Raw genomic sequence first — 55,080 nt, 5'->3', positions numbered from 1 at the left:
CTGACAAATACGGTTCATATATTGTCGTAGTGGATTTGAAAGAAGAAAGGGTGAAAGCGTGGGCAACCGTATAGTTAAATGGCTCGTCTTACTTTGTACGATATTACTTCTGTCGGCATGTGGTGCAGCCTCACAGGAAAAAGTGTTGAAGAAAGTGAATGGTAAATGGGCAGAGACGAATGGTTATGAATTAAATGCAACGATGGAAATTAAATCTGGTGGGGAACCAAGAAATTATGATGTAACAGTATGGCACACAAAACCTGATTTCTATCGAGTAGAAGTAGTCGAAAGTGGGAAAGATGTTTCTCAAATGATTGTACGTAATGCTGATGGCGTTTTTGTCGTAACACCGACATTAAACAAAATGTATAAATTCCAAAGTGATTGGCCAAAGAAAAATAGCCAAGCCTACTTAATTGGAGCACTAGCAGAAGATTTAGCAGAAGATAAAAATCTTGTCATGAAAGAAGAAGAAAAAGCATATATATTTGAAGCGGCTACTAGAAATAGCTATAAGAACAGTATGCCACATCAGGTTATAACAGTAGATAAGAAAACTTTATTGCCAACCTCAGTAGTTATTATGAATGATGTGAAAGAAGAGCAAATTAAAATCACATTTAAGAAAATTAAACTAGGTGTGCAACATGCTGCAAAAGAGTATGCAGTTGAGCAATTCACTGATAAAGATAACACGAAAGGTGAACAAGCTACACCTTCTGACAAAGAGGGGCAAGAAGAAAATGAGGACAAGGAAGCAGTTGGTGCAGAAGTTGAATATCAAGAATTCCAAACACATTATCCTGTCGTAAATTGGGCACAATTAGCTAATGAAAAAGTTGTGCAGGAAAGTGGAATGGAACGTGTTATCTTAACATTCGATGGTGAAAAGGCATTTACCGTTATGCAGCAACCAGTAATGAAGGAAAACTCAATGTTACCTGTATCGTCACCTGGAGATCCAGTTGATTTAGGCTTTACGATTGGTGCTATTACAGATACATCAATTAGTTGGGAAAAAGATGGTGTTGAATTCTTTGTAGCTTCAAGTAAATTAACGCGTGAAGAAATGATTGAAGTTGCTACATCTATGACGATAAGTAGTATGAAGTAACTTTTCTGGCTACAGCTTTCTGGAATACGGAGGCTGTAGCTTATTGATAATATAAATGAACCTATAAAGTATAGGCTCAGGCAAAGGCTAAAACTTTGTGTGTACAAGCTAAATCGACATACTAAAACATACATGTATGTCCTACATAATGTTTTAATTAAAAATAAAGAGGGTATTCTTATGGAGACACAGCAGTATTTTCGACCAACCAAAGCAATAATAGACTTACAAGCAATCCAACAAAATGTTAAAAATTTAAAAGAATTTTTACGACCTCATGTTCAAATTATCGCTGTAGTAAAAGCAAATGCATATGGTCATGGAGATGTAGCCGTTGCACGGGCAGCTCTTGAAGCTGGTGCCACAGTACTTGCAGTGGCAACGCCCGATGAAGCATTACATATTCGAGCACATTTTGAAGAACCAGACATATTAATATTAGGTGCATCTCCAGTTTCGTTTGCTCCTTATGCAGCGCAGCAACGTATTATACTTACGGCGTTTGCCGGTGATTGGATTCAGCAAGCTGCTTCTCTTTTAGTGGATGAAGCACTTCCATTACGACTTCATATAAAAATAGATAGCGGAATGGGTAGAATAGGTATTCGCTCAGAGCAAGAATTATTAGAACTGTACCAAACAATACAGTCTGAAAAAAATGTTGAGTTGGATGGAATATTTACACACTTTGCTACAGCTGATGAAGAGGATACGATGCATTTTGATCAGCAAGTACAATTTTTTGAGAAATGTTTATCCGTAATACCTAATAAGCCGAGACTTGTTCATGCATCCAATACAGCAGCCTCATTAGTAAAAGATCCACATTTACAATATGATGCTGTTAGATTTGGGATTTCTATGTATGGATTAGCACCTTCTCCATATGTGGAAAGCATCTTACCTTTTCCATTATTACCAGCATTCTCGCTAGAAAGTGAACTTGTTCATGTGAAGCAAATAAAATCAGGTGATTCAGTTGGCTATGGAGCTACGTATGTTGCTCCCACAGATATGTGGATAGGAACGATTCCGATTGGCTATGCGGATGGTGTAATTCGCAAATTAGGTGGACAAGAGGTTTTAATTGATGGACAAAGAATGCCGATTGTTGGACGAATTTGTATGGACCAATGTATGGTTGCCCTACCAAAAGCATATGATATAGGTGTGAAGGTAACACTCATTGGTCAACAAGAAAAGAATAGGATTTCCATCAATGAGTGGGCAACAAAGCTCGAAACAATTAATTATGAAATACCATGCATTATCACAACAAGAGTTCCTAGAATATATCTTTAGTTGTCTTTCATTAGAATTAGTCAAATTTCAATGTAATGTCATGAGCAATGTTCCAAGTTGAATTTGGTAAATAAATTAGCACTGGAGAACTTATTTCTTTTCCAAAACGTTGTAAAGGCTCATATTTAGAAACGCATTGCAATAATAAATATTCAGCATATACCTTCGACAACCAACATATTTTTACAATTTGTACTTCAAATTGTCAGATATTTTGTCATTTCATGTCTTTTCAACAATATCTTTCAATGATAGAATGAGAAGTAATGAAAAGTGTATGGTTCCGTTGGAGGTGCTTGCTGTGTACGAGAAAAAGTTAAGAGAAGCTACAATTGCTGTTCAAGACAGACTATTTCTACAAACAAAGGAAGTAATTGAAGGTGAATCTTTTGTGCGTATTTTGGCGCGCAAAAATTTAATGCAGGAGCAACCAAATCAAATACGGGAAGCTATGATTAAAGGATATGTTGAAATGTCTCATATTAATTTAATGATTGCGAGCGAATGCTTGCATGCAGAGTATGAAGCACAACATATGGTGGAGCGTCTCGTTAGCGGGGGATGACACTTTGAATGTAAAACGTGGTGACGTTTTTTTTGCAGACTTATCACCGGTAATAGGTTCTGAACAAGGAGGCACTAGGCCGGTGCTGATTATTCAAAATGATATTGGCAATCGATTTAGTCCGACTGTCATCATCGCAGCTATCACTGCACAGATTCAAAAGGCAAAGCTACCGACACACGTTGAAATCAATGCTGAAAAGTATGGTTTTGAACGTGATTCGGTTATTTTGCTAGAACAAGTGCGGACAATAGATAAGTCAAGATTGACAGATCGTATTACGCAACTTGATCATGCTGTGATGGAAAAAGTTGATGGAGCGCTGATGATTAGTTTAGGTCTGGTAAAATTTTGATATACATATATGTATAGAAGCATCGAGATATTATAATCTCGATGCTTTTTTTGTCTTATATCCTTGAAACGTCTTTACCATAATTTGAATTTACTATATATCTTGTGCAATAAATTATTTTCGCAATGAAGGCTGAACTGTCAGAGGTAATTATGCCAAGGTGTAATTGATAAAAGTTACAAAAAGCTTTAAGATATACTCAAGATTTTTAATAAAAATAGATTTTTGAAAAAATTCTTAAAAGGTATATGAATATTTACATAGAATATTCCATTAATAGAGGCGAATAATTTATTTTAAATTATGACAAGCAGGTCGAACAAAAGTGTAAGAGTATAACTCCAAAGGAAATGGAGGGACAGCAGTGACACATAAGTCTTCGGTTGAAATTATTACAGAATGGGATATTGTTGCAGCTAGACAACTGGGGCGCAATGAAGCAAAAGCACTTGGATTTGGCACTGTTGATCAAGCCCGCATCACCACGGCAATTAGTGAATTAGCACGAAATATATATTTATATGCAAGTATAGGAGTCATTGAAATTGAAAGGATTGAGACAGATTCCGAAAAGAAAATAGTTGTTGTTGCAACAGATCAAGGGCCTGGTATTAAAGATGTTCGTAAAGTAATGGAGGATGGTTATTCCACCTCTGGGGGGCTAGGGGCTGGTTTGCCAGGTGTTAAACGATTGATGGACAGCTTAGATATTCAATCTGTAAGTGGAGTGGGAACAACAATAAGAGCGGAAAAATGGTTGCGTTAGGACGTGAAGAAACTGAAACAATTAGAAGCTCAGTATAAAAAAATATTAGCAGATTACATGGTCAACCAAACTGAAAGAAATTTATATATCGCTCAAAATTTCACACGTCAGTTAATTCAAAAAAATATCTCTCCTGAGGATGTTGTTAGCATTCATAAAAATGCTGTTGAACAAATATTCCCTCATCAGATGAATGAATCACAGCCTGCCTATGATTTTCTGATTGAAGTAATGGTGCATTATGGGATGGCACATAGAGAGCATCAAAGTTTACTTCAAAAGCAAGCTGAATATGAGATGGAAATGAAAATAGCGACAAACATTCAAAAAACTTTGTTGAAAACTTATGTGCCGGATATGCAACATATTGATATAGGTATGATTTCAGTTCCTATTCGAAAAATGAACGGCGATTATGTACATTTTTTTCATGATGGAGAAGAATATTTAAGTGTGGCTGTGACTGATGTTGTCGGAAAAGGAGTTCCTGCTGCTCTATGTATGTCGATGGTGAAATATGGACTTGAAACATTGGTATATGCATATAAAGATCCTTCATATGTTTTAGAAGTCATCAATAGGGTAATAGAAAAAGGTGTAGATGACAGTATGTTTGTTTCGATGTTTTATGGATGCTTAGATGTAGAGCAAAACATCTTTTCATATGCCTCGGCTGGCCATGAACCAGCTTTACATTATAGTGCAAAGGCTGATCAGTTCTTTACCTTAGAGGCTAAAGGTTTACTACTGGGTGTATTGCCTGAAACAAAATATACCTTTCATGAAATTGTTTTAGAAGAAAATGATTTAATTATTATGATGACCGATGGTGTGACAGAATTTAGAGTGCAGGATGACTTAAATTCGCGAGAGGTAATCACAACTTTAATAAAAGAAAATAGACATTTAACCGCCCAACAATTGTGCCAGCTTCTTTATAAGGAAATAGAGAGAGTGCAAAATTTTAAACTATCTGATGATTTTACTGTAGTTATTTTAAAAAAATAGGTTTAACTTTTAATTGAACAGGGTAGAGAAAATAGTCTAACAAATATGGTGGAGGTGTGCTATATGGACGTAACGATACATTTTAAAGAAATTGATCATAAATTATTTGGCTTTGTTGAGGGTGAAATCGATACTTTCACTGCTTCAGGATTACGAGAGGAATTAGAAGCGGTAAAGATTACAGAAGGATTAGAAATTGAACTGGATTTATCAAAGGTAAATTACATGGATAGTACAGGTCTTGGGATTTTTGTCGCCTTCTATAAAAGAGCATTACGTGAAAATGGTAAAGTAAAGCTTGTTGGTTTATCGAATAGGTTACAAAGATTATTTGAAATTACTGGTCTTAGTGATTTGATGGATATCGAAACTGATAAAAAGGTGGAATTAAGATAATGAAGGAATTTGACTATATTGAAATTAGAGTTCCTGCTAAACCGCAATTTGTCAGTGTCATTCGATTAACTGTCTCGGGCTTAGCGAGTAGGATTGGCTTTAATTATGATGATATTGAAGATTTAAAAATTGCAGCAAGTGAGGCTGTAACAAATGTTGTTCACCATGCTTATAAAGACGAAGAAGAAGGTGAAATTGTCATCGGGTGTGCGCTGTATGACAATAAAATGGAAATGATGATTGCAGATTACGGCAATAGTTTTAATTTTGAAGAGATTAAGTCTAAGATTGGGCCGTATCATCCTGAAGAAAGTATTGCAGGGCTAAGAGAAGGTGGTTTGGGACTTTATTTAATGGAAACTTTGATGGATGAGGTGATGATTAATAACGATGGTGGCGTAACTGTCTTCATGACAAAGTATGTCACTAGGGAGCAGGTGGAGAAAAATGTCGAAAGAATCACTACATAAATCTTCATCCAAAGAAGATGTACTAAAGTGGATTGAATTGTACCAGTCAACGGAGGATGATGAAGCACAAACCAATTTAGTGATTCATTATCGATATCTAGTTGAATCTATAGCTCGTAAATATTCGAATGGTAAATCTTATTATGATGATATTGTTCAAGTAGGGATGCTGGGATTGTTAGGTGCAATAAGACGTTTTGATCCGAATGTTGGTCGTAGTTTTGAAGCATTTGCCGTGCCAACAATTGTTGGGGAAATCAAACGTTTTTTACGTGATAAAACATGGGATGTTCATGTGCCTAGACGAATAAAGGAACTTGGGCCGAGAATTAAATCAACGGTGGAGGCGCTGACAATTGAATTGCAGCGTTCTCCATCCATTAAAGATATTGCTGAACGATTAGAAGTAGCAGAGGAAGAGGTACTAGAAGCTATGGAAATGAGCCGTAGTTATCAAGCGCTTTCTATGGACCATTCGATAGAGTCAGACTCAGATGGTAGTACAGTCACGTTATTCGATATTTTGGGCAGAGAAGACGATGGCTATGAAATAACCAATAAACGAATGATTGTTTCAGATGCGTTGGTCGTGTTGAATGAGAGGGAAAAACAAATTATTCAGCTTACATATCTAGAGCAACTTAGTCAAAAAGAAGCTGGAGAACGATTAGGGATTTCTCAAATGCATGTATCTAGGATACAAAGGAAAGCAATAAAGAAATTACAAGAGGCTATTCTAGCAAGTGGCAGTGTTTCGCTCTAAACTTTCGTGGGTGTTTACCTTTAAAATGAATGAACATAGTCTACTCATATTCGTCTGAGTAGACTATTTTTTTGCATTTTTAGTAAAGTGTAATGGTAAAATGAAAAGAAAAAGGTAGTGATGATGTGGAGCAAAAGCAAATGTTACAGCTCATTGCAAAAGACGTAGCAGTCAAACCAGGGCAAGTAGATGCTGTTATCAAATTATTAGAAGAGGGAAATACGGTACCATTTATTGCGCGCTATCGAAAAGAGGTTACAGGATCACTCGATGAGGTGCAAATTAAAGCTGTAGAAGATCGTTATCACTACATCCAGCAACTTGAACAACGAAAAGAAGAAGTTATACGGTTAATCCAAGAGCAAGAAAAGCTTACACCAGAATTAGAGCAGGCTATTCTTTCTGCAACAATCTTGCAACGTGTTGAGGATTTATATAGACCTTATAAGCAAAAACGACGTACAAAGGCGACGATTGCAAAAGAGAAAGGATTAGAACCTCTTGCAGATCTTCTATTAGCATTTAGTAAAGATTCATTAGAGCAATTAGCAATTGGTTTTGTGGACAATGAACAAGTTGCTAATACGGAAGAAGCGCTAATGGGAGCTCGAGATATTTTAGCAGAACGTTTTGCTGACGATGCCTCTATCCGTGAAAAAATTCGTGCTTATTCATGGAAGGATGGCATCCTTGTAACGTCTGTGAAAAATACAGAAATCGATGAAAAAAATGTTTTTGAAATGTATTACGAATATGAAGAACCTGTTAGTCGCATTGTGCCGCATCGTATTTTAGCGATAAATCGAGGGGAAAAAGAAGAGATTTTAAAGGTGTCGATTCATGTTTCAGTGGACCGAGTATTAATGATTATGTGGAAAGAATGGATACCTGCAACTGGTTCGTCCCCTGCTATTGCAGAAGTTAAACTAGCAATCGAGGATTCATACAAGCGTTTAATTCAGCCTTCAATTGAAAGGGAATTACGAAACGAGCTTACAGAAAAAGCGGAGACACAGGCTATTCATATTTTCTCTGAAAATTTACGTAACCTATTACTACAGCCACCTATGAAAGGTAAATATGTATTGGGGGTTGACCCAGCTTACCGTACAGGTTGTAAGCTAGCGGTTGTAGATGAAACGGGAAAAATGCTTGAGGTTACAGCTATTTACCCACATCCACCTAAACCAGATGTGGCAAAATCGAAAGCTACTGTGAAAGGAATTTTGGCAAAGTATCCAATAAGTATAATTGCTATTGGGAATGGTACAGCATCCCGTGAAACAGAACAATTTATCGCGGATGTATTAAACGAGCTTACTACTGACACAGCTTACGTGATTGTCAACGAAGCGGGGGCGTCTGTTTATTCAGCGTCTGATATTGCACGTGCAGAATTTCCTGATTTACAGGTTGAGCAACGTAGTGCTATCTCCATTGCACGTCGCTTACAGGATCCTTTATCAGAGTTAGTGAAAATTGAACCAAAAGCGGTGGGAGTAGGTCAATATCAGCATGATGTTTCTCAAAAAAAGTTAAATGAATCACTAACTTTTATAGTAGAAACGGCTGTTAACCAAGTTGGTGTTGACGTAAACACTGCTTCTTCATCACTCTTACAATACGTTTCTGGTTTATCAAAAACTGTTGCAGAGAATATCGTGAAGATGCGAGAGGAAAATGGTCAATTTACTACGCGTGCGCAATTAAAGAAGATTCCAAGGTTAGGTGCTAAAACGTATGAACAAGCTATTGGTTTCTTGCGTGTCCCTGAAGCAAAAAATCCGTTTGATGCTACAGGTATTCATCCTGAGAGCTATAACCTTGCTGAGCAAATATTAGCAGAGGCACAGATAGATAAAAAAGAGTTAGGGACTCAGAATGCAGAGGAAGCTATTGCAGCCCTAAATATCCAAAAGTTAAGTGATGTGCTTGGGGTAGGAGTTGTGACAATTCAAGATATCGTGGATACTTTAATGAAACCAAGTCGTGACCCACGTGATGCTTTCCCACAACCATTGCTTAAAACGGATGTATTAAAAATGGAAGATTTAAAAGTAGGCATGGAATTGCAGGGCACAGTAAGAAATGTAGTCGATTTCGGTGCATTTGTTGATATTGGCGTGAAGCAAGATGGACTTGTGCATATTTCTAAACTACAAAATAAACGTATTAAACATCCATTAGAAGTTGTGGCGCTTGGGGATATTGTAACCGTCTGGGTAGAACAAATAGATGTAACGAAAGGACGTATCTCTTTAACGATGCTTCCACCTAAAAATCAAACATTAGATTGAGTAATAAATTTTTACCACACTGTCTATACTACGCAGTGTGGTATTCTTGTTGTTAGAGGTGATTACTTTGGACAATCTAGAATTACAAGAGCTTGTTCGTCGCTTATCTTTGGAAAGCTTTCAGAAACCTTTTCTGCATCAAGCCTACTTTAATGCAAGATTACGCTCAACAGGAGGACGATATCTTTTACAATCTCATAATATTGAGGTTAATCCTAAAGCCTATGAATTATACGGTTTGGAAGAGATTCATGGTATTGTTCTCCACGAATTATGCCATTATCATCTACATATTGAAGGTAAAGGGTATCAGCATCGAGATAAAGATTTTCGAGAATTGTTAAGGAAAGTAGATGCCCCCCGATTTTGCTCAGTTTTACAATCCCCTAAAACTACAGTTGAAAAACACCGACGACGCTATACATATACTTGTGTCAATTGCCACCAATTATATGTACGGAAAATTAAAATGAATGTTGAAAAGTATTGCTGTAGTAAGTGTTTGGGAAAATTAAAATTAGTGGAATAAAAAAACTTTAAAAAATAGTTGACGTTTTATTGAGTTGTCCCTATAATAGTAAAAGTCGACAAGATAACGGCGACAACATAACATAAATTATTCCGAAGTAGCTCAGTTGGTAGTAGCACCTGACTGTTAATCAGGTTGTCGCAGGTTCGAGTCCTGCCTTCGGAGCCATGGCCCCTTGGTCAAGTGGTTAAGACACCGCCCTTTCACGGCGGTAACACGGGTTCGAATCCCGTAGGGGTCATTTTTTCATAATTTAATGTAAATAACATTTTGGTCCCGTGGTGTAGCGGTTAACATGCCTGCCTGTCACGCAGGAGATCGCCGGTTCGATCCCGGTCGGGACCGCCACTTATTGGGGTATAGCCAAGCGGTAAGGCAACGGATTTTGATTCCGTCATGCCTAGGTTCGAATCCTAGTACCCCAGCCATTCATTTCTTAATCCGAGCCATTAGCTCAGTTGGTAGAGCATCTGACTTTTAATCAGAGGGTCGAAGGTTCGAGTCCTTCATGGCTCATCTCTTTAAGAAAAAGAGTTGACTTTTCGAATTATCATAGTATAATGAGAAAGTTACTAATCGAATGCGGTCGTGGCGGAACGGCAGACGCGCTAGGTTGAGGGCCTAGTGGGGGCAACCCCGTGGAGGTTCAAGTCCTCTCGGCCGCACCAAGTCAATTAATTTCATAAGCGCCCGTAGCTCAATTGGATAGAGCGTCTGACTACGGATCAGAAGGTTGTGGGTTCGACTCCTGCCGGGCGCGCCATTTTTAAAAAAATATATGCGGGTGTAGTTTAATGGTAAAACCTCAGCCTTCCAAGCTGATGTCGTGAGTTCGATTCTCATCACCCGCTCCAAAAAAAAGTGTTGACAACCGATTGGTTGTATGATAGACTAAAGTAGTTGTCTAAACGGACAACGTCATGAACCTTGAAAACTGAACAAGCAAAACGTAATCAATAAAGTTTTAAGTAGCTGGCTTCGGCGAGTGAACGAAACAAAAATTTTGGACATCAAAATTGATGCCAGCAAAACAATTTGAGCTAATCAAATTTCTTTTATGGAGAGTTTGATCCTGGCTCAGGACGAACGCTGGCGGCGTGCCTAATACATGCAAGTCGAGCGAACAGAGAAGGAGCTTGCTCCTTCGACGTTAGCGGCGGACGGGTGAGTAACACGTGGGCAACCTACCCTATAGTTTGGGATAACTCCGGGAAACCGGGGCTAATACCGAATAATTTGTTTCACCTCATGGTGAAACACTGAAAGACGGTTTCGGCTGTCGCTATAGGATGGGCCCGCGGCGCATTAGCTAGTTGGTGAGGTAACGGCTCACCAAGGCGACGATGCGTAGCCGACCTGAGAGGGTGATCGGCCACACTGGGACTGAGACACGGCCCAGACTCCTACGGGAGGCAGCAGTAGGGAATCTTCCACAATGGGCGAAAGCCTGATGGAGCAACGCCGCGTGAGTGAAGAAGGATTTCGGTTCGTAAAACTCTGTTGTAAGGGAAGAACAAGTACAGTAGTAACTGGCTGTACCTTGACGGTACCTTATTAGAAAGCCACGGCTAACTACGTGCCAGCAGCCGCGGTAATACGTAGGTGGCAAGCGTTGTCCGGAATTATTGGGCGTAAAGCGCGCGCAGGTGGTTTCTTAAGTCTGATGTGAAAGCCCACGGCTCAACCGTGGAGGGTCATTGGAAACTGGGAGACTTGAGTGCAGAAGAGGATAGTGGAATTCCAAGTGTAGCGGTGAAATGCGTAGAGATTTGGAGGAACACCAGTGGCGAAGGCGACTATCTGGTCTGTAACTGACACTGAGGCGCGAAAGCGTGGGGAGCAAACAGGATTAGATACCCTGGTAGTCCACGCCGTAAACGATGAGTGCTAAGTGTTAGGGGGTTTCCGCCCCTTAGTGCTGCAGCTAACGCATTAAGCACTCCGCCTGGGGAGTACGGTCGCAAGACTGAAACTCAAAGGAATTGACGGGGGCCCGCACAAGCGGTGGAGCATGTGGTTTAATTCGAAGCAACGCGAAGAACCTTACCAGGTCTTGACATCCCGTTGACCACTGTAGAGATATAGTTTCCCCTTCGGGGGCAACGGTGACAGGTGGTGCATGGTTGTCGTCAGCTCGTGTCGTGAGATGTTGGGTTAAGTCCCGCAACGAGCGCAACCCTTGATCTTAGTTGCCATCATTTAGTTGGGCACTCTAAGGTGACTGCCGGTGACAAACCGGAGGAAGGTGGGGATGACGTCAAATCATCATGCCCCTTATGACCTGGGCTACACACGTGCTACAATGGACGATACAAACGGTTGCCAACTCGCGAGAGGGAGCTAATCCGATAAAGTCGTTCTCAGTTCGGATTGTAGGCTGCAACTCGCCTACATGAAGCCGGAATCGCTAGTAATCGCGGATCAGCATGCCGCGGTGAATACGTTCCCGGGCCTTGTACACACCGCCCGTCACACCACGAGAGTTTGTAACACCCGAAGTCGGTGAGGTAACCTTTTGGAGCCAGCCGCCGAAGGTGGGATAGATGATTGGGGTGAAGTCGTAACAAGGTAGCCGTATCGGAAGGTGCGGCTGGATCACCTCCTTTCTAAGGATTATTTCGGAATACAAACCTTGGGTTTGTAAGATTACGTTTTGCGTTCAGTTTTGAAGGTTCATTCTTCTGAATGAAATGCTTCAAAACTTGTTCTTTGAAAACTGGATAAAACGACATTGAAATTGTAACAAACACATTTATTTTTTAAGTTTTTTATAGGCTTAATAACTTGGTTAAGTTATTAAGGGCGCACGGCGAATGCCTTGGCACTAGGAGCCGAAGAAGGACGGCACTAACACCGATATGCTTCGGGGAGCTGTAAGTGAGCTTTGATCCGGAGATTTCCGAATGGGGGAACCCACTACGTTTAATCGCGTAGTATCTTGACGTGAATACATAGCGTCTTGAAGGCAGACCCAGGGAACTGAAACATCTAAGTACCTGGAGGAAGAGAAAGAAAAATCGATTCCCTGAGTAGCGGCGAGCGAAACGGGAAGAGCCCAAACCAAGAGGCTTGCCTCTTGGGGTTGTAGGACACTCAATACGGAGTTACAAAAGAGCGAGTTAGATGAAGCGACTTGGAAAGGTCCGCCAGAGCAGGTAAAAGCCCTGTAGTTGAAAGTTCGTTCTCTCCTGAGTGGATCCTGAGTACGGCGGAACACGTGAAATTCCGTCGGAATCCGGGAGGACCATCTCCCAAGGCTAAATACTACCTAGTGACCGATAGTGAACCAGTACCGTGAGGGAAAGGTGAAAAGCACCCCGGAAGGGGAGTGAAAGAGATCCTGAAACCGTGTGCCTACAAGTAGTTAGAGCCCGTTAATGGGTGATAGCGTGCCTTTTGTAGAATGAACCGGCGAGTTACGATTACGTGCGAGGTTAAGCTTTAGAAGGCGGAGCCGCAGCGAAAGCGAGTCTGAATAGGGCGAAATAGTACGTGGTCGTAGACCCGAAACCAGGTGATCTACCCATGTCCAGGGTGAAGGTGAGGTAACACTTACTGGAGGCCCGAACCCACGCACGTTGAAAAGTGCGGGGATGAGGTGTGGGTAGCGGAGAAATTCCAATCGAACTTGGAGATAGCTGGTTCTCTCCGAAATAGCTTTAGGGCTAGCCTCGTGATGAGAATACTGGAGGTAGAGCACTGTTTGGACTAGGGGGCCATCCCGGTTTACCGAATTCAGACAAACTCCGAATGCCAGATATTTATACACGGGAGTCAGACTGCGAGTGATAAGATCCGTAGTCAAAAGGGAAACAGCCCAGACCACCAGCTAAGGTCCCAAAGTAATCGTTAAGTGGAAAAGGATGTGGCGTTGCACAGACAACCAGGATGTTGGCTTAGAAGCAGCCATCATTTAAAGAGTGCGTAATAGCTCACTGGTCGAGTGACGCTGCGCCGAAAATGTATCGGGGCTAAACGATTCACCGAAGCTGTGGATTGACATCTACGATGTCAGTGGTAGGAGAGCGTTCTAAGTGCGTTGAAGTCAGACCGGAAGGACTGGTGGAGCGCTTAGAAGTGAGAATGCCGGTATGAGTAGCGAAAGACGGGTGAGAATCCCGTCCACCGTATGACTAAGGTTTCCTGAGGAAGGCTCGTCCGCTCAGGGTTAGTCGGGACCTAAGCCGAGGCCGATAGGCGTAGGCGATGGACAACAGGTTGATATTCCTGTACCACCTCCTCACCGTTTGAGAAATGGGGGGACGCAGTAGGATAGGGTAAGCGCGCTGTTGGATATGCGCGTCCAAGCAGTAAGGCGTGTGTGTAGGCAAATCCGCACACTGTAACGTTGAGCTGTGATGGCGAGTCCGTATGGACGAAGTTCCTGATTTCACACTGCCAAGAAAAGCCTCTATCGAGGTGAGAGGTGCCCGTACCGCAAACCGACACAGGTAGTCGAGGAGAGAATCCTAAGGTGTGCGAGAGAACTCTCGTTAAGGAACTCGGCAAAATGACCCCGTAACTTCGGGAGAAGGGGTGCTCTTGAGCGTGCAAGCGCATGAGAGCCGCAGTGAATAGGCCCAGGCGACTGTTTAGCAAAAACACAGGTCTCTGCAAAACCGTAAGGTGACGTATAGGGGCTGACGCCTGCCCGGTGCTGGAAGGTTAAGAGGAGTGGTTAGCGCAAGCGAAGCTGCGAATTGAAGCCCCAGTAAACGGCGGCCGTAACTATAACGGTCCTAAGGTAGCGAAATTCCTTGTCGGGTAAGTTCCGACCCGCACGAAAGGCGTAACGATCTGGGCACTGTCTCAACGAGAGACTCGGTGAAATTATAGTACCTGTGAAGATGCAGGTTACCCGCGACAGGACGGAAAGACCCCGTGGAGCTTTACTGTAGCCTGATATTGAATTTTGGTACAACTTGTACAGGATAGGTAGGAGCCAGAGATCTCGGAGCGCCAGCTTCGAAGGAGGCGTCGGTGGGATACTACCCTGGTTGTATTGAAATTCTAACCCATGCCCCTTAGCGGGGCAGGAGACAGTGTCAGGCGGACAGTTTGACTGGGGCGGTCGCCTCCTAAAAGGTAACGGAGGCGCCCAAAGGTTCCCTCAGAATGGTTGGAAATCATTCGTAGAGTGTAAAGGCACAAGGGAGCTTGACTGCGAGACCTACAAGTCGAGCAGGGTCGAAAGACGGGCTTAGTGATCCGGTGGTTCCGCATGGAAGGGCCATCGCTCAACGGATAAAAGCTACCCCGGGGATAACAGGCTTATCTCCCCCAAGAGTCCACATCGACGGGGAGGTTTGGCACCTCGATGTCGGCTCATCGCATCCTGGGGCTGTAGTCGGTCCCAAGGGTTGGGCTGTTCGCCCATTAAAGCGGTACGCGAGCTGGGTTCAGAACGTCGTGAGACAGTTCGGTCCCTATCCGTCGTGGGCGTAGGAAATTTGAGAGGAGCTGTCCTTAGTACGAGAGGACCGGGATGGACACACCGCTGGTGTACCAGTTGTCTTGCCAAAGGCATCGCTGGGTAGCTATGTGTGGACGGGATAAGTGCTGAAAGCATCTAAGCATGAAGCCCCCCTCAAGATGAGATTTCCCATTACGCAAGTAAGTAAGATCCCTCAAAGACGATGAGGTAGATAGGTTCGAGGTGGAAGTGTGGTGACACATGGAGCTGACGAATACTAATCGATCGAGGACTTAACCAAAATGTTTGAACCATTCAATGCACGTTTATCCAGTTTTGAAAGAATAATTCTTTCAACAAAAAGAGAACTTCAAGACACAGTAATACGCCGTGTATTGGAGGTCGAACATAGTCTAGTGATGATGGCAAAGAGGTCACACCCGTTCCCATACCGAACACGGAAGTTAAGCTCTTTAGCGCCGATGGTAGTTGGGGGCTTCCCCCTGTGAGAGTAGGACGTCGCTAGGCAAATGAAACAGTCAGTTGCATACTGGCTGTTTTTTCTTTTATAAAAAGAGGTTGGGACAGAACTAAGTAGGACCTTCTTAAAGCCAAATAGTCTCTAAGTTAGCAAAACATGATAACTAGAAAAACCGAACTATTCCGAAACACTTCGTGAGCGTTTCAGTGGATAGTTCGGTTTTTTTGTTGGCTGAAACACTTTTTTCCCAGCCTCTTTCTTACGATTAGTCAACTTTATTTAATGAATAATTTATATTTTTATGAGTGTGAAGTGGTGAGGGATATCCCTCATCACTTCACACTCATTTTTAGATACGCCAAAAAGACCTGACGATTTTTATTTTTTTCGAAAGGTCATTATGATATAGTTCTATGTAGGTGATTACGATTTCTGAGCTGGTAGTGCGGACTCATAATCGTAAAGAATGCCACGCGTCAGTAACTGAAATGTCACTTTCAGAAACTTATTGATGCAGGCGATGATCGCAACCTTATGAGGCTTCCTCTGAGGTTGCTTTTTTAATTTGTAGTAATAGTCCACAAAATGATTCGGTTTTCCTTTAGCCATAAGCATTGCGCACACCATAAAATATAAAATCTTTCGTAAATGTTTGTTTCCTCGTTTATTAATTCTGTCTCGATATTGCATATTCCCAGACTGGTACCGCATAATATCAATGCCTGCGTAAGCGTTCAGTTGTTTCGCATTTTGAAAGCGGTGGATGTCACCAATCTCTCCAATTAATCGGCACGCCGTTGAATCGCCAATTCCAGGAATCGATCGAAATACTAGATATTCTTTTCGTCCTTCCGACAATTCCACCATCTGTTTCACAAGCGTATCTTTCTTCTCTTGTAAATCCGCAATGCGAGCTGCGTAATCTCGTGCTTGATCACAACGAATATCTGTTGGTTTAATCGCGGGGTAACTATTTTCAGCTGCTTCTAATAATGTAATAGCTTTAGCCTCCGCACGCATTAGCGAGAGGTTTTTTCGCGTATTGGCCTTTAAACGATTTTTAATCATCGTTTTTGAATGGGCTTGTAAAAGTGCGGGGTGTGGATAGAGTTGTACAATATTTAAAAATAGTGCTGAACTCGGTGTAATCAGCTTTTCTAATTCTGGAAAACTCAGCTGTAAAATGGCATGCATTCTACTTTTGAGTAAAATGATTTCTTCATCAATTTCATCGTAGTAACGAGTCAGTGCACGCATCTGTTCATAATAATCGTCTTGTATGTACGTTATTTCGCGTTCCATTTTAAAATGAGTCTTCGCAAGTTCATGGGCATCACTAATATCGGTTTTATGACGACGCATCGTTGCCATCTGTAAATTCGCTTCAAGTGGATTCATGCGGCAGTATGCGTAGCCGTAATCTTTGAAAAATGCTTCGATAGGTTTTGAATAGGTACCTGTTGCTTCAAATACGATAGCTGGTGCTTGTCCATCTTGTTTTGACATCTCTACTATTCGTTCGTGTAATCGCTCAAAATCACCGCGTGTATGAAGTAGCACACCTTCGAATTCACATTGGCGGTGACCATCATAAATCGCAACAGTACTTTTTCCTTTACTGACATCTAACGCAATGACATGTTTCATCTCATTCTTCTCCTTTTGACCAATCATAGAAGCCTTCACAGTACCTTATCGATTCCACTTTCTTATACACGATCTCTTGGACCCAACATACTAAACTGATTCATATAAGGGCATGAAGTTAGCCGGTTTAATATACGGACTCACAAATGGTCCCAGAGGCTGGTCGGCTTTTCTTCACTTCTACTATAAAAAAATAGTAGCACAAACCATGGCCTTGGTTTGTACTACTAATGTTAGTATGTTTAAAAAAATCGTTTATCTAACTAGCTTTATTCAAAATAGGTGAGCTATCCTTCTGCTTTAGTAGCTTCAATGACATTCATATATATAAACCATCACTTAAAAGGCTATAAAATAATGAGTTCCTTAGGAGAGTGGGTGATTACTTCCACACCTTCTTTTGTAATGATAACATCATCTTCGATACGGACACCACCTACATTTGGTATATAAATACCCGGTTCTACTGTTAGTACCATATTTTCTTCTAAAATATCTTTACATACGGTAGACATAAATATATTTTCATGTATATCTAAACCTATACCATGTCCCGCACCGTGTCCGTAATTTTGTCCATAGCCTTTTGCGGTGATATAGTCTCGTGTATAACTATCTGCCTCTTGTCCAGTAATACCAGCCTTCATATTAGAAAGGGCATGTTGTAAGGAATCATGGACTATTTGATAGACTTCTTTTAATTGCTCTAATGGTTTTCCAACAGCAATCGTTCTTGTCATATCTGAACGATAACCTTGATAATAAGCACCAAAATCCATTGTCAACATATCACCTTGCTCCACTATTTTAGAGGATGCTACGCCATGTGGAAGTGCTGAACGATGGCCAGAAGCAATAATCATATCGAAGGCTGCGCCTGTTGCACCATTTTTCCGCATATGAGACTCTAATTCATGGGCAATCTCCAGTTCAGAAATACCTGGTTTGATGAATGTCAAAATATGATTAAATGCCTCATCGGATATCCATGCGGCTTTCTTAATTATTTCAATTTCTTCTGGTGTTTTAATCATTCGTAAATCTTCTACAATAGTAGACAATGGCTTTAATGTAGCTGTCAATTTACTCTTCATTAATTGATAACTGTGATAAGTAACATGATGTTGCTCAAAACCAACTGTTTGAATGGATTCCTGTTCGAAAATCTCCTGAATGGTTTCATATAAACGGTTGCGATCAATCTCTAGTACTTCAAAAGTGGTACATTGACTTGTTGCTTGCTGTGTATAGCGGAAGTCTACTAATAAAAGTGCGCGAGTCTTCGTTATGATAACTGTTCCTGCACTACCTGTAAAACCTGTTAGATAGCGACGATTTTGAGCATTGGTAATAATCATTGCATCGGTAGTATGTGCCTGTAGTGCCTCTTGTAATTGTGTTAGTTTTGACATGTTATTTTTCCCCCTTTAGAGTTAAATATACTGCAAAATTTGCATCATGTTTAGAGTATATATGAAAATAGACGTTGTTTGTGTGGATAATTCATTGCAGGGTAAATCCTATCCCTTGATAAAACCGTGTGGGCAAATATATTAAGAGAAAATATGAAAATAAATGTTGCATATCTATTTTTTTTATGATATATTTATAAATGTCTTAAAGAGGTCCCGTGGTGTAGCGGTTAACATGCCTGCCTGTCACGCAGGAGATCGCCGGTTCGATCCCGGTCGGGACCGCCATTTAAATTGATATTACAGTCCTTATGATTTTACATCATAAGGGCTTTTTTGTTTGATCGGATATTTATCCAATTCATCATGTAGAAGCTTATTAGCAAAATTGAGTAGAAATTACATGACAAGTGACTAACTCCTAAAGGATCAACATCTCCTAGTAGAAACAAAGGGGCTAAAAGTATAACATTCTGTATCGTCTCTAAGACCAACCTCCCTTTATTTTTTCACAAATAACATCTATTTCCCTAAAAACATATCAACCGTATCTAGAAAACAGCTAAATCCTTGTGAAATAATCGATAATATTGCCATGAACCTACCAAATTTCATCTATTTAACATTATCTAAAAATAGTAAAAATTACCGATAAATGATAGCGTTTCTATAAGGTAAAATTAGATGTGTTTCTAATAGAAAGATTATGGGTAAAAATGTAGAAGTAATCGGATTGGCTACGGAGGTGTTAATATGAGCAAAGATTATTCTTTTAAAAGTCTTTATTTACCTTTGCTTATTGGTTCCATGATAATGATGGTAGGCTGTGGAGATCCTATTATAGAGATTGAAGAATCAAATGCGTATCACTGGCAAAAAAATATGAACGAAGTAGAATTCGAGAAATTAAAAAATGATATGTCATATATTGAAGTAGTCGAAGCAGTAGGAGGCGCAGGAAAAAAGATTAAAAATAATGAATATCGTTGGAATGATGAGATCTTGATGACACAGGCCTATATAGTGAAGTTTAAGGATGATAAACTGATTGGCAAAGAAATCATAGCAGTAAAAGGTCATTCCAACAGATAAATAGTTGACACGTCTTCGTAAAAGAAGGCGTGTTTTTGTTTTCATTCTAATTAGCTAGCTATGTCATAGAATTGGGCTTCTGAACGACTACAATCTAAGTAAGACATAAATGATATTGGATGCTTTGAACATTTTCGCTAGTTTAGGTAAACTAGAGATAATGTAGTGATGAGAGGAAAAATGAGAATGTATGAAATAATCATGAATTCAGTTGATGATACAGAACGTTTTGCCATGGCACTTGCCAATTTACTAGAAGCTCAAGATACGATTACATTAGAAGGAGATTTGGGTGCAGGCAAAACAACATTTACGAAGGCCTTAGCAAAGGGCCTTGGTGTGAAAAGAACAGTCAACAGTCCAACATTTACGATTGTTAAACAATATGAAGGACGATTACCCTTCAATCATCTAGATGTTTATCGTCTGGCTGAAAGTGACGAGGACCTAGGTTGGGATGAATTATTTTATGGAGATGCGGTATCAGTGGTAGAGTGGGCGCATTTAATTGAACAGGATTTGCCACAGCATCGATTAGCAATAGAGATTTACCGAATCGGAGACAATGAACGACGCTTTGTGTTAATACCTAGTGGGGAACGCTATGAGGCACTATGTGAGGAGCTAATGAAATGATTTGGTTAGGAATAGAAACAGCGAATACACCACTTTCCATTGCCATTGTGAGGGATGGAAAAGTGGTAGCCGAGATGGTACAAAATATAAAATTAACGCATTCTGCAGGAGCGATGCCAGCTATTGAAGAGATACTAGCAAGAGTAGGCTTACAGGCAAGTGACTTGGATGCGATTGCAGTGTCTGAAGGGCCGGGTTCGTATACAGGTGTCCGTATAGGTGTAACATTAGCGAAAACCCTAGCATGGACATTACAGATACCTTTAGTTGGTGTCGCTAGTTTAAAGGCATTAGCTGCAAATGCCGCCCTTTATAATGGATTAATCTGTCCAATTTTTGATGCAAGAAGAGGCAATGTCTATACGGCTGTTTATCAAGGAGTGACATTAGAGACTCTTGTGGAGGATCATCATGCACATATCGCTGATTTATTAGAGCGTTTAAAGGCACTAGATGCACCTATTTTATTTATAGGAACAGATGTTGATATATTTTGGGATAACATTGTGGAGGTGCTTGGTGATAACGCAGTACGTGCACCGTTTAGTTTTGACTTGCCACGTGCAACGGAAGTTATTCGTGTAGCGACTAAAGTGGAGTTACCGAGTGTTGAAGCTACTCATCACTTTGTCCCACAATATAAACGAATTGCAGAGGCTGAGGCTAATTGGCTGAAAGAACAGAAGGAGAAGGAACATGAGTAGGAATGTAACTTATCGTAAAATGGTTTCTGATGATGTACCAGCAGTTTATGAAATTGAAGTAGCTTCATTTCCTATACCCTGGACGCTGGATTCCTTTTACTATGAAGTGCATGAAAATCAGTATGCTCATTATGTGTTGGCTGTGGATGCAAATGGCAGTATTATTGGTTTTTGTGGGATGTGGATGGTAATAGATGCAGCCCAAATTACGAATGTAGCTGTTATGGAGGCAGCACGTGGTCGAGGTATCGGCGAGGGATTAATGCGTGAGGCGATGCAAATAGCTCGTTTACATGGAATGGAGGTTATGACATTGGAGGTACGTGTAACGAACACCGTTGCACAAAATCTTTATCGCAAGCTTCAATTCCAAGATGGTGGCATACGGAAAGGCTATTATACTGATAACGGGGAGGATGCCCTTGTCATGTGGGTGAATTTATAATGAATAATGGAATGATATTAGCAATAGAATCGAGCTGTGATGAAACAGCTGCAGCGATTATTCGAAATGGTCATGAAATTGTGTCGAATGTTGTTGCTTCTCAAATAGAGAGTCATAAGCGTTTTGGTGGCGTTGTCCCTGAAATTGCATCACGTCATCATGTAGAACAAATTACGATGGTAATTGAAGAAGCATTAGCTCAAGCAAACTTAAAGCCAGCAGATTTAGATGCTGTAGCTGTTACAGAGGGTCCAGGTCTTGTGGGAGCATTGTTGATTGGCATTAATGCGGCGAAGGCTTTTGCATTTGCGAACAACTTACCAATTGTTGGCGTACATCATATTGCAGGACATATTTATGCCAATGCGCTTGTTCAGCCAATGGAGTTCCCCCTATTAGCACTTGTAGTATCAGGTGGTCATACAGAGCTTGTGTATATGAAGGAACATGGCTCTTTTGAGGTCATTGGTGAAACACGAGATGATGCAGCTGGTGAAGCTTATGACAAAGTGGCGCGTGTTTTAAACTTACCTTATCCTGGTGGACCACACATTGATCGGCTTGCTCATGAGGAAGGTGAGGCTGTACCTTTTCCGAGAGTATGGTTGGAAGAGGATTCATATGATTTTAGCTTTAGTGGTTTAAAATCAGCCGTCATCAATTATAAACATAATATGGATCAACGAGGTGAAGCTATTTCACCAGCGGCTGTTGCCAAGGGCTTTCAGGAAAGTGTTGTCGAAGTGCTGACAGCTAAAACATTGCGTGCAGCTCGCGAGTATCAGGTGAAACAGGTTATTGCAGCTGGTGGTGTAGCAGCGAATAAAGGTTTGCGAACTTCTTTGGAGACCGTATTTGCAGAGGAAGGTATCCCGTTTTTTGTCCCACCCCTTAAATTGTGTACTGATAATGCGGCAATGATTGGCGCAGCAGCGATGCCGATGTTTGAGGCTGGCATTCGAGGAAACTTAATGATGAATGGACGCCCAGGAATGGAGTTAAAATCCTGGATATAGTTTAGGAAAGAGATATCTATATTTTTAGATATCTCTTTTTAATTGTCGAATAATTGTTGATAAATAAGAACTGTGGTAAGAGAATGTAAGTATCAAACAACGTAATTGACAAATTTTTCAGAAAATTATCCACAGGTAAAGGAGCGAACTAAATAGCGAACACGCGTACTTATGCACAAAATGTTGATAACTTGTGCATAACTTGTGATTATTCAATATGTAGTAGCGTGTTTTATACGATACAATGTGGATAAAATAATTTTTAATTGTGGACAGTGTGGAAAACTCTGTTGATATGTTGGTATTACTAGATTTATAGTGTGAATAAAACTGTGGGCATTTTTTGTCGAAAAATAGCACTTGACCAATATATATGAAAAATGAAGACAAGTAAAGAAAAAGCCATGTGACCCGTCACATGGCTTACATCAATTACATATTAATACTTTCAAGTTCTTCATTTAACTCAAGCCATTCTAATTCTAATAGCTCATGCTGTTCTTTAGCAGTTGCTAATTCGTCTTGGAGATTTGAAATTTTTTCATGGTCTGTGAAAATGGCAGAGTCGCACAGAGCTTCCTCTAAGCTTGCAACAATAGCTGTCGTTTCTTGCATCTTGCTTTCTAAATCTTCGATCATACGTCTAATTTGACGTTCACGTTTTTTTGCTTCTTTATCAATTTTAGATGTAGACGCTTTATCAGGTTGCTCATGCTGTACTTGTGTTTGGGAGGTAGCATTCATTTGTGCTAGCTCCAATAGTTCCTGCTTTTTCTCTACATAATAATCATAGTCACCTAAATATTCAAATGACCCGGTTCCAGATAACTCCACCACTTTCGTGGCGATACGATTAATGAAGTAGCGGTCATGTGAGACAAATAGAAGCGTACCAGGGTAATCAATCAAAGCATTTTCTAAAACCTCTTTGCTATCTAAGTCTAAATGGTTAGTAGGCTCATCGAGAATTAAAAAATTAGCCTTTTGCATCATTAATTTTGCAAGTGCAAGGCGTGCTTTCTCACCGCCCGATAAAGAGGATACTGCTTTATCCACATCTTCACCACTAAAAAGAAAACGTCCCAATACGGTGCGAATATCTTTTTCGTTCATAAGTGGCCATTCATCCCATAACTCTTTCAAGACACTCTTATTGCTTGATAGCTTTGCTTGCTCTTGATCATAATAGCCGATTTGTACATTCGTCCCATAACGAATACCACCTGCAAGAGGGGATAAATCTTTCACAATCGTTTTTAATAATGTCGATTTACCAACTCCGTTTGGTCCAACAAGGGCTATACGATCCTCGCGAAAAGAGCGAAGGTTAATCCCACTAGAAATGGTACGATCATTATAACCAATTGTTAAATCATCGACGGATAAAACATCATTTCCACTTTGACGTTCAATCGTGAAACCAAAACTAGCGGATTTCTCATCACCATCTGGCGATTCCATCCACTCTGTTCGTTCAAGCATTTTGCGTCGACTTTGTGCCATTTTTGTTGTAGAGGCACGTGCAATATTTTTTTGGATAAAATCCTCTAGCTTGGCCTTTTCATCTTGCTGACGCTCATAGAGCTTGACATCACGCTCATAATTTTTAGCTTTTTCATCTAAATAAGCACTATAATTACCTGGATATTTTGTGACACGATGACGGGATACTTCGTAGACAATAGAAACAACTTGATCTAAGAAGTAGCGGTCATGGGAAACAATTAAAATAGCGCCTTCATAGCTCTTTAAATAGGATTCCAACCAAGATAGTGTTTCGATATCTAAATGGTTAGTAGGCTCATCCAGAATTAAAAGGTCTGGTTTACTAAGTAAGAGCTTAGCAAGTGCTAAACGTGTGCGCTGACCACCAGATAAGGAACTGATGGGTTTGGCATAGTCTTCGGAATAAAATTGCATACCATGAAGGACTGACCGTATGTCTGATTCATATTGATAGCCACCTGCATCTTTAAACGTATGCTGTAATTGATCGTATTCCGACATAACTTTCGCATACATAGTAGGATTTTCATAAACAGTAGGATCAGCCATTTGTTGTTCAAGTGAGCGTAGCAGCTGTTCTTGGGCTAGAAGAGATTCGAAAATAGTCATCATTTCATTCCAAATTGTTAGCGTAGAGTTTAATCCTGCATGTTGCTCTAAATAGCCTATTTGAATATCCTTTGGGATAATGATATCACCTGAATCATAGGACATTTGACCAGCAATTATTTTTAATAAAGTAGATTTACCTGCACCGTTTCGTCCTACTAAGGCAACGCGGTCACGGTGTTGAACTTCTAATTTAACACCACTTAAAATTTCATCTGCAAGAAAGGATTTAGTTAGTTGATTGACCTGTAAAACAATCATTCTTGACACCTCAATTCTACCTTAGTGTAATGGATGAACGATTTGCATGCAATGTCCGTGCTTTACTTATTCCTAGCAGTCATGTAAGATTGAAACGATTTCTTTTTAGTTAGCTGCGTAAAAGGCGCCATTAACTAAAGAGAAATACAGCAGGGGATTGCAAAAATGTTGTATATTGTTAAGGATGAATGTATTAAAATTAGTAGTTATAGACAGTAAAATTGATGGAGGTACATCATAAGGAGGAAAAAGTTTGAAACAAGAATTAAAAATTCCGCAAGCCACTACAAAAAGACTTCCTCTTTACTATCGATTTATTCAAAACTTTGCACAAGAAGGTATGGAACGTATTTCGTCGAAGGAATTGAGTGAAGCGATGAAAATAGATTCTGCAACTATTCGCCGTGATTTTTCTTATTTTGGTGCACTTGGAAAAAAAGGATATGGCTACGATGTGCAGCATCTATTACAATTTTTTAGCCAGACGCTTGATCAACATGAAACGACAAAAGTAGCGTTAATTGGTGTGGGGAATTTAGGCAGTGCATTATTAAAATATAATTTTCAAAAAAACCATAATACACATATTGTGGTAGCATTCGATTCAAAAGCACCGAAGGATGGCAAAATGATTAGCAACATCCCGGTTTTTCATCCAGATTTATTGGAAGAAAAATATGCAGAATACGGTGCGGAGCTTGCTATTTTAACCGTTTCACCACGCTCCGCTCAAAAAATGGCGGACCGCTTAGCGGCCATGAATGCAAAGGGAATTTTAAACTTTACGCCAGAGCGTTTAACGGTACCTGATAGAATGCAGCTCCTAACCATTGATTTATCGGTAGAGTTGCAAGCGCTTATTTATTTAATACGTAATCAGGAAGAGTGAAAACAATACATATTTTCCAGTGTAATTCACCGTTTCTGTCAAATAGATAATTTAAATAAAATGCGGTCAAATCAGTGAGAGTGACGAAAAACTTTCACATATAATTAGTTAGCAAAATGGCGAAATATGCGTTAAAATGATGGATATAAAGAGGAGGTGGCTGTAATGGGTGGTATTGGTCCTATGAGCCTCATTATTATCGGAGTTGTCGCGTTACTAATTTTTGGTCCTAAAAAGTTACCAGAGCTAGGTAAGGCATTTGGTTCAACACTACGTGAATTCAAAAATGCTACTAAAGGTTTAGCCGACGAAGATGATGATGATAAGAAAAAGAAAGAACTAGATAAGTAAGTTAGGATGTTTGAGGAATGAACCCAAAAGATCTAACTGTTATTGAGCATATAGAAGAATTAAGAAAACGGCTGTTCATTGTTGCCGTTTTCTTTGTTCTAGCTATGGCCGGCGCATTTTTTGTCGCAAAGCCGCTTGTTAAATACCTTCAAATGACCGGAGCCGAATATAATATCGAGCTCCATGCATTTGACGTAGTCACACCACTTGCAATTTATATACAAGTTGTTTTTATAATTGCATTTATTCTATCATCACCAGTGTTGATGTATCAATTATGGTCGTTTATTAGCCCTGGATTAAGGGAAGTAGAGCGTAAAGCTACTCTAAGCTATATTCCGTATTCATTTTTATTGTTTCTTGCAGGGTTATCTTTTTCGTACTTTTTACTATTCCCGTATGTCATTAAATTCATGATGAATTTATCGAATGATTTGGAGATACAGCAAACCATTGGTATACATGAGTATTTTGCATTCTTGTTTAAGCTTACAATACCTTTTGGTTTCCTTTTCCAATTGCCAATTGTTGTTTTATTCTTTTCACGAATTGGCATATTAAGTCCGGATTTACTCATTCGAATTCGTAAATATTCGTACTTTGGTTTATTTGTATGTGCAGCGATTATTGCACCGCCTGAGTTAGCTTCGCATTTAATGGTTTCAGTGCCACTGTTTATTTTGTATGAAATTAGTATCATGATTTCACGAATTGGCTATAAGAAATATCTTAAATCAGAAGAAATTCGATTAAAAGAAGAACAAGAAGCGGAGCAAAAGCGTCAAATTGAAGAGGCGCTTGAGCAGCAACGACGACAAATAGAAGAATTGAATCAACAGTAATAGATAAAGCTCGGTGCCCCTAAATGGGACACCGAGCTTTTGTGTTATTTTTGCAACTTACAATAGCTTTACAAAAATTTATTGCATTTTTTCTAGTTCTTGAAGAAACTTTTGCAATGGTTCCGCATAGAATTGTACAAGTGTCACAAAACCATTAAGCATGACGTGTGCAATAATAGACGTCCAAATGCGCTTTGTTTTGTGATATAAAAAGGCGAAAATTAAACCACAAATGGTATAAAGCAAGATATGTGAGAAGTCGAAGTGGATAATCGCAAAGAATATGGCGCTAACAATAGCTGCCACCCAGAAATTTGTTGTTTGGACAAGCGAGCCAAATATCACTCTGCGGAAGACGAATTCTTCTAAAATTGGCCCGAATACAACAATTGCTAATATGGCAATGGGAGCGCCTTTAGCTATCGCGACTATATCAGCAGTATTTTGTGAGCCTCCTTCAATACCGAAAACAGCCATCTCAATAGCCGCACCAATCATTTGTCCAAAGAACACTAGGAAGAAGCCGATGATTCCCCACACAATTGTAAGAGGGATTGTTTCTTTTTTTCCTTGATAAATGTTCCAAAAGGCTTTATCTCGAGATGTGAGGATTAGGCTTAAAATGAGCGCTATAGCAAAACTTAAGGCAATATACCAACCTTGAGTAATGGGAGCCGCTTGTTCAGAAGCTAAACCAGTTATCTTCATCATGAGCTTATGGAACGGTAAGAGCAACCATCTGCTCGAGATTTGCATCAAGATATAGATCAGCAAAACATACAGGGCTGTTTTTTTATGTTTCGTTACTTTTTGAGAATTAGTCACAGTCAAAATCCTTTCCATTCATATGCTTCCTTTCTATTGTAGAGGAATATGGAAAGAAAACAAAATTTTTCGAAGTTCTGACTTGCAAAAAAAAGAGTGATTGATTATCATAATAATTGTGTTAGCACTCATTGATATAGAGTGCTAATAAATATCAACAATTATTTAATTATTAGGAGGTTGTTTCACTTGTTAAGACCACTAGGAGATCGTATTGTAATTGAACTAATCGAGGTAGAAGAAAAATCTGCATTCGGTATTGTACTACCTGACTCTGCAAAAGAAAAACCACAAGAAGGTAAAGTAGTAGCAGTTGGGACAGGTCGTGTATTAGAGAACGGGCAACGTGTAGAGCTTGACGTTAAAGTTGACGACCGCATTATTTTCTCTAAATACGCTGGCACAGAAGTTAAATTTGAAGGTAATGAATACCTAATTTTACGCGAAAGCGATATTCTTGCAATTATTGAATAAGAACATTAAACGCACCTTATGTAAGGTGGATGCTTATTGTTTGCTTAACAAATGTGACAATAAGATGAAATTGATATAAATATATTGAAGAAGCTTAACGAATATTCCATTTCAGGAGGGTAAATTCTCATGGCAAAAGATATTAAATTCTCAGAAGACGCTCGTTCATTAATGTTACAAGGTGTAGATAAATTAGCAAATACAGTAAAAGTAACATTAGGACCAAAAGGACGTAATGTTGTTTTAGAAAAAAAATTCGGTTCACCACTTATTACAAATGATGGTGTGACAATTGCAAAAGAAATCGAACTAGAAAACCCATACGAAAACATGGGAGCAAAATTAGTAGCGGAAGTTGCTTCTAAGACAAACGAAATCGCTGGTGACGGTACAACTACAGCAACAGTTTTAGCACAAGCAATTATTCGTGAAGGCTTGAAAAACGTTACAGCTGGCGCAAATCCTGTAGGTATCCGCAAAGGTATTGATAAAGCAGTTGCTGCAGCACTTACGGAATTACACGCTATTTCTCGCCCAGTAAGCAATAAAGAAGAAATTGCACAAGTTGCTGCTATTTCTGCTGCTGATGATGAAGTTGGACAACTGATCGCTGAAGCAATGGAACGTGTTGGTAACGATGGTGTTATTACAATCGAAGAATCAAAAGGCTTCACAACAGAGCTAGATGTGGTAGAAGGTATGCAGTTTGATCGTGGCTATGCTTCTCATTACATGGTAACTGACACAGATAAAATGGAAGCGGTTCTTGATAACCCATACATTTTAATTACTGATAAAAAAATTACAAACATTCAAGAAGTATTACCATTATTAGAACAAGTGGTACAACAAGGTCGTCCACTTCTAATGATTGCTGAAGATGTAGAAGGTGAAGCACTTGCAACACTTGTTGTGAACAAGCTTCGTGGTACTTTCAATGCTGTAGCTGTAAAAGCACCAGGCTTCGGTGATCGTCGTAAAGCAATGCTTGAAGATATTGCTATCCTGACAGGTGGACAAGTGATTACAGAAGAATTAGGCTTAGACCTAAAATCAGCTGATATTTCTGCACTTGGTCGTGCCGCAAAAGTTGTTGTAACAAAAGACAACACAACAATCGTTGAAGGTGTAGGCGGAGCAGACGCAATCGAATCACGCATTGGTCAAATCCGTGCACAACTTGCTGAAACTACTTCAGAATTCGATAAAGAAAAATTACAAGAACGCCTTGCAAAATTAGCAGGTGGTGTAGCAGTTATCAAAGTTGGTGCTGCAACAGAAACAGAGCTTAAAGAGCGTAAACTTCGTATTGAGGATGCTTTAAACTCAACTCGTGCGGCTGTTGAAGAAGGTATTGTATCAGGTGGTGGTACGGCTCTTCTAAACGTCTATGCAGCAGTGGAGAAAGCAGCTGATTCAGTAGAAGGCGACGTAGCTACAGGTGTGAAAATTGTTCTACGTGCTTTAGAAGAACCAGTTCGTCAAATTGCTAATAACGCTGGTCTTGAAGGCTCAATTATCGTAGATCGCCTAAAACGTGAAGAAATTGGCATTGGTTTCAATGCGGCAACTGGCGAATGGGTAAACATGATGGAAGCAGGCGTAGTAGACCCAGCAAAAGTAACTCGCTCAGCTCTACAAAACGCAGCATCAGTTGCAGCGCTATTCTTAACAACAGAAGCGGTTGTAGCAGATATCCCTGAAGCAGCACCAGCTATGCCAGATATGGGTGGCATGGGCGGTATGCCAGGAATGATGTAATTAATATCTCCAAAACATTGATTTATCAAGGGTTTGAAGGTATGAAATTACGTTTGGTAGTGAAAAACTAACAAAAAACAAACATTTTTTCTAAAAAAGATTAGAATTGATGTTATGGAGGATGTTTCCGAAAGTGCTTGTCATTTTCTCGGAGGCATCCTTTTTCATTTTGTTAGTAACATGTGTATAAATTCTTAATGTTGTCTGCATGTCATCGTGTCCCACTCGCTCCATGATTGTATTCAAATCTACTCCAGCCTCAGTAAGCATACTAATATGAGTGTGGCGGAAAATATGTGGAGTGGCATCTTTTTTAATGTTTGTATGTTCTAATAATCTAGCCATTCGATTAATAATCGTTTTTTGGATATATGGATATCCGTTTACACGACAAAATACAAAATTTCCGTCATGGTACTCATTCAATTCTTCCTGACGATACCTAGAAGTCACTTTCATTTGCCGTTTACGGTGTGATTTCAATAAATCCATTATGTTTTTTTCTACTTCAATAGTTCGGATTGATCCATCCGTTTTTGGTGGAGTCAACTCATATTTCCTCATATTGTTATCTTCGTTATATAGAGTTTTTGTAATTCGAATTGTATTATTTCGAAAATCAATATCAGACCATTTCAAAGCACATAATTCACCAGATCTCATGCCAGTAAATGCTAATAAATAAAAACGTTCAATATCAAGGTCCAATCCACGAGTTGTTACTTCATTCAAAAAAGATTCTACTTCCTCACTTGTTAAATAACCTTCTTCAATTGTTGTTGTCTCAATTTCTTCAACTGTCCGGCGTTTTTTCGGCACAACGGCACCAGTAGCTGGGTTATCTTTAATCAATCTATCTTTGACTGCGTACTTAAAAATCATGCTGGCACAGACATGCACACCCGAAACTGTGTTACGTGCATATTCTTGGGATATTTTATTTAATATCTTCTGATATTTAGAGTGAGAAAGGTCTGAAATCGGCATTTTAGCTATATGTGTGTTTAATATTTTTATCTCTTTTTCTCTTATTCTAACAGTGGCGCGTTTTACGCCAGTTAATGCGTAAGTTTCAATCCATTCTGATGCGAGTTTATCAAAAGTCATATTTTGACCAACACGTTGATCTATACCATCTTTTTTCAATGAGTAGATAGCATCGTTAACTCGATTCATTGCCTCTTTTTTTGATTTGCCTCTACGTGATATTTGATTTCGCTTACCAGTTGCTGGGTCAGTTGGACCGTCAGCAACACAGACCCAACGTTTTTGACCAGATTTTAATTTTATTTCCTCGCAAAACATTTTCATTCCTCCCATATTCAGTATCGCAATAAGAATATATGTTCTATTTTAAGTTATAAAAAAAACCTCATTAAAAAGTGGTCAGGTAATAAGTATTGAATTGTTATTAACCGTATCTTCTATATTTTGTGTAGATAACCAACTCTTCCGCATCAGGCAATTGTAATCTGAAATCAATCATTTCAATCGTAACATCAAAATATTCTGCAAGGACCCAATTGGTCCAGTGTTTTTCTTGTAAAATAGCTATTCGTAAGTACTCTATAGGAATGAGAGTTTCAGTCGCCCACTTCATGGCTTTGTATTCCACTTTACCAACGCTAAGTCGTTCATGATAATTCATTCGGGAATTAGCAATATTATTTCCTACAGTTGTAAAATGATGACCTAGTTCTTCTGCTAAAATACATCTAAATAAAGGAGAATCATATCTGATTCTATTTGCAATTCCAATAATGGGGGGTAGACCTGGTTCAAAGAAATAAACAGCATCCAATGGTTTGGGGAAATCCCAATGCTCAATTACTATACCCTCACCTAAAGCAATATCACATAATTTATATGTATCAACAATTGGCATTAAACATTCCCCACTTTACTCTTTGTTTCCATATTTAGATCTTATGAATTCTTTAAAAGTTTCAAGCTCTTTGACAGCTTCTTCTGGTAGATCTTCTAAAAAATCGTCAGACCTATGTGCTGCCAGCTCTCCTTGGTTTCTAATATTTGTTCTTCCTAATAAGTAATCTATCGAGACGTTATACAAATCTGCTAAGTTAGACAACATTGATGGATCAGGTGACCTTGTTCCATTTTCATATCCTGACAAAGTATTACTTTTAATACCTAATTTATCAGCAACAAATTTCTGGAGATAACCACGCTCTTCTCTTAGTGATCTTAAGCGCCTAGCTAAAATATCTTCACCCATGAAAAACAACCTTTCTATAGTAATCTTTTTTTAAATAATATCGCAATTCTCGATTATATATATAAATATTCGCAAAATGTGATAAAAAAGTTTGACAATCTCGTTTTGCGATGTTAAAGTGTAATTAATCGAATCGCAATTCGCGAAAAGAAAGGTGGTGCTAATCATGAAGGAAAAACTGATTGTGCAAAATAATCTTAAACAGTTGCGTAAAACAAGAGGTATCCAACAAAAATTTGTAGCAGAATCTATCGGTATTTCAGCAAACTATTATTGTCAAATCGAAAACGGACGTCGTGTTTTGCCAACTAAATATCTCCCAAAAATAAAAGAGCTTTTCGGTGTGACGTTAGATGAAATTTTTTTTGATAACAAAATCGCAAATCGCGATTCTAATAAAATTGCTTAGATATTTGTCCCCGCATCACCAACAAAACTGTATATAAGATGAAAGGAAGTGGAGAAGTGGAACATAAATCAATTCAACAACCATCAAATAAAGAGATACCTCGCCAACAGTTGGAACCGGTGGCAGAGGTTTCTGGAAATAATGTTGTGATACATGGTTTAAAAGATTGGGCTATGAAATGTCGCCAATCGTTAGTCCTTGAATTGCGTCAGAAAACAGAATCATTGTCGGAAGGTTTGTAATAGTACCTTCGTAATTCCTGATTTGAACATCTTCTAAAATGAAACTTGTATTTTCTTTTAGAAGGTTAAGGTTATCGTTTTCTTTCATAAATTCGTCTCTTGTTTTTAGAGCTGATTGGAAAAGGAATCTCATATTATCTTCTTCATTAGTTGGTTCTTCAATATTTTTAGTTCCAATTACGGAACGTGCAATAACAAAGCCGAACGAAGTAACGAAGATAATTTTATTGTCTCCTTCTCCTTTTTCATTGATGCTTTTTGCCAATGAATAAATAGGGAGCGTTGTTAAGGCTTTGAAATCATTCTTTTTTAAAAAATCAATAGTCATAATATTCACCTCCAATCTACCAATAGTTTAACAGATTGGAAAATTTAAAAACACAGGAGGTTCTAATATGAATCTAGTAATCATTCAAAATAGACAAGCAGTAACTACATCTTTACAGGTTGCTGAATCATTCGAAAAGCGTCACGATCATGTATTACGTGATATTGAAACGATTTTAGGGGGTTTCCCCAATTCTGGGGAAGCCCCAATGTTTTACGAATCTGCTTATCAACATCCGCAAAATAAACAGCAATACCGTATGTTTTATATGAATCGAGATGGTTTTACTTTATTAGCAATGGGCTTCACAGGAAGCAAAGCGCTAGACTTCAAATTGAAATACATCCAAGCATTCAATGAAATGGAACGTCAATTAACGCAACCCACAACTGCCGAATTAATCGCCATGATGGCACAACAGGGTGTTGAACAAGAACGTCGTTTGAATGCAGTGGAAGAAAAACAACTGCAATTAGAAAATAAACAAGATAACATTGCTGAAATTGTAGCTCTTAATCCAACTGAATGGAGAAAGAAAACAACAACGATCCTCAATAAAATCGCTCTCGCTCGTGGTGGTTTTGAAGAATATAGAAAAGTTCGAAATGAAAGCTACCAAGTTTTAGATGAACGAGCACGATGCAAATTGGATATTCGTTTAACTAATCGTAAGAAAGAAATGGCACTTAATGGAGCAACTAAAGCGAAAATCGATAAAATTTCAAAACTTGATGTGATTGCTGATGATGCAAGGTTAACTGAAATTTACTTAGCAATAGTAAAAGAGATGGCTATTAAGCATCAAATCAAAGTAGAAGGGTTGGGTGCTTAATGACTATTAAAGAGCGAGTTCAAAATATAGAATCTGCTGAGTTTGATTTATTTGAACAAAAATTATCACTTGTTATTGAAAAAGCATATTTGCGCGGAGTAGCTGATGGACAAACAAAATTCGCAATAAAGCCTCTATTAACAAGAAAAGAGTTCATGGAATTAGTAGATATCGGTGAAACAAAATGTGCTGAATTATTCAATCGTAGAGATTTCCCGGTTACCAGAGAATTCGGTCACCCAAGAGTCCCTAGAGATTTATTATTTGAATGGATACATGCAAATACCGATTGGGTGCGGGCAAATGCACCCAAGGCAATGCAACTGATTAAAGCAATTTAATAGGAGAGGCCAGGGCAAATGGCCTCAAGATAAATCAAACTACCAATCTAGTAGAAATCATAAGAGGTTGGGGCAAACAACCTCTTATCACTATTCACTATATTAAGTTAACTTGGAAGAAATTAGTATTCCACAATGGAATATATTCTAAATTGGAATAAAGGGGCAAATGAATATGGTTGCAGATTTCGCGAAAGTCGGAAAGATGTTAAAGAAATTCCGCATTGACGCAAACATTACTCAGGAAGAAATGGCGGATCAATTAAATAGTACACAATCAGCTGTCAGCAAATTAGAAAGTGGTAGAAAGACAATAGATATTTTCACTTTTGCTAAATGGTTAAAAATTACTGAATCAGAGTTTGCTGGAACAGCAATGATGTTCGGAATGGAAATAGCAAACGCTCTTACACATATATCACAAACGGTTCCAACGATAGTAGGAGGGTTTATAAGTTGGATGCATTAAAAAAACTAAATCATCAGATTAATAGAGAAGTAGCACTTATCGAAGATTTGGCAATCGAAATCGTAATGCTAGCAAAAAAAAGCGAAACAGACATAGCACATCTACGAAAACAGCACCTACATAATTCATTGAATCAACTAGAGATACTCCATAGACAAAAAGGGTTATGGTCTGCTGTAGAAACTTTGAACAGTGATGGGAAATTACAAAAGGCGGTGGATGAAATTGCGCATCAAGCCTAGAGCGTGGCGACATATGACGTTAAAACAGAGGTTAATTTATGTACATTTCTTTTGCAACAAGAGGGTGTTAGTGAGGCTAAATGGATACAAAAAAGCTGCTTAACCATTTGCGAGGGATTAAGCAGCGACAACTTATACAAATCTATTATATCACACTATCAGACGTTTGCGAGTGTTATCTCGCTTCCGTCAAGCAGCTTACAGCACCGTCTCCCTACGGTTATGCTTTGCCACTGTGAGTTGCTTGATGGGAAACGAACCCATACATAACAAAGGAGGGTTTAACAATGGAATTATTCGAACTTTACATGCAAGAAACAGGTGCGGTTGAGGTGGAAATGTTTAGTTTCCAAGAGTGGTTAATTGAGCGTGAACTATCTCAATTATCCCTGTAATAGCTATCCATCGGGCTAACAACTCGATGGGACTAGCAATCTATTTATAAAACCTAGCACAGTACGCCATGACCATTTGCGAGCGACAGCCAACGGCTCCAGTTGCGATGACAGTTTTGTAAGTAGATTGGTGGTTAACCATCAAAAAAATTGAAAGGATTGATCTATATGAAATTAGTTAATGCAATATCTAAGATTGCTGAATTGCCACGGATTTTAGAACGACATGGTATAGAGCTAGAAAATGTTCTTAATGTTGAGTACAACGCTAATGTTATGGAGCATATCAACGTTCAAGTTCTATTACATGACAAGGAAACCATTCAAAAACTAGGTGTCTGTGATAACGAAAGTACGATTGGCCATGATGATACTCGCTGGACACAATTCAGAATTGTTAAAGATGGTATTTCATTTGTTTGTTGGGAGCGTCAAGGTGAGGCGATAGCATGAGTGCTTTATTAGAAGTGGAAAATCCAATGGTACTTGGTCGTATTGAGTATCCATCGCCACCTTATGAGCCTGTTGTAACCTTTGAAATGCACGATGACTTTGGTAGTTTCATAGCTTGTGGTGATGTGTATTTCGAGATAGGCGACGCGTTCATTCACATCGACAATATCAGTGATTATTTAGCTGCTGGATATCGGGATGATTCAACTTACAACATGAGTGATTCGGAGGTTATTGCTTATGTGGAGGAGCATTATGGTTTTGCTCATACAAAAAAATAAACCACTTGGCAGAGTGGCTTAAAAAACATTTATTAATCAGATTTTAGCATAGGAGGGCAAGGGAATGGAAGCAGTTTCTACTTTAGAAATGGATCGCATTGAATGGCTACAACTCCGCAAGAGTGGTATTGGCGGTTCTGATGCGTCAGCAATCTTAGGTTTCAACAGTTATAAGTCAGCGTTCCAACTATACATCGAAAAGACTTCTGATTTCGTTGAGGAAATCGATAACGAGTTCGTTTATTGGGGGAATAAACACGAAAATACGGTCGCAGAGGAATTTACAGTTCGTACTGGCAAAAAGGTTAGGCGTTTGAACCGTATGTTACGCCACCCTGATTATCCATTTATGACTGCTAACCTCGATCGAGTAGTAGTTGGCGAAAAAGCAATTCTAGAATGTAAAACAACGTCTGCCTACAACGAACGTGCGTGGGAGGGGGAAAATATTCCTGCTGCGTATATTTGCCAGTTACAACACTATATGGCGGTGACTGGTTATGAGAAGGCATATATAGCTGTTTTGATTGGTGGGAATCGTTATGTGTGGAAAGAAGTTGCTCGTGATGATGAATTTATTGAGCTCATGATCCAACGTGAAAAAGAATTTTGGGAGAATCACATTCTTACTAATGTACCACCGGCGATTGACGGCAGTTCGTCAGCTAGTGAGTTCTTAATGAAGATGTACCCTCAAGATGATGGTTCAGCCATTATGTTGGACGAGCAATCAAACACATTGATCGAAGCTATTGAATCTTTAAAAGCCGAAGAAAAGCAACTCGAACTACAGCGTAAAGAGTATGAGAACCAACTCAAAATGACGCTTGGTGAGGCAGTCGAAGGGCACTCTAATCGTTTTAAAGTTTCATATAAAACCATCTTTTCCAATCGATTTGATAGTAAAAGGTTGAAAGATGAGAATCCAGACTTATACAAAAAGTATTGCAAAGAATCACCATCAAGACGCTTAACAATTAAGGAGGCTAATTAATATGGCAAAGTTTAATATCGAAGTTGAATTAGATTGGTTAAATGAAGAAATGGGTTTAGATGAAGAAATTCAAAAACAAGTTATTTCAGGTTTACAAAATCGCTTAGTTGCAAACTTAGAACAAAAATTTGAACAGAAGATTTCTTCTATTATCACAGAAAAAGCTGAGTCGATTGCTGATGAATTTATCGCAAAAATAATGACGGACAACATCGCAAATATCCAGATGCCAATTAAAACAAGTTCTTGGGGTTCGGAAGTTAATTATTTACCTCTTTCCGAATTTGTTGGTAAACAATTCGAAAATGCTATGACAGAAAAGACACTAAATGAACGTGGTGGCAAAGCAGAATACCGTGATGATAAAAAATATTCCATTGTCGAGTATTTAACAAAAGGTTACATCGCCAAGGAACTTAATTCAAAAGTTAGCGATATGATTCGTGATGCTAAAGAAAAAGCTGAACAATCATTAATCAAAAATTTAGAGGAAAATTTACAGCAACAATTACATGCAGATATGGTGAAACGTTTAAATATTCCACAGTTACTACAAAATCTTCAAAATACAATTGATTGCGAGGTTGAATAAATGGCAACTACAACTGACTTAAAAGCTCAAATGCAACAAACACCATCTACTCAAGCAAAACCTAAAACAATTGATGATTACCTAAAACAAATGGCTCCAGCAATGGCCCAAGCTTTACCAAAACACATGGACGTAGACCGTTTAATGCGACTAGCAATGACTACAATTCGTACAACTCCAGCACTTAAAGATGCAGATGTTTCTAGTTTACTAGGTGCTGTAATGCAAGCTGCTCAACTAGGATTAGAGCCAGGTTTAATGGGCCACTGCTACTTACTACCTTTCAAAAACAAAAATAAAGGCATTACAGAGGTTCAATTCATCATTGGCTACAAAGGGATGATTGATCTCGCTAGACGAAGTGGTCATATCCAATCGATTTACGCTCATGCCGTGTACGAAAAGGACGAGTTTGAGTATGAGCTAGGGTTAGACCCTAAGTTAAAGCACAAGCCTTGTATGGACGTAGATAAGGGCAATTTTGTAGGTGCCTATGCGGTCGCTCATTTTAAGGATGGGGGTTATCAATTTGAGTTCATGTCAAAAGCCGAAATTGAGAAGCGCAAAGGTCGTTCGAAGGCTGCTAATTCATCGTATTCACCGTGGGCTACAGACTACGAGGAAATGGCGAAAAAGACCGTTGTACGGCACATGTGGAAGTACTTGCCGATTAGTGTGGAGATGCAACAGCAAGTAGCTTATGACGAAGGTACAGCGCCAAAACGTGAAATGAAAGACATCACACCTGAAACAGAATTTTTCGTTGATGCACCTGAAATTGAAGTGGAAGTAGTGAATGAATAACGTACCACACAAAGTCCTTCTGCCTGCTTGGATATTCCAACAGGCAAAGGATAACGATGAAATCAGACGCTTGGTGCTTGAATATATGAAACGCTATCCAAACTATAGGGTGCTCAAGGTTAGTGGTAGTTTAGCAATCTGTGAGAGACGTGACGGGCTGTTATAGGAGGTAGCAATGATTAAAATTAGACTGGCTGTTTTATTGGCTGAACGCGGCTTAAAAATACGAGACATTCATAGTAGGACAGGCATTCCGATGGCAACACTAAGAAACCTGTATTATGGGCGTTCAAACAGTGTGAAAATAAAAGATTTAGAGGCAATTTGTAAGGTGCTGAATTGTTGTGTGGGAGATATTTTAGATTACCAGGCAAGATGATTTTTATACCTTGGGAGGAATGAAGATGAAACTAGATGGAAAATGGATTATTACGTTTGATGAAGAAAAATGGGATGCTAACAATTTTGGTGAGTTTGATTCGAAAGAGGAAGCAGTTGCCTTCATCGATGAAACTGGGGCAATTCAATTATTTGATATTTGGTTAGATGAAACTGGAGATGAACCAGATCCTGAACAAACTGGTGTAACTATTTATGTAGGGCGAATGCAAGGATTTGTACCGTCAGTAAATGTCGATAGTGTACTAGATGACATAGCTGAAAACGCATCTTGGGTGGGCGGTGACTATGCTGATGATTATTTACACCATGTTCCAAAAGAAGCTCAAGAAGAATTAGAGAAAAAACTCAATTCTGCATTAGCTGAGTGGATTGAAAAGCATCAATATCACCCTACGTTTTATTCAATCGAAAACATTGAAACTATAGAGAAGTCCTTTGAAACCGTTGTTTAATCACAAGAATTGTGGATTTTGTGAATAAGTCTGTGATTAAAAATTTGAATATTGAAAATATGGAGGGCGAACATGAACAAAGCTTCTAAATTAAAGCTTGAACAAATTCGGAAAGTAATAATGAACGAAATCATTGCTCGAAGAACTAATCAACAATTAGATACAAATACAACTTTTAAATTTATTCAAGAAATCAATAATGCGACTTATAAAGAGCTTCAAACTCTAGCAGTAGAATCAGTAATTCACAATAAAAAGGTTAGTGATTTATTTATCGATGGCACACCACTGCCATTTTAGGAGAGGTGAGGGCAAATGGGCATCATCCGAGTAGCTAAGAATAGCAACTATGTAGTGATGAATCGAACGGCATTGAACGATAATCGGCTATCTTGGAAAGCTAAAGGCATAATGGCATACATGCTTTCAATGCCAGATGATTGGGTGTTTTATATGGACGAGCTAATGACTCACTCAACAGATGGCAAGGCATCGTTCAGAGCTGGTTTCAATGAGTTAAAACAATGCGGCTACATCGAGCGAAAACCTATTCGTGAAGGGCAAAGAATTAAAGAATGGGAAACGGTCGTTCATGAAGTACCTATAAATTCTCTACTTACCGATTTTCAAGAAGTAGAAAAGCAAGAAGTAGAAAAGCAAGAAGTAGGTTTTCAAGAAGTAGAAAATCGAACACTACTAAGTACTGATAATAACCAAGTATTGAATAAACCAAATACTGATAATAACCAAGTACTGACAGAGAGAGAAGAGCGTCAGTCGGTCAATCCGTTCTTGGAGATTTTAAATAGTTTTGATTCAACAATCAGAGTCAGTAACTTTACGGATCATCGAAAGATGGACAAGGTTCTCGAATTGTACCCTGACCACTTACTTATTATCGAGGCTATTAAACTAACTGCTGATTTAGGTAAATCAAGTGTCGAATACATCGAAGGGATATTACGTAACTGGTCCTTAGAAAAAGGAGTTAACTCATACGCAGATTGGCAGGTGAAGATTGATGGAAAGAATGGGCGACCGAATGGCAGCAGTAATGGAGGAGCTAAGAGCACGAAGCCAATTGTATTCGGAGACTACAGTAGTTGAGGAACCCGATTATAACTGTCACAAGTGTAAGGATGAAGGCGGTTATATGGTTCGTAAGAAAGCTGGAGAAACGACGCTAGTGCGTGATAATGATCAGTTGGTAGAAAGAATCTTGAAGTTTGATTCGGACGAATGGCAGCAATGTGAGTGCGCTAAAATTCGTCAACTCAATCGCTTAATCAAATCTAGTGCCATTACAGAAGAATTTCAGAAAATGAGTTTTAAAAACTTCTCAACCGACGGTGTGCATCCGAAAGTCACTGAAATGAAAAGTAAGGCCAATCAATACTATGCAGCATTTGACCAGATTAAAGGCTATAGACAAAACAGCATCATGTTAATTGGACAACCTGGTTGCGGCAAAACGCATTTGTTAACGGCCATCTCTAATTATCTAATTCATACAAGGCAAGTGCCGGTTCTCTACTTCCCTTACAAGGACGGAATGAACAATCTGGCTGCTAACAACTTTGAACGTAAGAACGAAATCATGGACCGCATGAAGGAAATTGATGTCTTGTTTATCGATGATCTATTCAAACCGATTGGTGGAAAGGTTGACGTTAAACCATGGCAGGCTGAATCCATCTTTGAAGTGGTCAATTATCGCTACCTAAATAACAAACCGTTACTTGTATCCAGTGAGTTATCACTTGATGACATGCTTTACATCGACGAGGCGTTAACAAGCAGGCTGTTTGAAATGGCTCAGGACTTCACAGTTACGATTCCAAAGGACATGAAAGTGAATTACCGATTACGGAAGGTATTTGAAAATAAGTGAGGGGCAACAGCCCCTTGATGGAGGGTGAAGGGATGAATTGTCGTCATCAACTTAGTGAGATGTACGAAGCTTATCGAGAGGTAGAAATAAATCATCTCATATCAGAACTTGAAGATTTCAATAAACAAAATTACAAAGGCGCTGCGATTGATGTTGCTTTAGAAACTAGGAACCGTGAGGCTTTTAACAAATTAGTGGGGAGTGAATGAGGGATGGATGAAAAACAGTTGGATGCCATTAAAGAACGATTTGAAGAAACTACTGAAGGACCATGGTATGCAATTGCTGGTCGCATATACAACGGACAAGTACAGATACCATGGACTTGTGAAGATGCAGAATTTATAGCTCAGACTCATAAAGATGTGCCAGCTCTTGTTGCCGAGGTCGAGAGGTTACAAACAGAATTAAAAAAGACCGAAAAATGCTATGAAATCATTAAAAAAGCCGCATTTAAAGCAACTGATAAAATGAGTGTTTTTAAAAATGCACTAGAAAAAGTCATGGAAGTTGAAGCACCTATCATGGAAGGTTGGGAAACGCCTGCTTATAAAGTAGCACGTCAAGCATTGGATGGTGATTCAGATGGCAAACGGAAACAAAATCCTCACACGTAGTAATAGCAAAGTCATGATTCGGGATGGTGAGCTAACACGTATCTTGAATGCTACTGAAATACAGCAATGGCACCATATTGTTGCGAAATTTGAACGATTTCAAAATAGCGAGTTGGAGAGGAGGATTTTTCTTGAATGAACAATTTCTAATCGATCAAATCATTTTGTACCTAGGGCAACATCAGCGCTTTGGAGGCAAACAAAACGAAACCATGGCTTATAACCGTTTGGAGCAATTGAGAGTCATGGTAGGCCTGAAAGATGCTGACGAGGCTACGGATTATCTCATTATGAAATTGGAAGGGGCTATGGCTGCATGAGACGACGTAACGGCATTCCAATCGATATTCCTAGTGCTCGTAAGTCAGTACCAAAAGTTAAGGTGCAAAAGCCATCTGAGTATAACCAGTACAACGTGTATGTGACTATGTTCAAGTTTGAGGATGGACAAAAGGTTTGGACTATTGTTCCTTTGGCGCATCCAGATTTCAAAGAGCTGAAAAAGGCTGGCTACAGAATCACTGAGAAGTGGGATAAGAGGGAGGTTTCAGCATGACTTTTGAGGATTTAATCACACTGAAAGAAGCACAAAAGGTAATTGAACGACTTGCCTCTAGTGTTGGAGTCAAGATTGAAGAATTAAACGATGAATCTTACAGCAATGCACATAAAAGTTTAGGAAAAGTTATTGATCGATGGGAGAGTAAGCCATGATTAACCGAGTCGTTTTAACTGGTCGGCTAACAAAAGACGTTGACCTTTCGTATACACCACAAGGCGTTGCGAAGGCTCAATTTACATTGGCAGTTAACAGATCGTTTGCTAACCAAAGTGGTGAAAGAGAAGCAGATTTCATCCAGGTACAAGCTTGGAGGAAACAGGCGGAGAATGCAGCCAACTATCTAAAGAAAGGGTCACTGGTTGGGATTGATGGAAAAATACAAACAGGTTCGTATGAGAGAGACGGGCAAAGAATCTATTTTACGAACGTAGTAGCAGACAGTATCCAATTCTTAGAGCCAAGAAACAGCACAGCAGGCTCACAGGGAGCACCAGACTATCAATCTAGTACAAATACAGGTGGGCAGCACCAAGGCAGTTCACAGGGGCAATATGGCGGTAATAACAACCAACCAAGTTATACAAGAGCAGATGAAGATCCGTTTGCTAATAGTAAGGGACCAATTGAAGTTTCAGAAGATGATCTCCCTTTTGATTAATAGAACAGGAAGGATGTGAAGGGAAATGCATTTATGTGAACGCTGTAACCGCAAGCTAAAGTCTCGAAAATCAATTGATGTAGGTATGGGTCCAACATGTAAGAAAAAGCATGATGCTGATCTAGCAGAGGTCGAGTTCAATAAAAACCAAATTACTATCGATGAAGTGATGGAAAGTAAAACAGCTTAATATACACGCTGCTGGTAGAACGGCATTAGGTTGTTTTATCAGCAGACTTCTAAGAGTGCTAGTAAAAGGATGTGAAGGAATGAAAAGGATTTTAAATTACGTAGGAAGTAAGTGGAACTTAGCCGACTGGATAGTTAGTCAAATGCCAGAGCACAATGTTTATCTCGAAACACATTTTGGCAGTGGTGCAGTGCTATTCAACAAACAACCTTCCAAAATCGAAACAGTGAATGATATTGATGGCAACATCGTAAATCTGTTCAAAGTTATTAGGGAAAAGCCTGAGCAGCTGGCCGAACACATTCAACTTACTCCATATTCACGACAAGAATACAACGAGTCATTCGAGACATTACAAGGCCAATTAAGTGATTTAGAGAGAGCTAGAGTATTCCTTGTTCGCTGCTGGATGGCACGTGGAGGTAAGACAAGTGACCGTACAGGATGGAGACATAACGTAGATTCAACAACGTTCAGCGCTTTACCTGATTGGCGTAAGCTACCAGCTGTCGTTTTAGAAGCTACTGAGCGATTGCAGAATGTTCAAATCGAAAATCAAGATGCTTCAACATTGATAGGGCGTTACAACAAAGAAGACTGTTTGATTTATAGTGATCCCCCTTATCTATTAAGCACTCGTACAAAACGACATTATGCTCATGAAATGACAGATGGACAGCACGAAATTTTATTAGAAGCACTGCTGAGCCACCAAGGCTATGCAATGATTAGTGGTTATAACAACGATATGTATAACGACATATTGCAAGGTTGGACAAGGATTTCAAAGATGGCCACTACCGAGGCTGCACAGGAAAAATGCGAAAGCCTTTGGTTGAACCCGCAAATTATTGAGATGGGATATATACAAGGCTCACTTTTTGAAATTGTTTAGGAGGGCAAACATGAACGTACTCACATTTGAAATACCAGGGGTCATTCAACCACAAGAGCGACCTCGCTTTAGTAGACATGGCAAGAAAGTAATCACACATGATGCACCTAAAAGCAAGAATTTCAAAGACTTTGTAAAGCTCGTAGCATGGCAAAATAAGCCGTCTGAATTGATTACAGAGCCAATTAAACTACAAGCTGATATTTATCTCATGCCACCACAAAAATATCGCACAGGGCCAAAGAGAAAGCTTATAGCGAGTGGTGATTTACTACCTACAACAAAGCCTGATCTTGATAACCTGATTAAGGGCATAAAGGATGGGTGTAACAAAGTTATTTGGCATGATGATTCTCAGATTGTTGAGATGAATGTACGGAAGTTTTATTCAGAGCAGCCGAGGGCAGAGGTGACGATTGAATGGCACCAAAAGTAGAGAATCGATACATCTTGTTCACTGGTGAGGTTCATGAATCGGTTAAGTTTGATTTCACCATACAACAGATCGGAACCTTCATTACTATGTGGAATCAAGGATATCCAATTAACGAAATAGCTCAAAAGCTTAATGCAAGTAAGGTGAGTGTGGCTTTGATTGCTATGGATCTTGAAATGGCAGGACGAATTGGGCCAAGGGCTGGTGGGTTGTTAGGGAAGATGAAAGTGGTTAGTTGAAAGATATTGTTCAGTTGGAAGGGGGTTATTAAATGCGTTTGGTAGATTTAATTAATGTTATGGGCTCTAATCAACTTTTTAGAGTTCATTCTTCTAATAGTGCTAATCAACTACAACTTAGTAATGAAGTATTGCTAAAACATTTGGCTTTAGATAAATTAACTTGCTTTGCATTGAATGCAGAAGTGTCAAATGTGAATATTAGCGACTTTGAAGAGGAAGTAATTGTTATTTGGATTTGCTGATGAACAATATGAGGATAAAAAGACAACTCAATCAGAGTTGCCATAAAGGTGAATTGCCATTTCTGCATCTAATTCTGAGATACCAAAAATCGATTGAATATATTGCGTTGTTGGCATTTCACTATAATCTTGCAAGTAGGCTGATATAAAAGCTTTAAGTTTAACTTTAATTGGTGCGTCTATTACTTGAAGTCTTGGATCTTCTGTATCAATTTTAGTTCGTGGATATATGATAAAACTCTTGCTTTGATTCATTGGTTATTCCTCACTATCTAATATGAAATTGCTTTTTTAAAATTGTAACATATTTCAAAAATAAAAATAATTACTAGAAAGATATTGTTCAATAACGAAAGGGAGTATTTTAAATGACATTCAAAGAAGCAATGATAAAAGAAATGACGACTAGAGGAATGTTTGAATCACAAGCTGTGACTGTAATAAATAACTATATCAAGGAAAATAAAAATCCAGAAATGACTCATAGATGGCACGATAGAATAAGCGCATATCCACATACGTTAGTGATGATTCTATGGATGGGTGTGAAAGAATATGTTGCAGAATGGCTGTCAGTCAATGCGCCCGAAGCATGGTTTCGTCCGATGTTCCAATATAGTAATCAAAGAAACTGCACAATATGAACATTATTCGAAAGAAAATGTACAGGAGGATGGATGAAATGAATAACAGTTTCCCACGAATTAATGAGGAAGTTACAGCTATTTTAAATAAATCAAAAGAAGAGCCAGCATTCGAAGGAACAGTTTTAGAAGGAAAAGAAAGACGTTACACAATAATTAATGAGCGTGATGTTGAAAAGTATTTAAGCATGGGAGAACAACAGGATTTAGCAATTGTGTTAGATAGGATGTTAGGAAATATTGAACATGGACGTGAGAAAGATGGTAAGAAGCAATTTAACTCTTATGTTGTCATTAACACGGATGAGCCATGGATTGATGAAATTATAGAAGTTATGAAACGAAATGGTGCATGGGATTAAACGATAAAGAATGTGTAGAAGGGATGAATTAGCATGGCAGAAAAATTTGAGTCTTTAGGATTTACAGCAACTGTAACAAAGCAAAAATTAAAGATTGAAATTCCTATTTCTAATTTAGTTAAGGGCTTAGAATTAAGCCCTAACAACTTTGATGAAGTAAAGGTAAAACGTGGCCAAAGACAAGCTTTTGCAAAATACTTGGCTCAACATTTGGTGGATGGTAGCAATCCTGATACTGGAGAAAGCCCAATGATGGAAGTTATAGAACAAGTATTTGAAGAAATATTCGAAGGTGCAGAGGATTTTATTAAGTACCCAGATGAAGATGAGGAATAATCGAAAGATAATGCGTAATAAGGAGGACTCTAAGTGAAGTATGTTTACTTTGTTAGTTACAGTCACAAAGATGGCTTTGGAATGATTGAAATTTTTGCTGATAGACCTGTTAAGACCTATGATGATGTACTTTCTTTAAGGAAAACTATTAAAGAGAAAAACGGCTTAGATGTAGTAATTATCAATTGGAAACAATTAAAAAAGTAACTGAACAATAGAAAGAAATTACTTAGTAAATAAAAATAGAAAAGCCGCAGCGTCTTCACACGCTACAGCTCGAATTGGTTTATGCCCTTTTAAGACAATCTAGTAAAAGTAGTATATCACAACTTAGGAGGGCAAACCTATGTTAAAAGAAAGAACACTAACGATTACACCAGATGCTTTAGATTCAATGATTACAGACTACCACTGGATGGTTAACGCCATCAAAGAAATGCGAGCAGAAATGGTTATAGGGGCAAAAACGGTACAGTATGGGATTGAGGCTACATTACCAAAGGCAGCAGGTGGTGTGGGCGATCCGATTATGCAGGAAGCTATTAGACGTTCTAAGAATATAAAGCGAGTTGCAGAGTATGAGAAGAAGCTTTTAGAGGTGCAAAAGCTTTTAGATAACGTTTCTGGTGATAGAGAAGTACAAGTATTAAACTGGATGCTAGATGGCAAGTCGCAACGCTGGATAGGCCAACACATGGCTTTATCAGCAACGAGCATTAAGCGCATCAAGGATAACATTGTAAAACAAATGATGGCATGATGAGGGCTTTGTGCCCCTATGAAATATATTGGTTAGGATGGTGAACAAATAGCTGATATGGTTAAAGCAAAAATTATATATTATAGGCAGGGTAAAATTATAAGAGAATGGCGAGGTAATTATAGTTGTTCATCTCTTTACAAAAGCTTTGGGGCAAGACGTATTTTTGAAAACGATGCTAAAGATTTACTTAATAACGAATCATTTGTTGATTTTGACTGTATCGAACTATATAAACGTAATCGTTCAGGTGTACCACGTAAATTAATAAAAAAAGTAGAAAGTTTCCAATTTTAAAGTTACAAATGTTATAGATGTTACAAACGTTATAGATGTTACATTCGTTATAGATTAGGTGAGCTAAAAATAATAATGTAAACTGGGAGGCAGGACGGCGCGGTAAGGTTTTCCTCTCTTGGTATTTATAAAAACAATTAATTACCAGGAAAGACAGACCGACGACCGACCTGCGCTGAACAAATCTGTTCGGAGCATGACATACACGGCCGGCCCATATTTTTTAAGAGATTAGGTATCTTAATTAATATAAAAGGCTAATAAAACTGAAGGAGTGGTTTATATGTGAACTTCGTCCACTTTCCATTTAATTCAGTCAAACTTACTAAAACAAACTTACTATAGTTACAAAGTGCACGGAAATGCACTATAAATCTAAAACACAATTACGAAATAACGTGGTGTCGCTCTACCACGATGTCAAAAGTGAGCACTCGACATTAGGATTACCACAATATTTAAGCTTTCATCTTCGGATGGAGGCTTTTTCTTTTGCTTTGAAAACTGCATCAAACAGTCAAAACACTACGAGTTGAGAGGGCAGATTTTGGTGTGGTTTTGAGAGCAAAAAGTTATTACATTTATTTCTTCTGTTAGGTTATGATTAGCATAATAAATACGACACTAAATGGAGGGGTTTTAGACTATGCACTTAATCGGAGAATTCAAATACATGAGTCTAATACACAAGGTATATTTTATACTTGTAGTAGCATTGATGATATCCACGATTATATTCTTATTGTTTATACCAACGGTACTCAATTGGGATATGCCTTATTTTCTTATAGTAGCTCTTCTGGTATTTTGTATTTATACATTGTTTGCAATTTATCAGGATAGTCAGAGACCTTAGTCACGCTCTTATGAACGTGGCTTTTTATTTTGCCCTGAAAAGTGAGTATCGAGCAGAGTTTTCCTCCCCTTTGATTCGTCGGTACTTGCTTTTGAGAGTGAAATACATAATAGGTCAGGTTCATCGTGAACCAGACATGATTCTGGAGGTGGTGTTTATGAGATATGACTAGACAAAGAGACCCTAGAAGAGATGAAGCGTTCAAGATATTCAAACAGCATAATGGCGACATAGCCAATCGAGCGATAGCTGAACAATTAGATGTACCAGAGAAAACAATTTCTGCATGGAAAAGTCGTGATAAGTGGAATGTAGTACTACAAACAAATGAATGTAGTACTACAATTAAAAATGTTCAGAGAGAAAGAGGAGCACCTATTGGTAATGCTAACGCAAAAGGCAATAGAGGTAACCAGAACGCTTCGCCTCCGAAACGAAACACTAATGCAGTAAAGCATGGCTTCTTTCAAAAGTTCTTACCAGAGGAAACGCTTGAAATCATAGAAGCGATGAACGAGCGTTCTCCAGCCGATTTAATCTGGGATCAGATACAGATTCAATATGCTGCAATCATTCGTGCCCAAAGAATAATGCACGTGGAATCAAAAGACGAAATGATTAAAGAGCTTAAAAAGGCAAAATACGAATACTACCCACGATCTAAAGAAGATGGTGGAGGCGTAGAAAAAGCTGTAACTGAAGAAGAATATGAATTCCAATTCGCATGGGAACGACAGGCGCAACTACTCACTGCTCAATCGAGGGCAATAGGGGAGTTGCGTTCTTCTATTCGTCAGTTTGTTGAGATGGCTGATGCTGATGATGAGCGTAGGTTGAAGCTTGAGCAGATGCAACTTAATATTGATAAGACGAAAGCAGAAGTCAAACAATTAACTGCTAATGACGTTGAAGGTTCAGAGGATAATAAATACTCCTATATGACTCCAGAACAACGCAGAGAGGCTATAGAACGATTGAAAGGGATGACGAAACAATGAATGCTGAACAAGCCGAAATTGAATTACTTGACGCACTCATTGAAGAACGAAAATACCTTTCTAGACAATCGTTTTGGGAGTATTGCAAGACCCGAGCACCAGAGTTCTACATCGATGGTCGAACACACCTAGAAAAGATTTGCGAGACGTTACAATCGCTGTATGAGGGCCGGTTACTCAATGATAATGACATACCATATGAAAATATGATTATGAACATTCCACCACGCCACGGCAAGAGCCGGACGTTGATTCATTTTTGCGAGTGGGTGTTAGGTGATAACCAAAAGAACCGTATCATCACAGCGTCATACAACGAGGATTTAGCAACTGTATTCAGTCGTTACACTCGTGATGGGATTAGTGAGGAGAAGGTATATCCACATGAAATTGTCTATAGTGACATCTTTCCAGATGTGAGGGTTAAACGAGGTGATTCATCTTATCGTCAATGGGCACTCGAAGGACAGCACTTCAATTACAAAGGAGCTGGTCTTGGTGGTTCCATTACAGGTAAGGGTGGTAATATCCTAATCGTTGATGACCCTATCAAGAATGCTGCTGAAGCTCAAAATGAAAATGCCTTGGATAAACAGTGGCAATGGTTCACTGACACATTCCTTTCACGGCAGGAGCAAACGGACCGTTCCATTAAAATCGTTAATATGACGAGGTGGAGTAAAAAGGACATTTGCGGTCGGATTCTCGATGGGAAACGTGCTAGTGAGTGGTATGTGTTAATGATGCCAGCTATGGATGATGAAGGTAATATGCTGTGTCCTGAATTGCTTAATAGAAAGAACTTTGATGCCTTATCTGACTTTATGGATGAGGCTATTTTAAATGCCAACTATTATCAGCAACCATTAGACCTTAAAGGACGATTGTACAAAGCGTTCAAAACGTATGACGGTGATTTACCTACCTTCAAATCGATTCAGAACTACACAGATACAGCAGATACAGGGGATGACTACTTATGTAGTATCATTTATGGCGTAACATTTGATAATGAGGCTTATGTGCTTGATGTATTATATACAAAAGCTCCTATGGAAGAAACAGAGCCGGATACAGCTAAGATGCTATATGAAAACAAGGTTAACCATGCTTACATCGAATCAAACGGTGGAGGGCGTGGTTTTGCTCGTTCTGTAGAGAAAGAATTGATGGAGAAACACAATAGCAACTACACATATATCGAGCCATTCCATCAATCAAATAACAAAATAGCTCGTATCCTATCCAATTCTACTTGGGTGATGAATCACATCTACTTCCCGATTAATTGGAAAGACAAATGGCCTGATTACTACAAAGCGATGAACGAGTATCAACGAGAAGGGCAAAACAAAAACGATGACGCACCAGATGCTACAACTGGCATCGCTGAAAAAATAGGTGTAGGAGAAACATTCAGTTTTGATTAGAAAGAGGTGAGAATATGAGCTATTTCCCTTACCAAGGAGCTGTGACAGACACAGAGATCATCAATGAAAACATAACAACTGGTGCAAATGATTTAATAACGGATATCAAATGGCTTGAAAACGAGATTAATAAGTTTAAAAAGTCAGAGAAGCGAAAGTGGATGTTGATTGGCGAGGCTTATTATGAAGGTGAACAAGAAATTTTAAAGCGTAAACGTTGGGTTATCGGTAAAGGTGGAAGGTTAGAGGTAAATGATAACCTACCAAACAACAAGGTACTAGATAACCAGTATGCCAAGCTTGTTGATCAAAAAGTAAACTATCAACTTGGTAAACCAATAACTATTGAAACTAAAAATGACGAGTACTTAAAGAAATTACAAGACATTTTCAATAAACGATTCCACCGCACATTAAGAAGTGTTGGACAGGATGCATTGAACGGTGGTCTTGGCTGGCTTTATCCGTATTATGATGAAAATGGTGAGTTTGCTATCAAACGCATCCCTCCATATGAAATCATTCCATATTGGAAGGATTCAGAGCAAACAATTCTAGACTTCGCAATTCGCTTATATGCTGTAAAAGAGTATGAGGGCGATAGAGAGGTTGTAGTAGAGAAGGTAGAGGTTTATAGTGCCAAAGGTGTGGAACATTATCAGTGGTTTGCAGGACATCTTGTAAAGGATGTAATAAGGTCTCAAACATCTTATATAACTATACGTGATGCTGAAAATGAATTTAGTATGAATTGGCAACGGACACCGTTGTTACCGTTTAAATTTAATAACAAAGAAATACCATTGATAAAACGTGTTAAATCTCTTCAAGACGGCATTAATGTCATGTTAAGTGACTTTGAAAATAATATGCAAGAAGATGCGCGAAATACAATGTTGGTGTTGTATAACTATGGTGGTCAAGATTTAGGGGAATTCAGACGTAATTTATCACAATATGGTGCTGTGAAAATAAATCGAAATAAGGATAACCAAGGCGGTGTAGAAACATTAACGGTTGAAGTCAATCCTGAGAATTATAAAGCGATTCTGTCTTTATTTAAAAAGGCACTAATTGAAAATGGGCGAGGTTACGATGCAAAAGATGATCGTATGGCGAATAACCCGAATCAATTAAATATTAGAGCCATGTACAGTGAAATTGATCTCGATGCAGATGGTATTGAAACGGAATTTCAAGCATCCTTCGAGGAGTTGCTTTGGTTCATTAATGTTCATTTAGCTAACACCAGTCAGGGAGATTATGAAGGAGAATATGTAAACATTATTTTCAATCGTGACATCCTGATTAATGAGATGGAGGTAGTAGATGTACTAAATAAATCACCTTACTTATCTGAAGAAACGAAGATAGCGCAACATCCTTACGTTAAAGACGTTCCATTAGAAATGCAACGAAATAAGAAAGAACGTCAAGAACGATTAAATGAGTTCGATGGCTATGATGATCATTTCAAATCGCTGAATACGAAGTCTGGTGATGATGATGGTCAAGAGTAGAGAATACTGGCGCCGACGTTTCGAAATGCTTGAGCAATCACAACATGAGAAAAGTGAGGCATACTACAAAGATCTTGAAAAAGCCTACATTCAAACCATGAGCGAAATCGAAAAGGATATAGCTCGGTGGTACCAGCGCTTTGCTAAAAACAATGAGGTCAGTCTTGATGAAGCCAAACAGCTCCTTAAAAGTGATGAACTGCGGGAATTCAGGTGGACAGTTGAGGAATACATCGAATATGGCAAAAAGAATACTATCAATCAGAAGTGGATGAAGCAACTCGAAAATGCCTCCTCTCGTGTTCATATAAGCCGTTTAGAGAGTTTGCAGTTACAATTACAGCAACATGTAGAAAAGCTCTATGGTGGGCAAATTAAGGGCTTTGAGCAATTGATGAAAGAGGCTTATCAATCACAGTACTATCACACCGTATTTGAGATACAAAAAGCTTTTGAGGTTGGTTTCACATTACAGGCATTAGACGAAAACTTACTAACTAAGGTAATCAGCAAGCCATGGACTGCTGACGGTCAAACGTTCAGTCAAAAGATATGGCGTGATCGAAACCTCTTGCTAGATACATTGCATACTGAACTAATTCAATCGATGGCTCGTGGTGAAGCTCCTGACCGTATGATTAGTTCGATAGCTAGAAAAATGAATACTTCTCGTTCCAACGTTGCTCGGCTTGTTTTAACCGAATCAGCGTTTTTTAGTGCGTCTGCTCAAAAGGATGCATTCGGTGAGCTAGACGTTGAAAAGTACGAGATTATCGCCACTTTAGACAGCCGTACAAGTAGTATCTGTCAATCAATGGACGGCAAGGTGTTCAAGCTGGCTGATTTCGTACCTGGTGTTACTGCTAATCCGTTTCATCCAAGATGCAGAACTACAACAGCACCATGGTTTGAGGATGATTACAGCCAACGCATTGCTCGTGGTAAGGATGGTAAGGTGTATTACATTGATTCAAAAATCAAATATCCTGAGTGGGAAGCGAGGTTTGTAGTATGAAATTAAAACAGTCCTATCATCTGAGGATTGAATATTTAACGCCAAATACAATCGCTGTTTTTATAGATGGTAAATTAAGTAACATTATTGGTGTGCCAAGGGTGATGTCCTATGATTGAAGAATAAACATCCGTCTTTTTTGCACTTTATGACGTTAATTTAAAAGGGGCAAATCCTAACAGGTCGTTACCTGTCAAAACGAATTAGGAGGAAACACAAATGAAAAAAGAAGATTTAATTGCAATGGGATTAAGTGAGGAACAGGCTGATGCTATTGTTGGTAAATACGGAACAATGATTCCTAAAGAACGCTTTGATGAGGTCAACAAGGCGAAGAAAACGCTTGAAGATCAAGTGAAAAACCACGAAACTCAGTTGAAGGATTTGCAAGACAAAGCGAAAGGTAATGAGGATCTACAAAAGACAATCACTGATTTACAGAAGGCTAATGAAACAGCCAAAACGGAGTATGAGCAACAATTGAAAGATGAACGTATGAGTGCAGCACTGAAATTGTCGTTACACAGCAAAGTACATGATGTTGATTTAGTAGCTGGCCTCATTGATAAAACAACAATCGAATTAAGTGAAGATGGAAAAGTCACTAAAGGGCTTGATGAGCAACTAAAATCGTTGCAAGAATCAAAGTCCTTTTTATTTGTGCCAGAAAAGCAACAACCGACATTCAAAGGTTGGGTTCCTGCTGGTGGTGCTGACAATGGCGCGGGTGCAAGTGATGTGGGATCTAACTTCGCAAAAATGGCGAATGAAAAAGGTACAAGTGATACAAATAACAACCCTTGGGACTAAACAATAAGGAGGGCTATATATGCCGTATGTAAAACCAATTGAAAAATTTCAACGTGTAAATTTCCTAGCATCATCTAAGGTGCAGGCCTTTACCTATTTAGTGAGTGATGTAGGTGTAACACCTGATGCAAACGGAAAGAAGATCGTTAAGGCAGGAACTATCTTACCTAAAAATGATGCTACTGCAGAAGGTATCCTATATACCGATGTCGATGTGTCAAGTGGACCAGAACCAGGTTCATTGATTGTTGAAGCTTACGTTTTAGAGGATCGTCTACCTACTGCTCCAGATGCAGCGGCCAAAACAGCATTAAAAGAAATTAAATTCCGATAATTGGAGGGAAACAATATGCCAGACATTTTAGAATTATTTGGTCAAAAAACAGTATTAGATTACATGAAGGAACGAAAATATCAAAGCTATGGTGTGGGAGAAGCACTTTTCCCAGAGGTTAAACACGACACACTAGAGTTCGAATATCTCGTAGGAGCGAATGAATTACCTGTTATTGCAAAAGTGCACTCATTTGATACAGAGGCAGAAATCGGCTCATTAGATGCTGCTAAACAAGTACTAGAAGCTGCTTACATCAAGAAGAAATATCAGATTACCGAAAAGGATTTAATTGCATTACAATTCCCACGAACAGCACAGGAGCAACAATACTTGATGCAACGAGTATTTAATTTAATCGATAAAGCAGCTAATGATGTTCGCGCTAATGTTGAATTAATGCGTATGCAGGCACTAAGCTCAGGGGAATTGAAATTAGCGTTGCATACTGCGGATGGCACACCAAAGACGCTTACGGTTGGATATGGAGTACCAACGGATCATAAAGAAGCACTTGCTGGAGCTGATCAATGGGGTTCGGGTACTGAGGATATCTTAGGGGATTTAGAACGTTGGTCTGG

General features: G+C 39.0%; 69 protein-coding genes, 9 tRNA genes and 3 rRNA genes (1 of these 81 only partly in view). 72 read left to right on the top strand and 9 right to left on the bottom strand.

Going from position 1 to position 55,080, the window contains the following annotated elements; genetic code table 11:
- Positions 1 to 58: 58 nt before the first annotated feature.
- The 22 genes from MHB65_RS22575 to rrf all read left to right on the top strand — a co-directional run bounded on the left by MHB65_RS22575 (position 59) and on the right by rrf (position 15,509).
- Complete coding sequence (locus MHB65_RS22575; RefSeq protein WP_205445892.1) at positions 59 to 1,117, top strand: outer membrane lipoprotein carrier protein LolA; 1,059 nt, start codon at positions 59 to 61, stop codon at positions 1,115 to 1,117.
- A gap of 180 nt (positions 1,118 to 1,297) precedes the next feature.
- On the top strand, positions 1,298 to 2,419 hold the full coding sequence (gene alr / locus MHB65_RS22570; RefSeq protein WP_342441800.1) for an alanine racemase: 1,122 nt from the start codon (positions 1,298 to 1,300) through the stop codon (positions 2,417 to 2,419).
- 301 nt (positions 2,420 to 2,720) lie between these two features.
- A complete protein-coding gene (locus tag MHB65_RS22565; protein ID WP_004232053.1) occupies positions 2,721 to 2,984 on the top strand; it encodes a hypothetical protein in 264 nt (87 codons plus the stop codon).
- Between the two features lie 4 nt (positions 2,985 to 2,988).
- Positions 2,989 to 3,339, top strand: a complete 351-nt coding sequence (locus tag MHB65_RS22560; protein WP_004232054.1) for a type II toxin-antitoxin system PemK/MazF family toxin — start codon at positions 2,989 to 2,991, stop codon at positions 3,337 to 3,339.
- 364 nt (positions 3,340 to 3,703) lie between these two features.
- Positions 3,704 to 4,105 (top strand): anti-sigma regulatory factor, encoded by a 402-nt coding sequence (locus MHB65_RS22555; RefSeq protein ID WP_205445890.1) that lies wholly within the window; start codon positions 3,704 to 3,706, stop codon positions 4,103 to 4,105.
- Between the two features lie 57 nt (positions 4,106 to 4,162).
- On the top strand, positions 4,163 to 5,113 hold the full coding sequence (locus MHB65_RS22550) for a PP2C family protein-serine/threonine phosphatase (protein WP_243456405.1): 951 nt from the start codon (positions 4,163 to 4,165) through the stop codon (positions 5,111 to 5,113).
- A gap of 63 nt (positions 5,114 to 5,176) precedes the next feature.
- Positions 5,177 to 5,509 carry an STAS domain-containing protein gene (locus MHB65_RS22545; protein WP_004232057.1) on the top strand — a complete coding sequence of 111 codons (333 nt, stop codon included), beginning with the start codon at positions 5,177 to 5,179 and terminating at the stop codon, positions 5,507 to 5,509.
- On the top strand, positions 5,509 to 5,979 hold the full coding sequence (gene rsbW, locus MHB65_RS22540) for an anti-sigma B factor RsbW (RefSeq protein WP_016993413.1): 471 nt from the start codon (positions 5,509 to 5,511) through the stop codon (positions 5,977 to 5,979). Before MHB65_RS22545 ends, rsbW begins: the two co-directional genes overlap by 1 nt.
- Entirely contained in the window at positions 5,957 to 6,742 is a 786-nt protein-coding gene (sigB, locus tag MHB65_RS22535; protein WP_205445888.1) for an RNA polymerase sigma factor SigB, read from the top strand. Before rsbW ends, sigB begins: the two co-directional genes overlap by 23 nt.
- Before the next feature lie 125 nt (positions 6,743 to 6,867).
- On the top strand, positions 6,868 to 9,039 hold the full coding sequence (locus tag MHB65_RS22530) for a Tex family protein (protein ID WP_342441799.1): 2,172 nt from the start codon (positions 6,868 to 6,870) through the stop codon (positions 9,037 to 9,039).
- 67 nt (positions 9,040 to 9,106) lie between these two features.
- Positions 9,107 to 9,568 (top strand): SprT family protein, encoded by a 462-nt coding sequence (locus tag MHB65_RS22525; RefSeq protein WP_205445887.1) that lies wholly within the window; start codon positions 9,107 to 9,109, stop codon positions 9,566 to 9,568.
- Between the two features lie 91 nt (positions 9,569 to 9,659).
- A tRNA-Asn gene (locus tag MHB65_RS22520) sits at positions 9,660 to 9,736 on the top strand.
- A gap of 1 nt (position 9,737) precedes the next feature.
- A tRNA-Glu gene (locus MHB65_RS22515) sits at positions 9,738 to 9,809 on the top strand.
- A 31-nt stretch (positions 9,810 to 9,840) separates the two neighbouring features.
- Positions 9,841 to 9,916 (top strand) — tRNA-Asp (locus MHB65_RS22510).
- 5 nt (positions 9,917 to 9,921) lie between these two features.
- Positions 9,922 to 9,996 (top strand) — tRNA-Gln (locus MHB65_RS22505).
- Between the two features lie 15 nt (positions 9,997 to 10,011).
- Positions 10,012 to 10,084: transfer RNA gene (locus MHB65_RS22500), tRNA-Lys, on the top strand.
- A gap of 66 nt (positions 10,085 to 10,150) precedes the next feature.
- A tRNA-Leu gene (locus MHB65_RS22495) sits at positions 10,151 to 10,236 on the top strand.
- 18 nt (positions 10,237 to 10,254) lie between these two features.
- Positions 10,255 to 10,331: transfer RNA gene (locus MHB65_RS22490), tRNA-Arg, on the top strand.
- 17 nt (positions 10,332 to 10,348) lie between these two features.
- A tRNA-Gly gene (locus MHB65_RS22485) sits at positions 10,349 to 10,422 on the top strand.
- Between the two features lie 200 nt (positions 10,423 to 10,622).
- Positions 10,623 to 12,174: ribosomal RNA gene (locus MHB65_RS22480) — 16S ribosomal RNA — on the top strand.
- A 180-nt stretch (positions 12,175 to 12,354) separates the two neighbouring features.
- Positions 12,355 to 15,282: ribosomal RNA gene (locus MHB65_RS22475) — 23S ribosomal RNA — on the top strand.
- A 111-nt stretch (positions 15,283 to 15,393) separates the two neighbouring features.
- Positions 15,394 to 15,509 (top strand): 5S ribosomal RNA (rrf, locus tag MHB65_RS22470).
- Together the 16S, 23S and 5S rRNA genes with 8 tRNA genes alongside form the textbook arrangement of a ribosomal RNA operon.
- 376 nt (positions 15,510 to 15,885) lie before the next feature.
- On the opposite strand, the gene MHB65_RS22465 is transcribed toward rrf, so the two are convergent.
- The gene (locus MHB65_RS22465; RefSeq protein WP_342440652.1) at positions 15,886 to 17,109 is read right to left on the bottom strand and encodes an IS110 family transposase; all 1,224 of its coding nucleotides are present in this window, start codon (positions 17,107 to 17,109) and stop codon (positions 15,886 to 15,888) included.
- A gap of 347 nt (positions 17,110 to 17,456) precedes the next feature.
- Positions 17,457 to 18,521: a Xaa-Pro peptidase family protein gene (locus MHB65_RS22460; RefSeq protein ID WP_342441798.1), complete on the bottom strand. Its 1,065-nt coding sequence runs from the start codon at positions 18,519 to 18,521 to the stop codon at positions 17,457 to 17,459.
- 212 nt (positions 18,522 to 18,733) lie between these two features.
- On the opposite strand from MHB65_RS22460, the gene MHB65_RS22455 reads away from it, so the two are divergent.
- The 6 genes from MHB65_RS22455 to tsaD all read left to right on the top strand — a co-directional run bounded on the left by MHB65_RS22455 (position 18,734) and on the right by tsaD (position 22,414).
- Positions 18,734 to 18,809 (top strand) — tRNA-Asp (locus MHB65_RS22455).
- A 465-nt stretch (positions 18,810 to 19,274) separates the two neighbouring features.
- On the top strand, positions 19,275 to 19,613 hold the full coding sequence (locus MHB65_RS22450) for a hypothetical protein (protein ID WP_342441797.1): 339 nt from the start codon (positions 19,275 to 19,277) through the stop codon (positions 19,611 to 19,613).
- Positions 19,614 to 19,799: 186 nt separating this feature from the next.
- Positions 19,800 to 20,249 carry a tRNA (adenosine(37)-N6)-threonylcarbamoyltransferase complex ATPase subunit type 1 TsaE gene (gene tsaE / locus MHB65_RS22445; protein WP_205445864.1) on the top strand — a complete coding sequence of 150 codons (450 nt, stop codon included), beginning with the start codon at positions 19,800 to 19,802 and terminating at the stop codon, positions 20,247 to 20,249.
- Positions 20,246 to 20,953 carry a tRNA (adenosine(37)-N6)-threonylcarbamoyltransferase complex dimerization subunit type 1 TsaB gene (gene tsaB / locus MHB65_RS22440; RefSeq protein ID WP_342441796.1) on the top strand — a complete coding sequence of 236 codons (708 nt, stop codon included), beginning with the start codon at positions 20,246 to 20,248 and terminating at the stop codon, positions 20,951 to 20,953. The genes tsaE and tsaB overlap by 4 nt, the downstream gene beginning before the upstream one ends.
- Positions 20,946 to 21,398, top strand: coding sequence for a ribosomal protein S18-alanine N-acetyltransferase (rimI, locus tag MHB65_RS22435; RefSeq protein ID WP_342441795.1), 453 nt, complete (start codon positions 20,946 to 20,948; stop codon positions 21,396 to 21,398). The genes tsaB and rimI overlap by 8 nt, the downstream gene beginning before the upstream one ends.
- Positions 21,398 to 22,414: a tRNA (adenosine(37)-N6)-threonylcarbamoyltransferase complex transferase subunit TsaD gene (gene tsaD, locus MHB65_RS22430; RefSeq protein WP_342441794.1), complete on the top strand. Its 1,017-nt coding sequence runs from the start codon at positions 21,398 to 21,400 to the stop codon at positions 22,412 to 22,414. Before rimI ends, tsaD begins: the two co-directional genes overlap by 1 nt.
- A 432-nt stretch (positions 22,415 to 22,846) precedes the next feature.
- On the opposite strand, the gene MHB65_RS22425 is transcribed toward tsaD, so the two are convergent.
- Positions 22,847 to 24,790: an ATP-binding cassette domain-containing protein gene (locus tag MHB65_RS22425; RefSeq protein WP_342441793.1), complete on the bottom strand. Its 1,944-nt coding sequence runs from the start codon at positions 24,788 to 24,790 to the stop codon at positions 22,847 to 22,849.
- A 253-nt stretch (positions 24,791 to 25,043) separates the two neighbouring features.
- Here MHB65_RS22425 and MHB65_RS22420 point away from each other — a divergent pair, with 253 nt between their 5' ends.
- The 3 genes from MHB65_RS22420 to tatC all read left to right on the top strand — a co-directional run bounded on the left by MHB65_RS22420 (position 25,044) and on the right by tatC (position 26,872).
- The gene (locus MHB65_RS22420) at positions 25,044 to 25,679 is read left to right on the top strand and encodes a redox-sensing transcriptional repressor Rex (RefSeq protein WP_004224350.1); all 636 of its coding nucleotides are present in this window, start codon (positions 25,044 to 25,046) and stop codon (positions 25,677 to 25,679) included.
- Between the two features lie 165 nt (positions 25,680 to 25,844).
- Positions 25,845 to 26,030 carry a twin-arginine translocase TatA/TatE family subunit gene (locus MHB65_RS22415; RefSeq protein WP_008176991.1) on the top strand — a complete coding sequence of 62 codons (186 nt, stop codon included), beginning with the start codon at positions 25,845 to 25,847 and terminating at the stop codon, positions 26,028 to 26,030.
- Between the two features lie 17 nt (positions 26,031 to 26,047).
- The gene (tatC, locus tag MHB65_RS22410) at positions 26,048 to 26,872 is read left to right on the top strand and encodes a twin-arginine translocase subunit TatC (RefSeq protein ID WP_342441792.1); all 825 of its coding nucleotides are present in this window, start codon (positions 26,048 to 26,050) and stop codon (positions 26,870 to 26,872) included.
- Positions 26,873 to 26,950: 78 nt separating this feature from the next.
- Here the strand turns inward: tatC and MHB65_RS22405 are convergent, their stop codons facing one another.
- The gene (locus tag MHB65_RS22405) at positions 26,951 to 27,715 is read right to left on the bottom strand and encodes a type II CAAX endopeptidase family protein (protein ID WP_205445853.1); all 765 of its coding nucleotides are present in this window, start codon (positions 27,713 to 27,715) and stop codon (positions 26,951 to 26,953) included.
- Between the two features lie 171 nt (positions 27,716 to 27,886).
- On the opposite strand from MHB65_RS22405, the gene groES reads away from it, so the two are divergent.
- Positions 27,887 to 28,171 (top strand): co-chaperone GroES, encoded by a 285-nt coding sequence (gene groES, locus MHB65_RS22400; protein ID WP_004224358.1) that lies wholly within the window; start codon positions 27,887 to 27,889, stop codon positions 28,169 to 28,171.
- Positions 28,172 to 28,300: 129 nt separating this feature from the next.
- On the top strand, positions 28,301 to 29,932 hold the full coding sequence (gene groL, locus MHB65_RS22395) for a chaperonin GroEL (protein WP_205445851.1): 1,632 nt from the start codon (positions 28,301 to 28,303) through the stop codon (positions 29,930 to 29,932).
- A 90-nt stretch (positions 29,933 to 30,022) separates the two neighbouring features.
- On the opposite strand, the gene MHB65_RS22390 is transcribed toward groL, so the two are convergent.
- From MHB65_RS22390 to MHB65_RS22380, 3 genes are all read right to left on the bottom strand, one after another.
- Positions 30,023 to 31,237, bottom strand: a complete 1,215-nt coding sequence (locus tag MHB65_RS22390) for a tyrosine-type recombinase/integrase (RefSeq protein WP_342441791.1) — start codon at positions 31,235 to 31,237, stop codon at positions 30,023 to 30,025.
- Positions 31,238 to 31,343: 106 nt separating this feature from the next.
- Positions 31,344 to 31,817, bottom strand: coding sequence for an ImmA/IrrE family metallo-endopeptidase (locus MHB65_RS22385; RefSeq protein ID WP_342441790.1), 474 nt, complete (start codon positions 31,815 to 31,817; stop codon positions 31,344 to 31,346).
- Positions 31,818 to 31,832: 15 nt separating this feature from the next.
- The gene (locus tag MHB65_RS22380; protein WP_342441789.1) at positions 31,833 to 32,168 is read right to left on the bottom strand and encodes a helix-turn-helix transcriptional regulator; all 336 of its coding nucleotides are present in this window, start codon (positions 32,166 to 32,168) and stop codon (positions 31,833 to 31,835) included.
- A gap of 166 nt (positions 32,169 to 32,334) precedes the next feature.
- Here MHB65_RS22380 and MHB65_RS22375 point away from each other — a divergent pair, with 166 nt between their 5' ends.
- Positions 32,335 to 32,577, top strand: coding sequence for a helix-turn-helix transcriptional regulator (locus tag MHB65_RS22375; protein WP_342441788.1), 243 nt, complete (start codon positions 32,335 to 32,337; stop codon positions 32,575 to 32,577).
- Between the two features lie 171 nt (positions 32,578 to 32,748).
- On the opposite strand, the gene MHB65_RS22370 is transcribed toward MHB65_RS22375, so the two are convergent.
- Positions 32,749 to 33,147, bottom strand: coding sequence for a hypothetical protein (locus MHB65_RS22370; RefSeq protein WP_342441787.1), 399 nt, complete (start codon positions 33,145 to 33,147; stop codon positions 32,749 to 32,751).
- 67 nt (positions 33,148 to 33,214) lie between these two features.
- Here MHB65_RS22370 and MHB65_RS22365 point away from each other — a divergent pair, with 67 nt between their 5' ends.
- The 25 genes from MHB65_RS22365 (at position 33,215) to MHB65_RS22245 (ending at position 45,137) form a co-directional block, all read left to right on the top strand.
- A complete protein-coding gene (locus MHB65_RS22365) occupies positions 33,215 to 33,979 on the top strand; it encodes a Rha family transcriptional regulator (protein WP_342441786.1) in 765 nt (254 codons plus the stop codon).
- On the top strand, positions 33,979 to 34,320 hold the full coding sequence (locus MHB65_RS22360; protein ID WP_342441785.1) for a DNA-binding protein: 342 nt from the start codon (positions 33,979 to 33,981) through the stop codon (positions 34,318 to 34,320). Before MHB65_RS22365 ends, MHB65_RS22360 begins: the two co-directional genes overlap by 1 nt.
- 175 nt (positions 34,321 to 34,495) lie before the next feature.
- Positions 34,496 to 34,789 carry a helix-turn-helix transcriptional regulator gene (locus tag MHB65_RS22355; protein ID WP_342441784.1) on the top strand — a complete coding sequence of 98 codons (294 nt, stop codon included), beginning with the start codon at positions 34,496 to 34,498 and terminating at the stop codon, positions 34,787 to 34,789.
- Positions 34,777 to 35,031: a hypothetical protein gene (locus tag MHB65_RS22350; RefSeq protein ID WP_342441783.1), complete on the top strand. Its 255-nt coding sequence runs from the start codon at positions 34,777 to 34,779 to the stop codon at positions 35,029 to 35,031. The genes MHB65_RS22355 and MHB65_RS22350 overlap by 13 nt, the downstream gene beginning before the upstream one ends.
- Positions 35,032 to 35,594: 563 nt before the next feature.
- Positions 35,595 to 35,879 carry a hypothetical protein gene (locus MHB65_RS22345; protein ID WP_342441782.1) on the top strand — a complete coding sequence of 95 codons (285 nt, stop codon included), beginning with the start codon at positions 35,595 to 35,597 and terminating at the stop codon, positions 35,877 to 35,879.
- Complete coding sequence (locus tag MHB65_RS22340) at positions 35,876 to 36,160, top strand: hypothetical protein (protein ID WP_342441781.1); 285 nt, start codon at positions 35,876 to 35,878, stop codon at positions 36,158 to 36,160. The genes MHB65_RS22345 and MHB65_RS22340 overlap by 4 nt, the downstream gene beginning before the upstream one ends.
- Positions 36,161 to 36,224: 64 nt before the next feature.
- Entirely contained in the window at positions 36,225 to 37,154 is a 930-nt protein-coding gene (locus MHB65_RS22335) for a lambda-exonuclease family protein (protein ID WP_342441279.1), read from the top strand.
- Position 37,155: 1 nt separating this feature from the next.
- Positions 37,156 to 37,746: a hypothetical protein gene (locus tag MHB65_RS22330; RefSeq protein WP_342441278.1), complete on the top strand. Its 591-nt coding sequence runs from the start codon at positions 37,156 to 37,158 to the stop codon at positions 37,744 to 37,746.
- A complete protein-coding gene (gene recT, locus MHB65_RS22325) occupies positions 37,747 to 38,550 on the top strand; it encodes a recombination protein RecT (RefSeq protein WP_342441277.1) in 804 nt (267 codons plus the stop codon). It begins immediately after the preceding gene.
- A gap of 175 nt (positions 38,551 to 38,725) precedes the next feature.
- Positions 38,726 to 38,929, top strand: coding sequence for a helix-turn-helix transcriptional regulator (locus tag MHB65_RS22320; protein WP_342441276.1), 204 nt, complete (start codon positions 38,726 to 38,728; stop codon positions 38,927 to 38,929).
- A gap of 25 nt (positions 38,930 to 38,954) precedes the next feature.
- Complete coding sequence (locus tag MHB65_RS22315) at positions 38,955 to 39,404, top strand: hypothetical protein (RefSeq protein WP_342441275.1); 450 nt, start codon at positions 38,955 to 38,957, stop codon at positions 39,402 to 39,404.
- Between the two features lie 72 nt (positions 39,405 to 39,476).
- Positions 39,477 to 39,704, top strand: a complete 228-nt coding sequence (locus MHB65_RS22310; protein ID WP_342441274.1) for a hypothetical protein — start codon at positions 39,477 to 39,479, stop codon at positions 39,702 to 39,704.
- A 15-nt stretch (positions 39,705 to 39,719) separates the two neighbouring features.
- Positions 39,720 to 40,511 carry a DnaD domain protein gene (locus MHB65_RS22305; RefSeq protein ID WP_342441780.1) on the top strand — a complete coding sequence of 264 codons (792 nt, stop codon included), beginning with the start codon at positions 39,720 to 39,722 and terminating at the stop codon, positions 40,509 to 40,511.
- Positions 40,426 to 41,295: a DnaA/Hda family protein gene (locus tag MHB65_RS22300; protein WP_342441779.1), complete on the top strand. Its 870-nt coding sequence runs from the start codon at positions 40,426 to 40,428 to the stop codon at positions 41,293 to 41,295. The genes MHB65_RS22305 and MHB65_RS22300 overlap by 86 nt, the downstream gene beginning before the upstream one ends.
- 32 nt (positions 41,296 to 41,327) lie before the next feature.
- Positions 41,328 to 41,504, top strand: a complete 177-nt coding sequence (locus tag MHB65_RS22295; protein ID WP_342441778.1) for a hypothetical protein — start codon at positions 41,328 to 41,330, stop codon at positions 41,502 to 41,504.
- Between the two features lie 3 nt (positions 41,505 to 41,507).
- Positions 41,508 to 41,912, top strand: coding sequence for a hypothetical protein (locus tag MHB65_RS22290; RefSeq protein WP_342441777.1), 405 nt, complete (start codon positions 41,508 to 41,510; stop codon positions 41,910 to 41,912).
- Between the two features lie 131 nt (positions 41,913 to 42,043).
- Positions 42,044 to 42,232: a hypothetical protein gene (locus MHB65_RS22285; protein WP_342441776.1), complete on the top strand. Its 189-nt coding sequence runs from the start codon at positions 42,044 to 42,046 to the stop codon at positions 42,230 to 42,232.
- Entirely contained in the window at positions 42,229 to 42,468 is a 240-nt protein-coding gene (locus MHB65_RS22280) for a hypothetical protein (protein ID WP_342441775.1), read from the top strand. Before MHB65_RS22285 ends, MHB65_RS22280 begins: the two co-directional genes overlap by 4 nt.
- Complete coding sequence (locus MHB65_RS22275; protein WP_342441774.1) at positions 42,465 to 42,626, top strand: hypothetical protein; 162 nt, start codon at positions 42,465 to 42,467, stop codon at positions 42,624 to 42,626. The genes MHB65_RS22280 and MHB65_RS22275 overlap by 4 nt, the downstream gene beginning before the upstream one ends.
- Entirely contained in the window at positions 42,623 to 43,132 is a 510-nt protein-coding gene (gene ssb / locus MHB65_RS22270) for a single-stranded DNA-binding protein (RefSeq protein ID WP_342441773.1), read from the top strand. Before MHB65_RS22275 ends, ssb begins: the two co-directional genes overlap by 4 nt.
- Before the next feature lie 25 nt (positions 43,133 to 43,157).
- Positions 43,158 to 43,322, top strand: a complete 165-nt coding sequence (locus MHB65_RS22265; RefSeq protein ID WP_342441772.1) for a DUF6011 domain-containing protein — start codon at positions 43,158 to 43,160, stop codon at positions 43,320 to 43,322.
- A gap of 79 nt (positions 43,323 to 43,401) precedes the next feature.
- Positions 43,402 to 44,217 carry a DNA adenine methylase gene (locus MHB65_RS22260; protein ID WP_342441771.1) on the top strand — a complete coding sequence of 272 codons (816 nt, stop codon included), beginning with the start codon at positions 43,402 to 43,404 and terminating at the stop codon, positions 44,215 to 44,217.
- Between the two features lie 10 nt (positions 44,218 to 44,227).
- Positions 44,228 to 44,653 carry a RusA family crossover junction endodeoxyribonuclease gene (locus MHB65_RS22255; RefSeq protein WP_342441770.1) on the top strand — a complete coding sequence of 142 codons (426 nt, stop codon included), beginning with the start codon at positions 44,228 to 44,230 and terminating at the stop codon, positions 44,651 to 44,653.
- Complete coding sequence (locus MHB65_RS22250) at positions 44,638 to 44,892, top strand: hypothetical protein (RefSeq protein ID WP_342441769.1); 255 nt, start codon at positions 44,638 to 44,640, stop codon at positions 44,890 to 44,892. The genes MHB65_RS22255 and MHB65_RS22250 overlap by 16 nt, the downstream gene beginning before the upstream one ends.
- A 32-nt stretch (positions 44,893 to 44,924) precedes the next feature.
- Positions 44,925 to 45,137 carry a hypothetical protein gene (locus MHB65_RS22245; protein WP_342441768.1) on the top strand — a complete coding sequence of 71 codons (213 nt, stop codon included), beginning with the start codon at positions 44,925 to 44,927 and terminating at the stop codon, positions 45,135 to 45,137.
- A gap of 27 nt (positions 45,138 to 45,164) precedes the next feature.
- Here the strand turns inward: MHB65_RS22245 and MHB65_RS22240 are convergent, their stop codons facing one another.
- Positions 45,165 to 45,392 (bottom strand): hypothetical protein, encoded by a 228-nt coding sequence (locus tag MHB65_RS22240; protein WP_342441767.1) that lies wholly within the window; start codon positions 45,390 to 45,392, stop codon positions 45,165 to 45,167.
- Positions 45,393 to 45,505: 113 nt separating this feature from the next.
- Between MHB65_RS22240 and MHB65_RS22235 the strand changes: the two genes are divergently transcribed.
- The 13 genes from MHB65_RS22235 to MHB65_RS22175 all read left to right on the top strand — a co-directional run.
- Positions 45,506 to 45,781 carry a hypothetical protein gene (locus tag MHB65_RS22235; RefSeq protein ID WP_342441766.1) on the top strand — a complete coding sequence of 92 codons (276 nt, stop codon included), beginning with the start codon at positions 45,506 to 45,508 and terminating at the stop codon, positions 45,779 to 45,781.
- 38 nt (positions 45,782 to 45,819) lie between these two features.
- On the top strand, positions 45,820 to 46,143 hold the full coding sequence (locus MHB65_RS22230) for a hypothetical protein (RefSeq protein ID WP_342441765.1): 324 nt from the start codon (positions 45,820 to 45,822) through the stop codon (positions 46,141 to 46,143).
- A gap of 33 nt (positions 46,144 to 46,176) precedes the next feature.
- Positions 46,177 to 46,479 carry a hypothetical protein gene (locus MHB65_RS22225; RefSeq protein ID WP_342441764.1) on the top strand — a complete coding sequence of 101 codons (303 nt, stop codon included), beginning with the start codon at positions 46,177 to 46,179 and terminating at the stop codon, positions 46,477 to 46,479.
- Positions 46,480 to 46,512: 33 nt separating this feature from the next.
- The gene (locus MHB65_RS22220) at positions 46,513 to 46,686 is read left to right on the top strand and encodes a hypothetical protein (RefSeq protein WP_342441763.1); all 174 of its coding nucleotides are present in this window, start codon (positions 46,513 to 46,515) and stop codon (positions 46,684 to 46,686) included.
- A gap of 139 nt (positions 46,687 to 46,825) precedes the next feature.
- Positions 46,826 to 47,239 carry a LuxR C-terminal-related transcriptional regulator gene (locus MHB65_RS22215; RefSeq protein WP_342441762.1) on the top strand — a complete coding sequence of 138 codons (414 nt, stop codon included), beginning with the start codon at positions 46,826 to 46,828 and terminating at the stop codon, positions 47,237 to 47,239.
- 57 nt (positions 47,240 to 47,296) lie between these two features.
- Positions 47,297 to 47,536, top strand: coding sequence for a hypothetical protein (locus MHB65_RS22210; RefSeq protein ID WP_342441761.1), 240 nt, complete (start codon positions 47,297 to 47,299; stop codon positions 47,534 to 47,536).
- A gap of 1,020 nt (positions 47,537 to 48,556) precedes the next feature.
- A complete protein-coding gene (gene terS, locus MHB65_RS22205) occupies positions 48,557 to 49,390 on the top strand; it encodes a phage terminase small subunit (RefSeq protein WP_342441760.1) in 834 nt (277 codons plus the stop codon).
- On the top strand, positions 49,387 to 50,820 hold the full coding sequence (gene terL, locus MHB65_RS22200; protein ID WP_342441759.1) for a phage terminase large subunit: 1,434 nt from the start codon (positions 49,387 to 49,389) through the stop codon (positions 50,818 to 50,820). The genes terS and terL overlap by 4 nt, the downstream gene beginning before the upstream one ends.
- Before the next feature lie 14 nt (positions 50,821 to 50,834).
- Positions 50,835 to 52,340 (top strand): phage portal protein, encoded by a 1,506-nt coding sequence (locus MHB65_RS22195; protein ID WP_342441758.1) that lies wholly within the window; start codon positions 50,835 to 50,837, stop codon positions 52,338 to 52,340.
- Positions 52,321 to 53,355, top strand: coding sequence for a minor capsid protein (locus MHB65_RS22190; RefSeq protein WP_342441757.1), 1,035 nt, complete (start codon positions 52,321 to 52,323; stop codon positions 53,353 to 53,355). Before MHB65_RS22195 ends, MHB65_RS22190 begins: the two co-directional genes overlap by 20 nt.
- A gap of 219 nt (positions 53,356 to 53,574) precedes the next feature.
- Complete coding sequence (locus tag MHB65_RS22185) at positions 53,575 to 54,165, top strand: phage scaffolding protein (protein WP_342441756.1); 591 nt, start codon at positions 53,575 to 53,577, stop codon at positions 54,163 to 54,165.
- Positions 54,166 to 54,184: 19 nt separating this feature from the next.
- A complete protein-coding gene (locus tag MHB65_RS22180; RefSeq protein WP_342441755.1) occupies positions 54,185 to 54,499 on the top strand; it encodes a hypothetical protein in 315 nt (104 codons plus the stop codon).
- A gap of 15 nt (positions 54,500 to 54,514) precedes the next feature.
- Positions 54,515 to 55,080, top strand: partial view of a major capsid protein gene (locus MHB65_RS22175; protein WP_342441754.1) — the 5' portion only. Its footprint extends 490 nt past the window's final position; only the first 566 of its 1,056 coding nucleotides appear in the window; the start codon lies at positions 54,515 to 54,517; its stop codon lies beyond the right edge, outside the window.

The sequence above is a fragment of the Lysinibacillus sp. FSL K6-0075 genome (assembly GCF_038592945.1).
GTDB classification, from domain to species: domain Bacteria; phylum Bacillota; class Bacilli; order Bacillales_A; family Planococcaceae; genus Lysinibacillus; species Lysinibacillus fusiformis_F.
This window is presented reverse-complemented; position numbering and strand designations above follow the sequence as displayed.

Coding starts and splice junctions, on each gene's coding strand:
- alr (WP_342441800.1), top strand. CDS start 1,298: ATGGAGACACAGCAGTATTTTCGACCAACCAAAGCAATAATAGACTTA.
- MHB65_RS22550 (WP_243456405.1), top strand. CDS start 4,163: ATGGTCAACCAAACTGAAAGAAATTTATATATCGCTCAAAATTTCACA.
- MHB65_RS22545 (WP_004232057.1), top strand. CDS start 5,177: ATGGACGTAACGATACATTTTAAAGAAATTGATCATAAATTATTTGGC.
- rsbW (WP_016993413.1), top strand. CDS start 5,509: ATGAAGGAATTTGACTATATTGAAATTAGAGTTCCTGCTAAACCGCAA.
- sigB (WP_205445888.1), top strand. CDS start 5,957: ATGTCGAAAGAATCACTACATAAATCTTCATCCAAAGAAGATGTACTA.
- MHB65_RS22465 (WP_342440652.1), bottom strand. CDS start 17,109: ATGAAACATGTCATTGCGTTAGATGTCAGTAAAGGAAAAAGTACTGTT.
- MHB65_RS22460 (WP_342441798.1), bottom strand. CDS start 18,521: ATGTCAAAACTAACACAATTACAAGAGGCACTACAGGCACATACTACC.
- MHB65_RS22450 (WP_342441797.1), top strand. CDS start 19,275: ATGAGCAAAGATTATTCTTTTAAAAGTCTTTATTTACCTTTGCTTATT.
- tsaE (WP_205445864.1), top strand. CDS start 19,800: ATGTATGAAATAATCATGAATTCAGTTGATGATACAGAACGTTTTGCC.
- tsaB (WP_342441796.1), top strand. CDS start 20,246: ATGATTTGGTTAGGAATAGAAACAGCGAATACACCACTTTCCATTGCC.
- rimI (WP_342441795.1), top strand. CDS start 20,946: ATGAGTAGGAATGTAACTTATCGTAAAATGGTTTCTGATGATGTACCA.
- tsaD (WP_342441794.1), top strand. CDS start 21,398: ATGAATAATGGAATGATATTAGCAATAGAATCGAGCTGTGATGAAACA.
- MHB65_RS22425 (WP_342441793.1), bottom strand. CDS start 24,790: ATGATTGTTTTACAGGTCAATCAACTAACTAAATCCTTTCTTGCAGAT.
- MHB65_RS22415 (WP_008176991.1), top strand. CDS start 25,845: ATGGGTGGTATTGGTCCTATGAGCCTCATTATTATCGGAGTTGTCGCG.
- tatC (WP_342441792.1), top strand. CDS start 26,048: ATGAACCCAAAAGATCTAACTGTTATTGAGCATATAGAAGAATTAAGA.
- MHB65_RS22405 (WP_205445853.1), bottom strand. CDS start 27,715: ATGGAAAGGATTTTGACTGTGACTAATTCTCAAAAAGTAACGAAACAT.
- groL (WP_205445851.1), top strand. CDS start 28,301: ATGGCAAAAGATATTAAATTCTCAGAAGACGCTCGTTCATTAATGTTA.
- MHB65_RS22390 (WP_342441791.1), bottom strand. CDS start 31,237: ATGTTTTGCGAGGAAATAAAATTAAAATCTGGTCAAAAACGTTGGGTC.
- MHB65_RS22385 (WP_342441790.1), bottom strand. CDS start 31,817: ATGCCAATTGTTGATACATATAAATTATGTGATATTGCTTTAGGTGAG.
- MHB65_RS22380 (WP_342441789.1), bottom strand. CDS start 32,168: ATGGGTGAAGATATTTTAGCTAGGCGCTTAAGATCACTAAGAGAAGAG.
- MHB65_RS22375 (WP_342441788.1), top strand. CDS start 32,335: ATGAAGGAAAAACTGATTGTGCAAAATAATCTTAAACAGTTGCGTAAA.
- MHB65_RS22370 (WP_342441787.1), bottom strand. CDS start 33,147: ATGACTATTGATTTTTTAAAAAAGAATGATTTCAAAGCCTTAACAACG.
- MHB65_RS22365 (WP_342441786.1), top strand. CDS start 33,215: ATGAATCTAGTAATCATTCAAAATAGACAAGCAGTAACTACATCTTTA.
- MHB65_RS22360 (WP_342441785.1), top strand. CDS start 33,979: ATGACTATTAAAGAGCGAGTTCAAAATATAGAATCTGCTGAGTTTGAT.
- MHB65_RS22355 (WP_342441784.1), top strand. CDS start 34,496: ATGGTTGCAGATTTCGCGAAAGTCGGAAAGATGTTAAAGAAATTCCGC.
- MHB65_RS22345 (WP_342441782.1), top strand. CDS start 35,595: ATGAAATTAGTTAATGCAATATCTAAGATTGCTGAATTGCCACGGATT.
- MHB65_RS22340 (WP_342441781.1), top strand. CDS start 35,876: ATGAGTGCTTTATTAGAAGTGGAAAATCCAATGGTACTTGGTCGTATT.
- MHB65_RS22335 (WP_342441279.1), top strand. CDS start 36,225: ATGGAAGCAGTTTCTACTTTAGAAATGGATCGCATTGAATGGCTACAA.
- MHB65_RS22330 (WP_342441278.1), top strand. CDS start 37,156: ATGGCAAAGTTTAATATCGAAGTTGAATTAGATTGGTTAAATGAAGAA.
- recT (WP_342441277.1), top strand. CDS start 37,747: ATGGCAACTACAACTGACTTAAAAGCTCAAATGCAACAAACACCATCT.
- MHB65_RS22320 (WP_342441276.1), top strand. CDS start 38,726: ATGATTAAAATTAGACTGGCTGTTTTATTGGCTGAACGCGGCTTAAAA.
- MHB65_RS22315 (WP_342441275.1), top strand. CDS start 38,955: ATGAAACTAGATGGAAAATGGATTATTACGTTTGATGAAGAAAAATGG.
- MHB65_RS22310 (WP_342441274.1), top strand. CDS start 39,477: ATGAACAAAGCTTCTAAATTAAAGCTTGAACAAATTCGGAAAGTAATA.
- MHB65_RS22305 (WP_342441780.1), top strand. CDS start 39,720: ATGGGCATCATCCGAGTAGCTAAGAATAGCAACTATGTAGTGATGAAT.
- MHB65_RS22300 (WP_342441779.1), top strand. CDS start 40,426: ATGGAAAGAATGGGCGACCGAATGGCAGCAGTAATGGAGGAGCTAAGA.
- MHB65_RS22295 (WP_342441778.1), top strand. CDS start 41,328: ATGAATTGTCGTCATCAACTTAGTGAGATGTACGAAGCTTATCGAGAG.
- MHB65_RS22290 (WP_342441777.1), top strand. CDS start 41,508: ATGGATGAAAAACAGTTGGATGCCATTAAAGAACGATTTGAAGAAACT.
- MHB65_RS22280 (WP_342441775.1), top strand. CDS start 42,229: ATGAGACGACGTAACGGCATTCCAATCGATATTCCTAGTGCTCGTAAG.
- MHB65_RS22275 (WP_342441774.1), top strand. CDS start 42,465: ATGACTTTTGAGGATTTAATCACACTGAAAGAAGCACAAAAGGTAATT.
- ssb (WP_342441773.1), top strand. CDS start 42,623: ATGATTAACCGAGTCGTTTTAACTGGTCGGCTAACAAAAGACGTTGAC.
- MHB65_RS22265 (WP_342441772.1), top strand. CDS start 43,158: ATGCATTTATGTGAACGCTGTAACCGCAAGCTAAAGTCTCGAAAATCA.
- MHB65_RS22260 (WP_342441771.1), top strand. CDS start 43,402: ATGAAAAGGATTTTAAATTACGTAGGAAGTAAGTGGAACTTAGCCGAC.
- MHB65_RS22255 (WP_342441770.1), top strand. CDS start 44,228: ATGAACGTACTCACATTTGAAATACCAGGGGTCATTCAACCACAAGAG.
- MHB65_RS22250 (WP_342441769.1), top strand. CDS start 44,638: ATGGCACCAAAAGTAGAGAATCGATACATCTTGTTCACTGGTGAGGTT.
- MHB65_RS22245 (WP_342441768.1), top strand. CDS start 44,925: ATGCGTTTGGTAGATTTAATTAATGTTATGGGCTCTAATCAACTTTTT.
- MHB65_RS22240 (WP_342441767.1), bottom strand. CDS start 45,392: ATGAATCAAAGCAAGAGTTTTATCATATATCCACGAACTAAAATTGAT.
- MHB65_RS22235 (WP_342441766.1), top strand. CDS start 45,506: ATGACATTCAAAGAAGCAATGATAAAAGAAATGACGACTAGAGGAATG.
- MHB65_RS22230 (WP_342441765.1), top strand. CDS start 45,820: ATGAATAACAGTTTCCCACGAATTAATGAGGAAGTTACAGCTATTTTA.
- MHB65_RS22225 (WP_342441764.1), top strand. CDS start 46,177: ATGGCAGAAAAATTTGAGTCTTTAGGATTTACAGCAACTGTAACAAAG.
- MHB65_RS22215 (WP_342441762.1), top strand. CDS start 46,826: ATGTTAAAAGAAAGAACACTAACGATTACACCAGATGCTTTAGATTCA.
- MHB65_RS22210 (WP_342441761.1), top strand. CDS start 47,297: ATGGTTAAAGCAAAAATTATATATTATAGGCAGGGTAAAATTATAAGA.
- terS (WP_342441760.1), top strand. CDS start 48,557: ATGACTAGACAAAGAGACCCTAGAAGAGATGAAGCGTTCAAGATATTC.
- terL (WP_342441759.1), top strand. CDS start 49,387: ATGAATGCTGAACAAGCCGAAATTGAATTACTTGACGCACTCATTGAA.
- MHB65_RS22195 (WP_342441758.1), top strand. CDS start 50,835: ATGAGCTATTTCCCTTACCAAGGAGCTGTGACAGACACAGAGATCATC.
- MHB65_RS22190 (WP_342441757.1), top strand. CDS start 52,321: ATGATGATGGTCAAGAGTAGAGAATACTGGCGCCGACGTTTCGAAATG.
- MHB65_RS22185 (WP_342441756.1), top strand. CDS start 53,575: ATGAAAAAAGAAGATTTAATTGCAATGGGATTAAGTGAGGAACAGGCT.
- MHB65_RS22180 (WP_342441755.1), top strand. CDS start 54,185: ATGCCGTATGTAAAACCAATTGAAAAATTTCAACGTGTAAATTTCCTA.